Source organism: Arthrobacter sp. D5-1 (assembly GCF_017357425.1).
Lineage (GTDB): Bacteria > Actinomycetota > Actinomycetes > Actinomycetales > Micrococcaceae > Arthrobacter.
Map to the genome: position 1 here is coordinate 1,307,599 of NZ_CP014571.1, position 55,940 is coordinate 1,363,538.

The 55,940-nt window shown below is 63.8% G+C and carries 53 protein-coding genes (2 of these 53 only partly in view); 31 read left to right on the forward strand and 22 right to left on the reverse strand.

The window, feature by feature from the left end; all coding sequences use genetic code 11:
* The 6 genes from dhaL to AYX22_RS06110 form a co-directional block, all read left to right on the forward strand.
* Nucleotides 1-1,369, forward strand: the 3' portion of a protein-coding gene (dhaL, locus tag AYX22_RS06085; RefSeq protein ID WP_207596639.1) for a dihydroxyacetone kinase subunit DhaL. Its footprint begins 392 nt before the window's first position; 1,369 of the gene's 1,761 nt are visible here — the last part of the coding sequence; the start codon falls outside the window, past its left edge; it ends in the stop codon at nucleotides 1,367-1,369.
* Entirely contained in the window at nucleotides 1,366-1,848 is a 483-nt protein-coding gene (locus tag AYX22_RS06090) for a ribose-5-phosphate isomerase (RefSeq protein ID WP_207596640.1), read from the forward strand. The genes dhaL and AYX22_RS06090 overlap by 4 nt, the downstream gene beginning before the upstream one ends.
* A 2-nt stretch (nucleotides 1,849-1,850) precedes the next feature.
* Nucleotides 1,851-2,840 (forward strand): 3-hydroxyacyl-CoA dehydrogenase family protein, encoded by a 990-nt coding sequence (locus AYX22_RS06095; protein WP_207596641.1) that lies wholly within the window; start codon nucleotides 1,851-1,853, stop codon nucleotides 2,838-2,840.
* 20 nt (nucleotides 2,841-2,860) lie between these two features.
* Entirely contained in the window at nucleotides 2,861-3,625 is a 765-nt protein-coding gene (locus AYX22_RS06100; RefSeq protein WP_207596642.1) for an SDR family oxidoreductase, read from the forward strand.
* Between the two features lie 163 nt (nucleotides 3,626-3,788).
* Entirely contained in the window at nucleotides 3,789-5,138 is a 1,350-nt protein-coding gene (locus tag AYX22_RS06105; protein WP_207596643.1) for an MFS transporter, read from the forward strand.
* An 87-nt stretch (nucleotides 5,139-5,225) separates the two neighbouring features.
* Nucleotides 5,226-5,951, forward strand: a complete 726-nt coding sequence (locus AYX22_RS06110; RefSeq protein WP_207597494.1) for a triose-phosphate isomerase family protein — start codon at nucleotides 5,226-5,228, stop codon at nucleotides 5,949-5,951.
* Here the strand turns inward: AYX22_RS06110 and AYX22_RS06115 are convergent.
* Nucleotides 5,948-9,508, reverse strand: coding sequence for a TM0106 family RecB-like putative nuclease (locus tag AYX22_RS06115; protein WP_207597495.1), 3,561 nt, complete (start codon nucleotides 9,506-9,508; stop codon nucleotides 5,948-5,950). The two genes, AYX22_RS06110 and AYX22_RS06115, sit on opposite strands and share 4 nt — an antisense overlap.
* A gap of 111 nt (nucleotides 9,509-9,619) precedes the next feature.
* Here AYX22_RS06115 and AYX22_RS06120 point away from each other — a divergent pair, with 111 nt between their 5' ends.
* Entirely contained in the window at nucleotides 9,620-10,072 is a 453-nt protein-coding gene (locus AYX22_RS06120; RefSeq protein WP_207596644.1) for a nucleoside deaminase, read from the forward strand.
* A gap of 31 nt (nucleotides 10,073-10,103) precedes the next feature.
* Here AYX22_RS06120 and AYX22_RS06125 read toward each other — a convergent pair whose 3' ends face one another.
* Nucleotides 10,104-12,293: a hypothetical protein gene (locus AYX22_RS06125; RefSeq protein WP_207596645.1), complete on the reverse strand. Its 2,190-nt coding sequence runs from the start codon at nucleotides 12,291-12,293 to the stop codon at nucleotides 10,104-10,106.
* 336 nt (nucleotides 12,294-12,629) lie between these two features.
* Between AYX22_RS06125 and AYX22_RS06130 the strand changes: the two genes are divergently transcribed.
* Entirely contained in the window at nucleotides 12,630-13,064 is a 435-nt protein-coding gene (locus AYX22_RS06130) for a CBS domain-containing protein (protein ID WP_207596646.1), read from the forward strand.
* 51 nt (nucleotides 13,065-13,115) lie between these two features.
* On the opposite strand, the gene AYX22_RS06135 is transcribed toward AYX22_RS06130, so the two are convergent.
* Nucleotides 13,116-13,412: a hypothetical protein gene (locus AYX22_RS06135; protein WP_207596647.1), complete on the reverse strand. Its 297-nt coding sequence runs from the start codon at nucleotides 13,410-13,412 to the stop codon at nucleotides 13,116-13,118.
* A gap of 88 nt (nucleotides 13,413-13,500) precedes the next feature.
* On the opposite strand from AYX22_RS06135, the gene AYX22_RS06140 reads away from it, so the two are divergent.
* Nucleotides 13,501-15,855: a Tex family protein gene (locus AYX22_RS06140; protein ID WP_207596648.1), complete on the forward strand. Its 2,355-nt coding sequence runs from the start codon at nucleotides 13,501-13,503 to the stop codon at nucleotides 15,853-15,855.
* A 51-nt stretch (nucleotides 15,856-15,906) separates the two neighbouring features.
* Here AYX22_RS06140 and AYX22_RS06145 read toward each other — a convergent pair whose 3' ends face one another.
* The 3 genes from AYX22_RS06145 to AYX22_RS06155 form a co-directional block, all read right to left on the reverse strand.
* Nucleotides 15,907-16,938: an alpha/beta hydrolase gene (locus AYX22_RS06145; protein WP_207596649.1), complete on the reverse strand. Its 1,032-nt coding sequence runs from the start codon at nucleotides 16,936-16,938 to the stop codon at nucleotides 15,907-15,909.
* Nucleotides 16,935-17,297 carry a DUF1622 domain-containing protein gene (locus tag AYX22_RS06150; protein WP_207596650.1) on the reverse strand — a complete coding sequence of 121 codons (363 nt, stop codon included), beginning with the start codon at nucleotides 17,295-17,297 and terminating at the stop codon, nucleotides 16,935-16,937. The genes AYX22_RS06145 and AYX22_RS06150 overlap by 4 nt, the downstream gene beginning before the upstream one ends.
* A 167-nt stretch (nucleotides 17,298-17,464) precedes the next feature.
* Entirely contained in the window at nucleotides 17,465-18,379 is a 915-nt protein-coding gene (locus tag AYX22_RS06155) for an MSMEG_6728 family protein (protein ID WP_207596651.1), read from the reverse strand.
* Nucleotides 18,380-18,462: 83 nt separating this feature from the next.
* Here AYX22_RS06155 and AYX22_RS06160 point away from each other — a divergent pair, with 83 nt between their 5' ends.
* The 3 genes from AYX22_RS06160 (at nucleotide 18,463) to AYX22_RS06170 (ending at nucleotide 20,923) form a co-directional block, all read left to right on the forward strand.
* On the forward strand, nucleotides 18,463-19,494 hold the full coding sequence (locus tag AYX22_RS06160; RefSeq protein WP_207596652.1) for an adenosine deaminase: 1,032 nt from the start codon (nucleotides 18,463-18,465) through the stop codon (nucleotides 19,492-19,494).
* Nucleotides 19,495-19,651: 157 nt separating this feature from the next.
* Complete coding sequence (locus AYX22_RS06165; RefSeq protein ID WP_207596653.1) at nucleotides 19,652-20,548, forward strand: glycosidase; 897 nt, start codon at nucleotides 19,652-19,654, stop codon at nucleotides 20,546-20,548.
* Nucleotides 20,549-20,638: 90 nt separating this feature from the next.
* Entirely contained in the window at nucleotides 20,639-20,923 is a 285-nt protein-coding gene (locus AYX22_RS06170) for an acylphosphatase (protein WP_207596654.1), read from the forward strand.
* A 6-nt stretch (nucleotides 20,924-20,929) separates the two neighbouring features.
* Here AYX22_RS06170 and AYX22_RS06175 read toward each other — a convergent pair whose 3' ends face one another.
* Both AYX22_RS06175 and AYX22_RS06180 read right to left on the reverse strand, forming a co-directional pair.
* Nucleotides 20,930-21,826, reverse strand: a complete 897-nt coding sequence (locus AYX22_RS06175; RefSeq protein WP_207596655.1) for a ribokinase — start codon at nucleotides 21,824-21,826, stop codon at nucleotides 20,930-20,932.
* 22 nt (nucleotides 21,827-21,848) lie between these two features.
* On the reverse strand, nucleotides 21,849-22,622 hold the full coding sequence (locus tag AYX22_RS06180; protein ID WP_207596656.1) for a GntR family transcriptional regulator: 774 nt from the start codon (nucleotides 22,620-22,622) through the stop codon (nucleotides 21,849-21,851).
* A gap of 135 nt (nucleotides 22,623-22,757) precedes the next feature.
* On the opposite strand from AYX22_RS06180, the gene AYX22_RS06185 reads away from it, so the two are divergent.
* Nucleotides 22,758-24,209 carry an MFS transporter gene (locus tag AYX22_RS06185; RefSeq protein WP_207596657.1) on the forward strand — a complete coding sequence of 484 codons (1,452 nt, stop codon included), beginning with the start codon at nucleotides 22,758-22,760 and terminating at the stop codon, nucleotides 24,207-24,209.
* Between the two features lie 93 nt (nucleotides 24,210-24,302).
* Nucleotides 24,303-25,295, forward strand: a complete 993-nt coding sequence (locus tag AYX22_RS06190; RefSeq protein ID WP_207596658.1) for a nucleoside hydrolase — start codon at nucleotides 24,303-24,305, stop codon at nucleotides 25,293-25,295.
* A 67-nt stretch (nucleotides 25,296-25,362) separates the two neighbouring features.
* On the opposite strand, the gene AYX22_RS06195 is transcribed toward AYX22_RS06190, so the two are convergent.
* A complete protein-coding gene (locus tag AYX22_RS06195; protein WP_207597496.1) occupies nucleotides 25,363-26,115 on the reverse strand; it encodes a metalloregulator ArsR/SmtB family transcription factor in 753 nt (250 codons plus the stop codon).
* 442 nt (nucleotides 26,116-26,557) lie between these two features.
* Between AYX22_RS06195 and AYX22_RS06200 the strand changes: the two genes are divergently transcribed.
* The 5 genes from AYX22_RS06200 to AYX22_RS06220 are packed head-to-tail and all read left to right on the forward strand — an operon-like array spanning nucleotide 26,558 to nucleotide 32,952.
* Complete coding sequence (locus AYX22_RS06200; protein WP_207596659.1) at nucleotides 26,558-28,645, forward strand: beta-galactosidase; 2,088 nt, start codon at nucleotides 26,558-26,560, stop codon at nucleotides 28,643-28,645.
* Nucleotides 28,645-29,625, forward strand: a complete 981-nt coding sequence (locus tag AYX22_RS06205) for an ABC transporter permease subunit (RefSeq protein WP_207596660.1) — start codon at nucleotides 28,645-28,647, stop codon at nucleotides 29,623-29,625. The genes AYX22_RS06200 and AYX22_RS06205 overlap by 1 nt, the downstream gene beginning before the upstream one ends.
* A 56-nt stretch (nucleotides 29,626-29,681) precedes the next feature.
* Nucleotides 29,682-30,551: a carbohydrate ABC transporter permease gene (locus tag AYX22_RS06210; RefSeq protein ID WP_089597228.1), complete on the forward strand. Its 870-nt coding sequence runs from the start codon at nucleotides 29,682-29,684 to the stop codon at nucleotides 30,549-30,551.
* A gap of 20 nt (nucleotides 30,552-30,571) precedes the next feature.
* Nucleotides 30,572-32,221 carry an extracellular solute-binding protein gene (locus AYX22_RS06215; protein WP_242703544.1) on the forward strand — a complete coding sequence of 550 codons (1,650 nt, stop codon included), beginning with the start codon at nucleotides 30,572-30,574 and terminating at the stop codon, nucleotides 32,219-32,221.
* 8 nt (nucleotides 32,222-32,229) lie between these two features.
* Nucleotides 32,230-32,952, forward strand: coding sequence for a YesL family protein (locus tag AYX22_RS06220; protein ID WP_207596662.1), 723 nt, complete (start codon nucleotides 32,230-32,232; stop codon nucleotides 32,950-32,952).
* Here AYX22_RS06220 and AYX22_RS06225 read toward each other — a convergent pair.
* Nucleotides 32,949-34,286 carry an amidohydrolase family protein gene (locus AYX22_RS06225; protein ID WP_207596663.1) on the reverse strand — a complete coding sequence of 446 codons (1,338 nt, stop codon included), beginning with the start codon at nucleotides 34,284-34,286 and terminating at the stop codon, nucleotides 32,949-32,951. The two genes, AYX22_RS06220 and AYX22_RS06225, sit on opposite strands and share 4 nt — an antisense overlap.
* Nucleotides 34,287-34,407: 121 nt before the next feature.
* Here AYX22_RS06225 and AYX22_RS06230 point away from each other — a divergent pair, with 121 nt between their 5' ends.
* Nucleotides 34,408-34,614 (forward strand): hypothetical protein, encoded by a 207-nt coding sequence (locus AYX22_RS06230; RefSeq protein WP_207596664.1) that lies wholly within the window; start codon nucleotides 34,408-34,410, stop codon nucleotides 34,612-34,614.
* A 272-nt stretch (nucleotides 34,615-34,886) separates the two neighbouring features.
* Here AYX22_RS06230 and AYX22_RS06235 read toward each other — a convergent pair whose 3' ends face one another.
* The 3 genes from AYX22_RS06235 to AYX22_RS06245 are packed head-to-tail and all read right to left on the reverse strand — an operon-like array spanning nucleotide 34,887 to nucleotide 37,848.
* Nucleotides 34,887-36,881, reverse strand: a complete 1,995-nt coding sequence (locus AYX22_RS06235) for an HNH endonuclease signature motif containing protein (RefSeq protein ID WP_207596665.1) — start codon at nucleotides 36,879-36,881, stop codon at nucleotides 34,887-34,889.
* Nucleotides 36,882-36,925: 44 nt separating this feature from the next.
* Complete coding sequence (locus AYX22_RS06240) at nucleotides 36,926-37,420, reverse strand: DinB family protein (RefSeq protein ID WP_207596666.1); 495 nt, start codon at nucleotides 37,418-37,420, stop codon at nucleotides 36,926-36,928.
* The gene (locus AYX22_RS06245) at nucleotides 37,417-37,848 is read right to left on the reverse strand and encodes a VOC family protein (protein WP_207596667.1); all 432 of its coding nucleotides are present in this window, start codon (nucleotides 37,846-37,848) and stop codon (nucleotides 37,417-37,419) included. The genes AYX22_RS06240 and AYX22_RS06245 overlap by 4 nt, the downstream gene beginning before the upstream one ends.
* Nucleotides 37,849-38,108: 260 nt before the next feature.
* Between AYX22_RS06245 and AYX22_RS06250 the strand changes: the two genes are divergently transcribed.
* Genes AYX22_RS06250 through AYX22_RS06260 form a run of 3 tightly spaced genes read left to right on the forward strand, consistent with a single transcriptional unit; the run spans nucleotide 38,109 to nucleotide 39,904 of the window.
* Entirely contained in the window at nucleotides 38,109-38,474 is a 366-nt protein-coding gene (locus AYX22_RS06250) for a hypothetical protein (protein ID WP_242703545.1), read from the forward strand.
* A gap of 54 nt (nucleotides 38,475-38,528) precedes the next feature.
* Nucleotides 38,529-39,218: a hypothetical protein gene (locus tag AYX22_RS06255; protein ID WP_207596668.1), complete on the forward strand. Its 690-nt coding sequence runs from the start codon at nucleotides 38,529-38,531 to the stop codon at nucleotides 39,216-39,218.
* Nucleotides 39,215-39,904 (forward strand): SDR family NAD(P)-dependent oxidoreductase, encoded by a 690-nt coding sequence (locus AYX22_RS06260; protein ID WP_207596669.1) that lies wholly within the window; start codon nucleotides 39,215-39,217, stop codon nucleotides 39,902-39,904. Before AYX22_RS06255 ends, AYX22_RS06260 begins: the two co-directional genes overlap by 4 nt.
* A gap of 123 nt (nucleotides 39,905-40,027) precedes the next feature.
* On the opposite strand, the gene AYX22_RS06265 is transcribed toward AYX22_RS06260, so the two are convergent.
* Entirely contained in the window at nucleotides 40,028-40,528 is a 501-nt protein-coding gene (locus tag AYX22_RS06265; RefSeq protein ID WP_207596670.1) for a GNAT family N-acetyltransferase, read from the reverse strand.
* 50 nt (nucleotides 40,529-40,578) lie between these two features.
* Nucleotides 40,579-42,930 (reverse strand): glycoside hydrolase family 3 N-terminal domain-containing protein, encoded by a 2,352-nt coding sequence (locus AYX22_RS06270; RefSeq protein WP_207596671.1) that lies wholly within the window; start codon nucleotides 42,928-42,930, stop codon nucleotides 40,579-40,581.
* Between the two features lie 200 nt (nucleotides 42,931-43,130).
* Here AYX22_RS06270 and AYX22_RS06275 point away from each other — a divergent pair, with 200 nt between their 5' ends.
* From AYX22_RS06275 to AYX22_RS06290, 4 genes are read left to right on the forward strand one after another with little or no spacing between them, the layout of a single operon-like run.
* Nucleotides 43,131-44,237, forward strand: coding sequence for a Gfo/Idh/MocA family oxidoreductase (locus AYX22_RS06275; RefSeq protein WP_207596672.1), 1,107 nt, complete (start codon nucleotides 43,131-43,133; stop codon nucleotides 44,235-44,237).
* Between the two features lie 27 nt (nucleotides 44,238-44,264).
* Nucleotides 44,265-45,287, forward strand: coding sequence for a PmoA family protein (locus AYX22_RS06280; protein ID WP_207596673.1), 1,023 nt, complete (start codon nucleotides 44,265-44,267; stop codon nucleotides 45,285-45,287).
* Nucleotide 45,288: 1 nt separating this feature from the next.
* Nucleotides 45,289-46,035 (forward strand): cupin domain-containing protein, encoded by a 747-nt coding sequence (locus AYX22_RS06285; protein WP_207597498.1) that lies wholly within the window; start codon nucleotides 45,289-45,291, stop codon nucleotides 46,033-46,035.
* Nucleotides 46,036-46,059: 24 nt separating this feature from the next.
* Complete coding sequence (locus tag AYX22_RS06290; protein ID WP_207596674.1) at nucleotides 46,060-47,079, forward strand: LacI family DNA-binding transcriptional regulator; 1,020 nt, start codon at nucleotides 46,060-46,062, stop codon at nucleotides 47,077-47,079.
* Here the strand turns inward: AYX22_RS06290 and AYX22_RS23995 are convergent.
* Nucleotides 47,076-47,489, reverse strand: coding sequence for a hypothetical protein (locus AYX22_RS23995; protein ID WP_242703546.1), 414 nt, complete (start codon nucleotides 47,487-47,489; stop codon nucleotides 47,076-47,078). The genes AYX22_RS06290 and AYX22_RS23995 overlap by 4 nt on opposite strands.
* A 265-nt stretch (nucleotides 47,490-47,754) precedes the next feature.
* Between AYX22_RS23995 and AYX22_RS06300 the strand changes: the two genes are divergently transcribed.
* Nucleotides 47,755-48,492, forward strand: coding sequence for a GAF and ANTAR domain-containing protein (locus AYX22_RS06300; protein ID WP_207596675.1), 738 nt, complete (start codon nucleotides 47,755-47,757; stop codon nucleotides 48,490-48,492).
* Nucleotides 48,493-48,497: 5 nt separating this feature from the next.
* On the opposite strand, the gene AYX22_RS06305 is transcribed toward AYX22_RS06300, so the two are convergent.
* From AYX22_RS06305 to phnD, 5 genes are read right to left on the reverse strand one after another with little or no spacing between them, the layout of a single operon-like run.
* Nucleotides 48,498-49,115, reverse strand: coding sequence for a TetR/AcrR family transcriptional regulator (locus AYX22_RS06305; protein ID WP_207596676.1), 618 nt, complete (start codon nucleotides 49,113-49,115; stop codon nucleotides 48,498-48,500).
* Nucleotides 49,108-49,875 (reverse strand): tyrosine-protein phosphatase, encoded by a 768-nt coding sequence (locus tag AYX22_RS06310; RefSeq protein WP_207596677.1) that lies wholly within the window; start codon nucleotides 49,873-49,875, stop codon nucleotides 49,108-49,110. Before AYX22_RS06310 ends, AYX22_RS06305 begins: the two co-directional genes overlap by 8 nt.
* Nucleotides 49,876-49,884: 9 nt before the next feature.
* Entirely contained in the window at nucleotides 49,885-50,742 is an 858-nt protein-coding gene (gene phnE / locus AYX22_RS06315; RefSeq protein ID WP_207596678.1) for a phosphonate ABC transporter, permease protein PhnE, read from the reverse strand.
* Nucleotides 50,711-51,511 carry a phosphonate ABC transporter ATP-binding protein gene (gene phnC / locus AYX22_RS06320; RefSeq protein WP_242703547.1) on the reverse strand — a complete coding sequence of 267 codons (801 nt, stop codon included), beginning with the start codon at nucleotides 51,509-51,511 and terminating at the stop codon, nucleotides 50,711-50,713. The genes phnE and phnC overlap by 32 nt, the downstream gene beginning before the upstream one ends.
* A gap of 5 nt (nucleotides 51,512-51,516) precedes the next feature.
* On the reverse strand, nucleotides 51,517-52,419 hold the full coding sequence (phnD, locus tag AYX22_RS06325) for a phosphate/phosphite/phosphonate ABC transporter substrate-binding protein (protein WP_207596680.1): 903 nt from the start codon (nucleotides 52,417-52,419) through the stop codon (nucleotides 51,517-51,519).
* Between the two features lie 180 nt (nucleotides 52,420-52,599).
* Here phnD and AYX22_RS06330 point away from each other — a divergent pair, with 180 nt between their 5' ends.
* Entirely contained in the window at nucleotides 52,600-53,964 is a 1,365-nt protein-coding gene (locus AYX22_RS06330; protein ID WP_207596681.1) for an MFS transporter, read from the forward strand.
* Here AYX22_RS06330 and AYX22_RS06335 read toward each other — a convergent pair.
* Nucleotides 53,961-54,416 (reverse strand): anthrone oxygenase family protein, encoded by a 456-nt coding sequence (locus tag AYX22_RS06335; protein WP_207596682.1) that lies wholly within the window; start codon nucleotides 54,414-54,416, stop codon nucleotides 53,961-53,963. The genes AYX22_RS06330 and AYX22_RS06335 overlap by 4 nt on opposite strands.
* Before the next feature lie 80 nt (nucleotides 54,417-54,496).
* Between AYX22_RS06335 and AYX22_RS06340 the strand changes: the two genes are divergently transcribed.
* Both AYX22_RS06340 and AYX22_RS06345 read left to right on the forward strand, forming a co-directional pair.
* A complete protein-coding gene (locus AYX22_RS06340; RefSeq protein ID WP_207596683.1) occupies nucleotides 54,497-55,504 on the forward strand; it encodes an AraC family transcriptional regulator in 1,008 nt (335 codons plus the stop codon).
* 51 nt (nucleotides 55,505-55,555) lie between these two features.
* A protein-coding gene (locus tag AYX22_RS06345) for an SRPBCC domain-containing protein (protein ID WP_207596684.1) crosses the window boundary here: on the forward strand, nucleotides 55,556-55,940 show its 5' portion. Its footprint extends 71 nt past the window's final position; 385 of the gene's 456 nt are visible here — the first part of the coding sequence; the start codon lies at nucleotides 55,556-55,558; its stop codon lies off the right edge, out of view.

Here is a 55,940-nt window from a genome sequence, read left to right on the forward strand (position 1 = left end):
CACTGACGACATCGCCAGCGCGCCGATCGAACAACTCGAGAAGCGCAGGGGCATTGCCGGCGACCTCACCGTCTTCAAGATTGCCGGCGCCGCCGCCGAGGCGGGACTGGACCTTGACGGCGTCGAACGCTTGGCCATCAAGACGAACCATCGGACCCGTTCCCTGGGAGTGGCCTTTGACGGCTGCACGCTTCCCGGCGCCAAGGATCCGCTGTTCCATGTGCCTGCCGGGCAGATGTCGCTCGGCCTGGGCATTCATGGCGAGCCCGGCATTTCCGAGCACACCATGCCCACAGCATCCGAGCTGGCCGAACTCCTTGTGTCGAAGCTTCTCAACGACAAGCCCGAGGACGCCGGGGACCGTGTGGTGGCTATCGTCAACGGCCTGGGAACGGTGAAGTACGACGAACTCTTCCTGCTGTTCGGCAAGGTGGAAAAGCTGCTCACGGCCGCGGGACTCACCGTTGTTGAACCCGAGTGTGGCGAGCTGGTAACCAGCCTGGACATGTCCGGACTGTCGCTGACGCTGCTGTGGCTGGACGAAGAGCTTGAGCAGTTCTGGGCCGCACCCGCGGACACTCCGGCGTTCCGCAAGGGCAGCATGGCGCCCCGCGCGCCCCGTGCTGGGATCACAGCCGACGACGCCGAAACCGCCGACGTCGAACAGCCCACCGCCGCTGCGGCTGACCTTGGGCAGTTGGCCGTGGCCGTCCTCGCCCAGGTGAGGGACGTCGTCGTCGAGCATGAAGAGGAACTCGGCAAGCTGGACGCGATCGCCGGCGATGGCGACCATGGCATTGGCATGCGCCGCGGCGTCGACGCTGCAGCTGCGGCTGGGGAAGCTGTGAGCGGTGGATCCGCGGCGCGGGTCCTGACCGCAGCCGGCGAGGCCTGGAGTGAGCGCGCCGGCGGAACCTCGGGAGCCCTGTGGGGCTCAGCGGTCATCGCCGCCGGGTTGTCGCTCGGGAACCGCGAAACGTACACATCGGAGGACGCAGGGGCCGCTGTACAGGCGTTCGTCCGCGCCATCACCGAGCTCGGCAAGGCAGAGCCTGGGGACAAGACCATGGTGGACGCGCTCCTGCCCTTCCGGGACGCCTTCCTGACAGAGCTCGACGGCGGGGCTCCCGTTGACCGGGCGCTGGCAGTTGCCGCTGCGGCTGCTGAGTCCGCTGCCGCCACAACCGCGGATCTGCGCCCGCTCAAGGGCAGGGCACGCCCGCTCGCGGAAAAGAGCCTTGGCCATCCCGATCCAGGGGCGGTCTCCTTCGGGCTGATCGCCGCCAGGATCTCGCAATTCATCGATTCACAACTGGCCTCGGCTGCCCCCACGGGGCAGCGGTCGGCCGGGAACGGAGCCCAAGCATGAACAACACCGAAGGCTGGCGCATCGTCGTCGGCAATGACGAAGCCGGAGTCGAATACAAGCAGGCACTCCTGGCGTTGCTGGAAGCGGATCCCCGCGTGGCAACAGTGACGGACGTCGGCGTTGGTTTCAACGACTCCACCGCGTACCCGCACGTCGCCGTTGACGCCGCCCGCAAAGTGGCCGAAGGCGAAGCCGACCGTGCACTGTTGATCTGCGGAACGGGCCTCGGTGTGGCCATCGCGGCCAACAAGGTCCCCGGAATCCGCGCCGTCACTGCCCACGACAGCTACTCCGTGGAAAGGTCCGTCCTGAGCAACAACGCACAGGTCCTCACGCTCGGCCAGCGGGTGATTGGTCTGGAACTGGCCAAAAAGCTCGTAGGGGAGTGGCTGGGCCACCGCTTCGACCACACCTCCTCCTCCGCCGCCAAGGTGGACGCCATCTGCTCGTACGAGCCCGACTACACGAAGGCAGTCTGATCATGACCACTCCCGAGACAACCGAAGCTACAGCCGACAACGCAGCCCGGAAGATCGCCGTCGTCGGCTCCGGCTACATGGGTGGCGGCATCGCCCAGGTGCTGGCTCTTGGCGGGGCACGTGTTGCCCTGGCCGATGTCTCTGCCGAGGTCGCGCAGAAGAACTACGACCGCCTGCTGGAGGAGTCGGAGCAGTTCATCGCCGACGGGCTCTTTCCGGCAGGGTCCACGGAGATCCTCAAGCAGAATCTGTGGGCAGCCAAGGACATCGAAGAGGCCGTTGCGGACGCAGATTTCATTGAGGAGTGCGTTCCTGAGGTCCTGGACATCAAGCACCAAACCCTCGCCCGCATCAGTGCCGCTGCCCGCCCGGACGCCCTGATCGGTTCCAACACCTCCACGATTTCCATTGGCGCACTGGCAGAAGCCGTCACCAACCCGGAGCGGTTCCTGGGTGTGCACTTCTCCAACCCGTCACCGTTCATTCCCGGCGTCGAGATCATCCCGCACGCCGGCACGGATGCCGCAACGGTTGCCGCGTCCCGCGAGCTGGTCCACGCGGCCGGTAAGCAGACCGCCGTCGTCAAGGACGTCACCGGCTTCGTGCTGAACCGTCTGCAGTACGCGCTGTTCCACGAAGCCGCGCAGTTGGTGGAGCAGGGAATCGCTACAGCGGACGACGTCGACACGCTGGTGCGTACGACGTTCGGCTTCCGCTTGCCCTTCTTCGGCCCGTTCGCCATCGCGGATATGGCCGGTTTGGATGTGTACAACTTCTGCTACAAGTCGCTGCAGACCGGCTTCCCGGAACGCTTCGCGACGCCGAAGATCCTTTCGGACCTGGTGGACGCAGGCAAATTGGGCACCAAGACCGGTGCAGGCTTCCTCAATGTTCCCGCCGAACGCACTCCGGAACTCATCGCCTACCGCAACAAGGCCTACGTGGCCATGCAGAAGCTCATTGAAGAGCTCGGCCCCGCCCCCATTAACTAAGACCTTTCAGGAGAAGACCTATGACTTTCCCCGCAGAACGCACAGCAATTGTCACCGGCGCCGTTTCCGAGCGCGGCATCGGCCGTGCCACCGTGAATTACCTGGCTGCCCAAGGGTGGAACATCGGCATCATCGACCTTGATGACGCCGCATGCAAGATCGCAGCCAAAGAGATCGCCGCCGAATATGGCGTCCAGGCCCATGGCGTTGGTGCCAACGTGGCCAGCGAAGCCGAGGTCCGCGCCGCCATTGACGAGCTTGAAAAGGAACTGCCGCAGATTGTTGCGCTGGCCAACGTTGCCGGAGTCAGCTCGCCTGTTGGCTATCTGGAACTCGAACCTGCCGAGTGGGACCGGGTCCTGAACATCAACCTCAACGGCGTCCACTACGCCACCCGCCGTGTGGCCGAGTCCATGGTCAAGAACCGCATCGGCCGCATCGTGAACATTTCCTCCGTGTCCGCTCAACGCGGCGGCGGCACGTTTTCCAAGACCCCGTACTCCGTGGCCAAGGCCGGCGTCATTGGCCTGACCCGCGCAACGGCCAGGGAGCTCGGCGAATACGACATCACCGTCAACGCCATTTCTCCGGGCCCCATCGACACCGACATCATGGGTGGCACGCTGAGCCAGGAACGCAAGGATGAACTCACCAAGGACCTTGTGGTGAACCGCGTGGGCTCCACCCGTGACATCGCAGCCGCTATCGCCTTCCTCATCAGCGAGGACTCCGGATACATCTCCGGCCAGACGCTGAATGTGGATGGCGGACTGTACATGCACTAGGCCCTCATGCGGACCTGGACTCGAGAACGCAAGATCTACCTTGCCGTGGGCGTCCTTGCCTGCGCCGTGGGCCTGGTGCTCATTTTCTTCCCGCGCTGACCGCGCCTGTGCGCGGTTGACCGCGCTGCACTGGTTATTTCCTGTCACTCAAAGAGGAGTTTCAATGTCTGTTGCCACCAATTCCACCAAGGAGTTGCTGGACACGCCGGTCCTCAAATCGGCGATCTCCAAAGCTTCGCGGCGACTCATGCCGATGCTCGTCATCCTCTACGTGGTGGCCTTCCTGGACCGCACCAATGTTGGCTTCGCCGAAGCAGCGCTGGAAGTGGACAGGGGCATCACCGCCGGGGCTTACGCCCTGGGTGCCGGCATTTTCTTCATCGGCTACGCCCTGTTCGAGATTCCCAGCAACCTGCTGCTCACCAAATTTGGTGCCAAGGTGTGGCTGGCCCGCATCGCCATCACGTGGGGCATCGTCTCTGCGTGCTTCGCGTTCGTCCAGGGTGAAACGTCCTTCATCATCCTCCGGTTCCTGCTGGGCGTCACCGAAGCCGGTCTGTTCCCCGGCGTCATCATGTTCCTGGCGGCTTGGTTCCCCAACAAGGTTCGTGTGAAGATGTTCGCCATCTTCTACCTGGCCCAGCCTTTCTCCCAGATGATGGGTGCACCCCTGTCCGGCTGGCTCATCAACATCGGCGACCAGGTTCCGGGCGTCGCAGGCTGGCAGGTGATGTTCTTCGTTGAGGGCATGCTCGCCGTCCTGGCCGGTATTGCCGCCTACTTCTTCCTCATCAACAGTCCCCAGGATGCCAAGTTCCTGACCAAGGAAGAGAAACGGGCTTTGTCCGATGTCATGGCGCTCGAAGATACCGTGAAGGAGGAATCCGGCCCTCGTGGCGTCCTTGCCTCCATGCGTAACGGCCGGGTCTGGTACTTCACGGTCATCTACTTCTGCCTGCAGGTGGCCGTGTATGGCGTGACGTTCTACCTGCCACAGCAGGTGGCGCAGCTGACCGGGCAAAAGGTGGGCATCGCCGTCGGACTCCTCGCAGCCATCCCGTGGTTCTTCGGCATCTTCGCCTGCTACTTCATCGGCAAGGCAGCCAACACCGTGGCGCGCCGCCGTCGCTGGGGTACAGCATTGTTCATCTCCACGGGCCTGTGCATCTTTGGTTCCGCGTGGGCCGGTGCCAACCAAATGCCGGCCCTGGGCATCATCTTCATCACCCTCGCGGTGTGCAGCTTCCTGTCCACCGGCCCCATTTGCTGGTCATATCCGACGGCGTTCCTCACCGGAACTGCCGCGGCCGCCGGTATCGGCCTGATCAACTCCCTCGGAAACCTGGGTGGTTTCGTGGCGCCGATCCTGCGGACTACGGTCAACCAGGTCACGGCCTCGGACACCGGAACCATGGGTGTCTACGCCTTGGGTGTCCTGCCGTTCCTGGCTGCGCTGCTGATGTTCGGTACGAAGCGTTTCAGCAACAAGGCCGACGAACTGCTGGAGAAATAGGGCGTGAACCTGCCTGCTTTCCCTTCTGCTGCGGACTCTGCGAAGGACGCCGCGCTGGACACGGTATTCATTGGCGTCAGCACCAAGATGTACATGGGCTACGGGCAGAGCTTGGCGTGGCTGGAGCAATTGGTGGCAGAAGCAGACGCCCGCCCGGCCCTCGCGGCCGGGCGGGTGGTCCCGTTCGTGATCCCGTCGCATCCGGTGTTGCCCGCAGCGGCGCATATGCTTCACGGCACGTCACTGGTCTTGGGCGCTCAGAACTGTGGCTGGGCCGATGGGCCGTGGACAGGTGAGGTGTCACCGTCCATGCTCGCTGAGCTTGGAGTGGGATTGGTGGAAATCGGTCACGCTGAGCGGCGGCGCTACTTTGCCGAAGATGAGGCGATGATCGCTCTCAAGGTCAGTGCAGCCGTCGATGCCGGGCTGACTCCGCTGCTGTGTGTGGGAGAGTCCGAGATGCTGGAACCGGAGGCAGCCGCGGACACGGTACTCGGGCAGATCAAAGCCGCAGTGTCCGGCGACTGGTCCCTTGCCTCAAAGCTTGTCATCGCCTACGAGCCCGTCTGGGCGATCGGCGCTCCTGAGCCTGCCTCAGCGGCATATGTTTCGCGGGTCGTCGGTAGCTTGCGTTCGGTGCTTGCCCGGCACGCGCTGGCCGGGCTTCCCATCATTTATGGCGGGTCGGCGAAACCCGGCTTGTTGCCGCAACTGGACGGGGTTTCCGGGCTTTTCCTTGGCCGCTTCGCGCACGACGCCAGCAACTTCGGCCGGGTCCTGGACGAAGCTCTGGATATCACCAGCCGTTCTTAGAGGGCCGCTCGCTGGCAGAGGGCCACGAAACCGCCGAGGTTTTCGAGGCCTTCCGGATGGGTCGGCAGGTAGTTGGTCAGTTCAGGCGAACGCACGACGACGGCACGCCACTGACCGCGCGACACCGCCACGTTGATCCGGTTGCGGGACAGCAGGAACTCCATGCCGCGGGGAACTTCGCCGGCGGCTGATGCGGCCATGGAGACGATGACCACCGGGGCTTCCTGGCCTTGGAATTTGTCCACGGTACCTACCCGCACTGTCCTGAGGCCGGCAGACCGGAGCTCATGTTTGATGAGCTGTACCTGGGCGTTGTACGCCGCTACCACCAGGATGTCGGTTTCCTCGAGGGAGCGGCGTTCCGGGGAGTCCGAAGGGTCCAGCCATTTCAGGCCGAGGTGGGCTTGGACTTGCCGGACAACCTCAACAGCTTCTTCCTGCGAGGCAGTGGAGTTGGCGTTGTGCGTAACGTAGACACAGGAAATTCCGGGGCTCGCCCCCTCAAGTTCACGCATGGTGGCGGCAGGTGCAGCCTCGAGCCGGTTGTCGTAGGACAGCTCTGACACTGCGCTGCACAATTCCGGATGCATACGCCATGACAACGCCAGGAAGTAGCCCAGATGGGACGGCAAAGTGTTGTAGCCATCCGACAACCAACCCAGGGCCGATTCATCAACGGGTTCCGGATGCTTGCCTTGAGTGACCTGGGGAAGCTGCTGCGGGTCACCGAGGAGCAGGAGCCGCTTAGCGGCCCGGCTGACAGCCATGGTGTTGGCCAGCGAGAACTGTCCCGCTTCATCGATGACCAGGAGATCGAGTGATCCGGCGGGGACTTCCTTGCCCACCATGGTCCACGCGGTGCCGCCGATCAGGGCGCCACCCGGCTGGGACAAGAGCTCTTCCACGTCGCCTTTGGCACAGTTGGTCCACGGCACAGGATCGTTGTGCTTGACGTCCTTGGCCACCAGACGGGGATCAATGCCCGCCTTCTCCACGGCAGCGCAGAGCATGTTTTCCACTACGGCGTGGGACTGTGCAACGACGCCGACTTTCCACCCGTCGGCCACCAGCCTGGCCAGCACGTGGGCGCCAACATATGTCTTCCCGCTGCCGGGAGGACCCTGGACGGCCAGATAGGAATGGTCCAGGTCCTTGACCGCCGCTGTGATGGCATTGATGTAGCCATCGGGGCCGGAGGGGACTGCTGGAAGGTTGGCGAGGGTGCGCAGCCTTGGCGGCTGTCGGCGCACCAGGTCCAAGGCAGGATCCTTGGGCCAGGAAGGCAACGCCGCGCGGAGCTTGGTGGCCAATGCGGCCAACGCAGCCCGTTGCCCGGTTGTCTGAATCGGGCTGTCAGGGGTCAGCGCCATAGGGGTCTGGACGAACTCCGTGGAGTCTTTTCGAAGCTTCTCGACGATGGTGACGGACTCGAAGTCGCCCTCTTCACCGACCTCGATAACCTCCGTCCCGCCCCAACCCGCACGGCCCAACACTGAGGATTCCTTGGCAGCAAGAGCATCCGGCAACGGAGACGCATACATTCTGAAGTACTTCCTGCCTGGATCCAATCCCGCGCCGTCACCGGACCGGCCCAGGAGTTTGACGATCCGGGCAGGGTTGCTGCGAGGTGTTGGTTTCGCCCAGTCCTGCAGCAACTCCGAGTGGTCAACCAAGAACTGGTCGCGGGATTCGTCCCACTGCGAGGTCGGCTTTTCCAGACGGTCGAAGTGTTCCCACCAGTGCTGTTTGTCCTCGCGGCGGTGGTACCCGACGCCGGCTGCGACGATGCCGATGGCCCGGGAATCCGGGGTTGTCTGTTGCTCCACGGGCAGGCCGGCCACATAGTCGAACAGCGCCGTCTCTTCGGGCGGTGCCTTGTACTTCTCCGGCTCGGTGTCTGGCTGTGGTTGCTCCTGCACAGGGCCGCCGGGAACGATGGATCGCTCCGCAGCACGGGCAAGCAGCCAGTTGCGCAGCTCCAGCGTCGACAAGCAGTCGTACTCGTTGTAGTCCCTGATCCCCTCGAGAATGGCGGCAGCTTGCCCGCGATCCCCATTGTCGCGGGCCGTGCAATAGTCCGCGTAGGCCACCACGGAAGCTCCGGCGTCGGTGACGTCCCCGGAGCGCAGGCGCTGGCCCATGTACAGCGGCTCAAGTTTCTTGATGCTGTAGGAGTTCTCGGAGACCCGGATGCTGTGCCGGACGGTGTCAAAGAGGTCCACCAGGACTCCTTGGCGCAGGAGGTCGTCGACGGCCGTTTCGCCCACCACATGCGTCAGGGACAGGTTCCGCAGCGCCGTTTTCTCGTATGAGGCGTAGTGGTAAATGTGCATACCGGGATACTTGGCACGGCGCTGGGCTACGTAGTCCAGGAAGTCGACGAACGCCTGGCCTTCCTCAGCGCGTGAATGCGCCCAGAAAGGGCGGAACACAGGCTCCGTCCCGGGCGCCACGGGATTTTCGATGACGCCGAAGAGGTACTCCAGTCCCCACTTGCCCGTGGCGGGGTCCTGCCAGAGGGGATCACCTTCGAAGTCGAAGAAGATGTCGCCCGGGTCCGGCGCGGGAAGCCTGCCGAGGGTGTTGTCCGGGAGGACGTTGTAACTGATGGCCTTGGTTTCTCCGGACTTGTCCGAGTACGTGACGGTGCCGTCAGGGCTGCCGGTACCAGTTTGCAGTTGGGCTTGCTCGCGGAGCCTCAGTTGCGTGGAGTCTCCGGTTGCCGGCATGGTGGCGAGTTGGTCGATGGTGGTGATGCCGGACTCGAGCAGCTTCTTACGGCGGCTGATGCGCATGCCCGCGACCATGAGGAGATCGCGGTGCAGTTGGACCTGTTCGGCGCAATAGTCGCAGCGGCCGCAGGCTGAGTAGCGGGAGTCGCCCCATTCCACCGGACCCGGCTCCGAGGCATGCGCAGATGTCATGCCAAGGAAGCGTTGACGCCGTTCCTTGAACACAGGGAGGATCTGCGAGAGGGGATGGTCGCTGTGGACCCGGTTGCCCAGCACCAGGGTGACGGTGGGATCCGGCGTGATTCCTGCTTTAAGCAGCTGGTCTCCATAGGCCGCGAGCTGCAGGAGGGCTGTGACCTTGGCATGGCGTGCCAGCTTGGTATCGAACACCGCATAAAGCCCGCCGGGCTGCTTCACCAGGAAATCGGAACGCCCGTGGAACTCACCGTCGAAGAAAGCGGCTTGAAACACCACATCCGCTCCGGAGCGCAGGGCCTCGATGGATTCCGCGTGCTTTGCCGAAAGAGTGGCGCGGTCCATCACCGTGGCGGGGACGACGTCGTAAACGCCCCTTCCGGTGGCCGCATCCCAGTGCCCGAACTTGTCTACGAACCCATCCAGTACCCGATGCTCGTGAACATCGCCAAGGGCGGCGGTACGTTCCAACATGGCGTCTGCCGCGAAGGCCGGCTTGGGCGAACGGCCGAGTTTTTCGTCGAGTTTGCGGAGAAGTTGGTACTCGCAGGTTGCTGCAATGACGAGGTCGCTGGCAGAGAAGACCAAGTCCTGCGGGGCGCCCGCCGTCTCCGGATCGAGAAAGAACACAGCGACCCACCTTCCTTCCATGCCGGTTGAAATCCTTGTAGCCAAGCTATCAGCGGGCACCGACAAAATGACTTCCGGCAAAACAGCGTCGGGCCACTTTAGACTGCACCCATGACCGATTCAGCCCCCACCGTGGACCCAGCCTTCGAAGCCGCCTTCCAGGCCGCACAAAAGAGCCTCAGCGAGGGCGGCATTCCCATCGGCGCCGCGTTGGCCCGCAACGGCGTGGTGGTCGCCAGTGGCCATAACGAACGTGTCCAGCACGGCGACCCGATTGCGCACGGCGAGATGTCCGCGCTCCGGGCGGCCGGACGCCAAAAGACCTATCGCGACACCACGCTCTACACCACCCTGGCGCCCTGCGCGATGTGCACGGGAACCATCATCCAGTTCAAGATCCCGCGGGTTGTCGTGGGCGAAGCCGAGACCTTCCCCGGCGAATTCGACCTCCTGCGTTCACGTGGAGTCGAGGTGGTGGTCCTGGACGATCCCCGTTGCGTGGACATGATGCGCTCGTTCCAGGACGAGCACCCTGAACTGTGGGCAGAGGACATCGCGGAATAACCGTCGCCGGCTACAGAGGGTCCCTAACCAGCTAGCCATCCGACGACTTTTTGGCGGGCTTCCTCGGCGCCGCCCGGCGGGACCGGGTCGTCGGAGTTGGGGAAATCAGTTCCTTGACCTGGGCCACCACGGTGGAGTTGGCGCCCCGGGCTCCCAGGTCCTTTGCGAGGGTTTCCACCTCCGACCTTGCGGCGGCGCTGTTGTCCGCCTTCGCATGGAGTTCCGTGCGCAGTTCCACCAGGCCGCGGTAGGCAAGGTTGCTCGCCGCACCGGCAGACTGTTGATAGCCGGCGAGGCCGGCGTCGGTCAGCGCCAGCGCCCGCTGGGGATCAGCGCTATGGTGCTTGACCATCTTTTCGTCCTTGCGGCGATAGAAATCATCGCCCACAGACTGCGCGACGGCGGTGGCCGCCTTGACGCCCAAAGGCTCACCGCCAAAGCGTTCGGCGGCCTCGGTCAGGGCATTCAACCCTCTCTCCAAATAGGGTGACATGGACCCTTCAAACGCCAAGGTCAGGCCAACTTCCCGGGTAAAGAACTCGGGAGCGAAGCGGTCCTCTTCCCTGGTGACGGGGAAACCAACGCGCAGCGGCAACGTGTTGGACGCCTGGACGATGCCGTCCGTGGAATAGATGGCGCGAACCAGATACTGCCCCGGCTCGTCGAAAGCGAAGCCCTCCACTCCGTATGCGAGCTGGACCAGCTGGCTGAAGCGATCGCTGCCGTCATCGTCGCCCACCGGAGCCGGTGCCAGCGTGACCAATTCCGGGAGGCCGTAGAAGCAGACCACCGATTCATGCAGGATCACGGTTCCGTTGGGCTTCTGGACGTACACGGTGGTGTTGCCATAGCGGGGGTCCAGCCGGCCGTCCACCATCACCGGCACGTCAGTGGTATTCCGCAACCGGAACTCGATGGACACAGGTTCCATGTAGTCGAAATGGTCCTTTGCCGAGAGCGTCAGTTCCACGTCGCTGCCCGGACCGGAAACCGTCATGGCGCCGGCAGGGGATTCCAAGTGCCCTCCGGAGGCCCATGGATCGCCGCCCATGATCACGGAGGCGCGGTCTCCGTGGCGCATGTGGAGAAGTTCGTCGTCGTCGAAGCGGAAGCGGAAGTTGCCCCAGAAGGAGTCAGTGCCGTTGCGCTGATCGTATTTCCAGTCGTAGTTCATCCAGGACAGCGAGTCCGGGCGGGCCTTGTCCCAGGCATGCAGGAAGTTGAACGCGTGCCCGGCTTCGTGGACCCAGGTGTAGAGGAAGTGCCGCATGGCCCACGCCTGATCCTGGGTGACCGGATTGGAGACGAGGTTGGTGAACCAGGAGTGGTTCCGGAAGACCGCAAAACCTTGGCGGTCCGGTCCGCGACCTGCGCCGCCAAAGCCCGCAGCGGCGTCGAACATAATGCCACCCACCCCCGCGCTGTCAAAGATGCCGGCCTGGATGCCCCACATGTTCCACGCGGGCCACCCCGAGTTGTACTTGCCGAACGAGGTTTCCATGGCGTCGTGGAGTTCGCCGACATTCCAGGAAGCGAAGCCTGGCGCGGTGTCGTCGATGACTGTGTGCACCGGATCGATAGTGACCGCGATCCCGGCATCCCTGTATGAGGACTCGATGGTGATGGTCCGGTGGGGCAGGTCAGGGGGACGGTTGGTGTGGGCATGGCTGTTGTAGACGGGGACCTTGGGCTCGATGTCCACGGACGAGCAGTAGTCCAACTCCAGGTTCATGTCGCGGAAGGCTTCCGAACGGTAAGAGCACGCATAGGGCTGGCCGAGGATCCCGCCGGACGTCAACGTGGCAACAGCCCCGGTCACAGCACCGGAGGACCACGAGACCACTATGTCCACCGTGGTGGCAGGGTGGGTTCCTTTCCAATAGCGGACGGTCCCGACGATATGCACGTCGGTATCTGTGAATGTCACAAGAGGCGTGTCCACAATCCAGGACTCCACATACGTCTTCACCAACTGGTTGACGCCGGCGACCTTCACGAAACGGGTGCTGTACAGATCGCCGCTGACCTTGTTCATGACCGGGGACTCGACCCCGTTGCGGGCGTCAATGTCCAGACGGAGGTCCAGGGCGCTTCCGATGGGGCCGGGGTTGCCTTGAAAGCCTTCATAGCGTCCGCTGACCGTGCTGGGTTGGCGGCAACTCCAAAGATCGGAAGCGGGGGCAGGGGTGTAGTAGGTGCTGGGGACGTTGGGGGTGTCCATGGGGGATCTTTCTCACGCTGAAGCAGTCAAATATGCGATCGCCCGCGCACTTGGCGCAGAGGCGGCATGACGGTCCAGGGCGGGGCGGGGTGCGCGTGGTGAGGCTCAGATGAGACGAAATGGCCGATGCCCGGAAGCCGTGTGTAACCCACACTGAGGATACTCCAGCGAATGGACTATATCCAGAGAAACACGGCCATTTTTTGGCCTCCAGAGGGTCCCCATGATCTGGTCAGCGGTACCCGCCGGGCGTAGGCTGGCATCATCGGCGCTCGGAGCCGAAGGAACCATGCCGAAGGCCCCGCGTCGATCACCCCAATCGATGAAGGAGGACCCATGAGTGCCGTACGTGAATTCATGACCACGAATGCGCAGTGCATCGCCGAGGATAAAACTCTCCAGGAAGCCGCCATGCTGATGAGGGATCTGGACTGCGGTTCACTTCCCATCTGCGGCAGCGACGGCAAGCTCACCGGCTTCATCACCGACCGCGACATCGTGGTCAAGTGTTTGGCCGAAGGTAAGGATGCCCGCGAAGTCCTTGCCCGCGAGCTCGCCACCGGAAAGCCCTACTGGGTGGACGCCGATGCCAACGTGGACGAGGCCGTCACCATGATGGAGGAACGCCAAGTCCGCCGCCTGCCCGTTATCAGCGACCACAAGTTGGTGGGCATCATCAGCCAGGGCGATATCGCCCGCAACCACTACGCGGAACAGCGCCTCGGCGAGATGGTGGAGCACATCTCGGCCAAGGAGCACATGTCCCGCTGAGCCAGTCCCAGCGGTTCCCAGTATCCACTCCAGCCGCCGCGAGGCCTTCCCTCAGAGGAAGGCCTCGCGGCCCGTTCCTTCACGCATCACGAGTTCGCCCTCTTCGATGGAGACGATCAGGCTCTTGGGTTTCCCCACGAGCTTCCTGGTTGCGCTGAGTTGTCTGCTGCTGACTTCCACCCCCACGGTGGCACCCTTGGCGGGAAGTTCCACCGTGACTTCGTCGGCCATCCCCAACAGCATCTTGGTGGAAATGCCGTGCTCGGACACGGCTTCCTTGCCGTTGACGGTGACGGTCACGTCATCGGCATCAAATCCGTCCTGAAGGATGATCAGCAGTTCCTGCATGGTCCAACTACAGCACTATCAGCGTCCCCGGGATAGGCCTTCCTGCTACCCGTCTTCGGAAACTGTCGGCCACGTGAGGCAAACTGTCATGGTGACTTTAAATCTCCAACACCAGTCAGCTGATACCGCCATCCACGCCCAGATCGCCGCTGAACTCGGCGTCAAGGCCTGGCAGGTCAAGGCCGCGGTGGAACTGCTCGACGCCGGATCCACCGTCCCCTTCATCGCCCGATACCGCAAGGAAGTCACCGGGACGCTCGATGACACCCAGCTCCGCGACCTCGAAGAACGGCTCAGATACCTGCGCGAGCTGGAAGAACGGCGCAAGTCAGTCCTCGAGGCGATTGCAGCCCAAGGCAAGCTGACCCCGGAGCTGGAAGCCGCCGTCGTCGGTGCCGATACCAAGGCGCGCCTGGAGGACATCTACCTCCCCTTCAAATCCAAGCGCCGCACCAAGGCCCAGATAGCCCGCGAAGCCGGGTTGGAGCCGCTGGCCGATGTCCTGCTCGCCAATCCCCAGCTTGACCCCGCTACCGAGGCCGCCAAGTACCTGAATGCCGAGCACTCCATCGACGACGCCATTGTGGCGCTCGCAGGAGCCCGCGCCATCCTGGTGGAGCGCGTCGGGCAGGATGCCGATCTCGCCGAAGATCTGCGAGAACGCCTCTGGAAGCAGGGACGCATGGTGTCCCGGGTGAAAAAGGGCATGGAGGCCGAGGGCCAGAAGTTCAAGGACTACTTCGAGTTCACGCAGGTGCCCTCCGGCATGCCCTCGCACCGCGTGCTGGCCCTGCTGCGCGGTGAAAAGGACGGCGTTCTGGAGTTGGATCTCGTTGAGGCAGACCCAGCCGACGACGACGCCCTGGCCGCCGCTCGCGGAAAGTACGAGAACGCTGTGGCCAAGTGCCTCGGAGTCGCCAACCAGGGGCGGCCCGCCGATACCTGGCTGATGCAAACCGCTCAGCTCGCCTGGCGGGGACGCATCCTGGACCGGCTGACCACTGATCTTCGCGGACGCATGTTTGCCGACGCCGAAGATGAAGCTGTTCGCGTTTTCGCCGCCAACCTGCGCGACGTCCTGCTGGCCGCTCCTGCCGGGAACAGGGCCACGCTTGGCTTGGACCCGGGGCTCCGGACCGGTGTGAAAGTGGCCGTGGTGGACGGTACGGGCAAGGTGGTCACCACAGACACCATCTACCCGCACGCCCCAGCGAACAAGTGGAACGAAGCGTTGGCCACTCTCGGTCGGCTCGCCAGGCAGCACAACGTGGAACTCGTCGCGATCGGCAACGGAACCGCCTCCCGCGAGACGGACAAACTGGCCACGGAGCTCATCAAGTCCCTCGAAGCTGCCGGCTCCAAGGGGATCCAGAAGCTGGTGGTGTCCGAAGCCGGAGCCTCCGTGTATTCGGCGTCTGCCTTGGCCGCTTCCGAACTTCCGGGCATGGACGTATCGCTTCGCGGTGCCGTGTCCATTGCCCGCCGCCTTCAGGATCCCCTGGCGGAACTGGTCAAGATCGAGCCGAAGTCCATCGGCGTTGGGCAGTACCAGCACGACGTCACCGCCGCGAAGCTCGACCGGTCCCTGGATGCCGTGGTGGAAGACTGCGTTAACGCCGTGGGGGTGGATGTGAACACAGCATCGCCAGCGCTGCTGAGCCGGGTTGCCGGCGTTGGTCCGTTGCTGAGCGAGAACATCGTGGCTTACCGGAACGAGAATGGCCCGTTCGCCAAGCGCAGCGACTTGAAGAAGGTGCCGCGTCTGGGCGCCAAGGCCTTTGAACAGTGCGCGGGCTTCCTCCGGATCACCGGGGGAGCGGAGCCGCTGGATGCCTCCAGTGTCCATCCCGAGGCCTACTCAGTTGCCCGCAAGATTCTGGTCGCAGCAGGCGGTGGGCCCGCCACGGCGCTGGATCCGCAGGCCTTCGTGGACGGCACCTTCGGTCTGCCTACGGTCAAGGACATCATGTCCGAACTGGAGAAGCCGGGCCGCGATCCGCGTCCTGCGTTCCAGGCGGCGTCGTTCTCCGAAGGGATCGAGAAGATCTCCGACCTCAAGCCCGGCATGATCCTGGAAGGAACAGTCACCAACGTGGCTGCCTTCGGCGCTTTCGTCGACGTCGGAGTGCACCAGGACGGCTTGGTCCACGTTTCGGCGCTGTCCAACAAGTTCGTCTCGGATCCCCGCGAAATAGTGAAGTCCGGCCAGGTGGTCCGGGTGAAGGTCCTTGAAGCCGACCCCGAGCGGAAGCGCATCTCCCTGACGTTGAAGCTCGACGACGAACCCGGCGCCGCTGCCGGACGCGGCTCCGGCGGGCGTGCTTCGGGCGGGCAGGGTGATCGTCGTCAGGGCGGCGCACGGCAAAGCAAGCCCCGGCAGGCTCCGGAGGCCGCGAACACGGCCATGGCTGAAGCACTGCGCCGGGCCGGACTCGGGAAGTAGCCGGAACCGGGAAGTAGCAGGAAGTATCAGGAGCCGGGAGGTACTGCGGGCCTAAAGGCCTGCGGTCCTGGCGTCCCACACTTCTGCGTCCGAAGGCTGGAGGGCCATTGGCAGCCAGCGTCCGATGCGTTCGAATGCCTGTCGCCTGACAGGTTCGGGCGACAGGAAAATGTCGTGGAAGGCATTCGGCAGCCGGCTCACCGTGACGGTGTCCGCCAAGGACAGCGAGCGGTGGGCCACGGCGTCAACGTTCAAGGCGACGTCGGCGGTGAGTGCATCAGCGGACCACTTTGGCTGCAGATAGCTCTTGTCCGAGAGCAGCACGAGCACGGGAACGTCGATACCCAGTCCTGCTGCGACGGTGGCTTGGCCGCGGAATACGGCGTCAAGGAATGCGGGCGTGACAGGGAAGCCCCGGTCAGGCCGCCACTCGAGGTTGTAGTCCCACTCGCCGTCGAGGGTGGCTGACACGGCCCGGGTATAGATGCCCGGATCCACTGGCGGCAGTGGTGCCAAGGGGTGGAGCCGGGCGTGGAGGCCTACCAGGGGCGCGATCGCCCGCCGGCCGAGCTCAGTCGCCTGGAATTCCAGCCAGGGACTGTTGAGGATCAACGCCGACGCCATTCCAGGATGACGGGCAGCCCACAGGCTGAGGGTGAGCCCACCAGTGGAGTGCCCCAAAAGAATGAGCGGCCGATCCCGCCCAGGATCACCTGAGCGTCCCATCGCTGACAGTGCTGCTGCGATGTCAGCGTCGTAGTCGGCCAGGTCGGTGACGAATCCCGGCACCATGCCCGGGCTCAGGCTGCGGCCGTAGTTGTGCAGGTCCAGGGCATGGAAGCGTGCTCCGGCCCGGTGCCAGAACTCAGCGACGTGGCGTTGGAAGAAGTAGTCGGACCAGCCGTGTACGTAGAGGACGTCTGCGTCGATTGCACTGTTGACGGGAGCTCCGCCCGCAGTCCAAGGCCACTCTGGTTCGGCTCCTAGGTACCGCACCACGGTGGCGACAGCGCCGTCGTCGAGGTTGAGCGTTTGCTGCTCAAAGCCTTCGCCAAGAATGTCCGGGACCCATTCCTGCCTCATGCGTCCTTTTCCTTCTGCCAGGGCCAGCGGCCAGTGATTTCCAGCTCAAGCGAGAAGCTGAGGAATGTCCGGATCAGCACGATGATCGCGAGGACGCCCACGCTCTCAAAAGTGGGAGTGACGGCGACGGTCCGGATGATGTCCGCGGCCACCAGGAGCTCGAGCCCCAAAAGGATGGACCGACCCAGGAGCTGCCGGTAGGAACGGTAGGGGGAGAACGGTGTGAGGCCGGCGGCGCGCTTTGGCTGGTAGCCGCGCAAGGCCATCGGAATGGAAACCAGTGCACCGATCACCATGACCGCCACCCCGGCGGCGTCCATGTACCGGCCGACTTCTTCGATGACGTGCTGGAAATCCATGGCCCTCCTCCATAGCTGCGTGTCTCCACCGTCTCACACAGCAACCAACGACGGCGGCAGCCGGGTTCTGTAAAAACAGAACCTGGCTGCCGTCGTCGTGCGCTGTTGAGTCGTGCGATGTTGCAGGCTGCCGCTACAGCGCGGGTGCCGCTACAGCGCGGCTGCCGCTACAGCGCGGGTGCCGGGACCGGGAAGAAGACCCGGGGATCCTGCAGGAGCGCGGGATAGTCGAAGTCGGAGCGCTTGATCACGTTGGTGACCTCGAAGTTGCGGGCGAAACGGCCATCCACCGTGATGGGCCGGCCCTGGATCAAGCCAACAGCGAACGTCTGGCCATCATCGAACGGAACGGCCAGTTCGGTCTTGCCGGGCAAGGTGTTGAAGGCCCGCTCCTGTGCCTGGCGCTTCCGCGTAGGCTTCTTCTCGCGCGGTGCCACCGGGCGCTTCTTGGGGCCGCCTACCTGCCGGCGGGACTTCTCCTCCGCGTACACAAACTGGTACTCGTCAGGGTCCGCAACAGGCGTGGACTTGGCCTTGCCGTGCGGCGGCATGCTGACGATGGTGAGCTGCTCCGGGCGGAGGTCCTCCACGTTGGAGCGCAGGATCAGGAGGCGGTCCTCTTCCGGGTCCTCCGGGTGGAACTCGTGCTTGGGCTCGGGCCACACGTATTCCAGCTTTTCCTCGATGCCGGGGAAAATCTGCGCATAGTGCTTGGGATCTTTGCCCAACAGTTTGGAGCGGTGGCTTAGGTGCAGGTCCTCGTGTCCGAGCCACGGCGGCATGACAATCCGGGAAGCGTAGTCCGGGTGGGCTGCCTGCGGGGCGAATTCGGCGATGTTCGCGCGCGTGTTGTCCGGGTGCCCGCGGTCCATCCATTCGTCTGCCATGGCCAGGCCGTACATGGTGAGGGCAGGGACGTGGCCCATCCACATGCGCACGGCGGGGTGCTGCTGCCAACCGTACTCCGGGATCACCAAAGCGCGGAGGACCTGGAGTGCTTCGACGCGCTGCTTGCCGAGCCTTGAGGTGTCGAGCGCCTTGGCACTCTCACGGAAATCGGCGAAGGGGAGGAAAGTCTGCATCCTTTCAGTTTGAGGGTGCCGGGCGTGAGAACCAAGTTGAGTGCTCCGGGACACGTGCCTTTGTTGGGGCCTAGAGTTGCAGGGTGGAAACTTTTGACGAGAAAACTGTCACCACGGCGCCCCCGGTTGCCGAACTGCACCTGCACATCGAAGGGACACTCCAGCCAGAGTTGATCTTTGCCCTGGCCGAACGAAACGGCATCGAGCTGCCGTACCAAGACATCGAGGAACTCCGAGAGAAGTACGAGTTCACGGATCTTCAGTCCTTCCTGGACCTCTACTACGCCAACATGGCCGTCCTGCAAACCGAGCAGGACTTTACTGACATGACGCGTGCCTACCTGAAGCGGGCAGCCGCCGGGGGAGTGCGCCACGCGGAAATCATGATGGACCCCCAAGCCCACGTCTCCCGGGGTGTGGCATTGGAAACCTGCGTCAATGGTGTGGCCAATGCCCTGGCCACCTCCGAAGAAGACTTTGGTGTCTCCACACTCCTCATCGCCGCTTTCCTGCGGGACATGTCCGAGGACTCCGCCCTCGAAGTGTTGGACCAGCTCCTGGCCATGAAGGCTCCGATTGCCGGCATCGGCCTGGACTCCGCAGAGGTGGGCAATCCGCCGTCGAAATTTGAGCGCCTGTACCAGCGCGCCGGCGAGGCCGGGCTGCGCAGGATCGCCCACGCGGGCGAGGAAGGCCCGGCCAGCTATATCACTGAGGCTTTGGATGTGCTCCACGTCGAGCGGATCGATCACGGCATCCGCTGCATGGAAGACACGGACGTTGTGCAGCGGTTGGTGGCTGAGCAGGTGCCCCTGACAGTGTGCCCCCTCTCCAACGTCCGGCTGCGGGCAGTGGACAAGCTGGAGGACCACCCTTTGCCCGAAATGCTCGCCATCGGCCTGAACGTTTGCGTGAACTCCGACGACCCCGCCTATTTCGGTGGTTATGTGGACGACAACTTTGAGCAGCTGGCCAAGGTCCTGGAGTTCTCCGTACCGGAGCAGGCCACGTTGGCGGCCAACTCCATCCGTTCTTCGTTCGCCAGTGACGCCCGGAAATCGGTGCTGCTGGACGAGGTCACCGAATGGGTCAAGGCATCGGTACCCCACGCTTAAACGGCCCATAAACCCAGTCAGCCGATACCCGTGGATCACTTGCGGCGTCCGCAATGTCACACTCGGTCACGACACACGGTGTTTACCTTCTGCAGTCGCGGGAATTAACAATTCATTGGCAAACTGCAAGAAAGTATTCACCCGTTGAAGGAGAAGCATGGGCGCGAACACCGCCGAGAACACCAACCTTCGTCTGAAGGCCGTACTGGACATCCTCGCTGAAAGCGTGTGGTCCGAGACAACCCTCAACGCCGGCGAGGTCCTGGCCGAAGCGATCGTCCGCGTACCTTTCAATGACCACGAGGCTGAACTCCTCAGTGGCGGCATCCCCCGCGGCCACAAGACCCTTACCTCGGCATCGGCCAAGCTGGTCAAGGCCGGCTGGCTGGTCAAGGGCCGTTCCGGCTGGACCATCCCGGAGGACGGCCTGCGTGCGACGGTGGCGTTCCCTGATGTCGCCGCTTTTGCGGCAGCGCTCGACGCCGGAACTCCGGTACCAGCCGATGTTCCGGTTCCGACGGCCCCGCCGGTAAAGGCTCCGGCCAGGAAGGCAGCTGCCAGCAAGCGGGCCGCTGCAAAAAAGACCACCGAGCCCAAGGCGGCGGCTGCTGAGGTCGCCGAGCCGAAGGTTGCCGCTGCCAAGGTTTCTGCGCCGAAAGCCAAGGCTGCGACAGCCAAGGCAGCGCCTGCCGCGAAGAGGTCCACGCGGAAGGCGCCGGCCAAGGCAGCGGCGGCCACCGCCGTCGAAACCGTGCCGCAGCCCGAGGCCGTCGCGATTGCCGGTGACTTCAACAAGATCCTCGGTGCGCCCGAGGATTGGGCGCCGCAGTACGACGAAGCCCAGATGGAGTTCAACCCGCTGGTCCAGGTGTGGACCATCACGGCTGAACTGCCTGCCGGCTTCTACACGTACAAGATCGCGCTCAACCGCTCGTGGGACGAGAACTATGGTGCGTTCGGCGCCCGCGATGGCGCCAACCACGAGTTGAACCACGACGGCGGCCCCGTCACCATCACGTACAGCCACGCGACGCGGGACATTGTGATCGGCTGAGTATTTCCTGGCTGGATCCCGCCCTTGTTCGTCCCATGACCCGTTGAACGGTAGGGGCCGAACAAGGGCGGGATTCGTTAAGGTGGGTCCATGACTGACGAAACCGTTCGCCTCACAGCCCGCATCACCGGCGTTGTCCAGGGTGTGGGTTTTCGCTATTGGACTGCCAGGAAAGCTGAAGAACTCATGCTGACGGGAACGGTCCGAAACAACCATGACGGATCCGTGCAGTTGGTTGCAGAGGGGTCAGCGGCAGACGTTGACAGCATGGTGACGTGGCTGCATTCAACACGGGCGCCGGGCCGGGTGGAGAACGTGGACTTCGAAGTCTCGGAGGCCACCAGGGATTTCGAGGACTTCAGGATCACCGACTAAGACTGATTATTTGGTGGCCGAACCTGCGTGGAGGGCTGCCCGGGTCGCTTCGATGTAATGCTCCAAAGGCTTCAGCGCCGGCTGGGATGAAGCATCCCGGACTGCATCCGCGCCGACGGCGTTCGCCACGGCCAGTGCGTGACCGTACTCAAGGCCGGACTGGAGTGCCAGGACCAAAGCGGCGCAGAAAGCATCCCCGGCTCCAATGGTGTTGGCAATGTCCGTGACACGTACGGCCGGGGCCTCGGCCACTCGTTCTCCATCGACAAAGATGGCTGAGCCGTCGCCCCCGTAAGTGACGGCAACCAGCGGGGCATTTCGAAGGGCCGGAATCAGTTCATACTCTGTCTCGTTCACGATCACCAGGTCGCAGCGTTCCAGGAGTTCGGGAAGGATCGGTGCGGCCGGGGCCGCGTTCAGGGCGAAGAATCCGTTTGCTCGGCGGGCGGCCTCCAACACCAGGTCCTGGTCCACTTCGAGCTGGCAGAGCAGGGCCTCGTCGTCACCGAAGGAGACACCGTTCAAGGCCACGGAGCCGTTGGCGCCGGGGCAGACCACAATCTGGTTCTCGCCCTCGCTGTCCACCAGCACCAGCGCTGTTCCCGTGGCGGCATCCACGCGGGCAATGTCCCGGACATCGACGCCGGCACCCGCCATCGCGCTGATGAGGCTGAGTCCCGCGTCGTCCTGGCCCACTGCCCCCACCATGCGGGAAGTACCCGCGAGCCGGGCCGCCGCAACGGCCTGGTTGGCGCCCTTGCCTCCGGGCTGCTGGCGGAGGATGCCGCCGCCGACGGTTTCACCCGGTGAGGGGAGCCTGTCGGCGGTGGCCGTGATGTCGAGGTTGATGCTGCCCACCACGGTCAGGGATGAGGGCGCGGCAAACTGAGGGGACGTGCTCATGGAAGGTCCTTTACGGGTAATTTCAGGAGGACTGGATGACGGAGAGGTGGCCGGCCTTGGCAGCCACCAGGCATTTGGCGAGGTAGAAGGCGTTGCCGTTCCGGCGCACGTACTGGGTCAGGACCAGTACGGGGTCGGACGGGCGGAGGCCCAGCAGCTTTGCACGGCTGGGACCTGCGGTGCTGAGGCTGATTTCACATTCGCCGGGTCCGAGGGAAACCCCAGGAAGTCCGCTGAGGACTTCGAGCAGCGTGGACGCGGAAAGGGTGGGAGCTTCTGCCGCTTCGGCCAGGGCCTGGGCTTCGGGGATCCCTTGGGCCACGTTTTCCTGGAGGTGGGCAACAGGCTCACCGTTGCGGATGAGCACGCTTTCCCAGAACCACACGTCTTCATCAGGCTGCACGCCGATGCCGGGAGCCACGAATTCCGACGCCGGCTGCTTGATCGCCGCGACCCGTTTGACCTGGATGTCCTGGTCGGGTCCGCCAAGGAGTTGGTCAAACGGGCGTATGTGTTCGATGCCGATACGGGGAAGCGAATCCGCTACGAAGCGGCCGACGCCGCGCCGAGCCCGGGTGAGGCCGTCTTCTTCGAGCAACATCAGCGCTTCCCGGATCACGGTGCGGCTGACGTCCATCATGGTGCCCAGCTCGGTCTCCGTGGGGAGCAGCGAACCAGGCGGCAGGATCTTGGTGCGGATGGCCTCAGCGATGCGGGAGTAGGCCGCGACGCGCAATGGCTGACCTGGCTGGGCAGCGATGGGGCGTGACAGGAATTGGACGGCGTTGTCGGTCAAGGGTGCCTCACTTGAGATGGGTTACCGACACTGTACCGGATGACTGTGACAGGTTGCACAAGCTCGTAATACATGCTTGTATAACAACTCACATCTCGTGGCGCCGCCCCGCGCCCTCGGACAAAGGAGTTTGATGTGAACATCCCCACCGCCACTGGCCAGCAGCCTGCAGACCCGCAGGCCCCGGCATCAACGCAGACACCAGCAGCCGCGGACGAAGGCCGCTTCCACGGAAAAGCCGCCGCGCTGCTGATCACCACGCTGGTCCTGGCAGTGCTGGCCTTCCAGCTCAACGCCAGCATGATCACCCCGGCGCTCCCGCACATCGGCTCCTTCTTCGGCGAAACACCCGAAGCCGTTGCGCAGGTCCAGTCGATGTTCTTCCTGGCGGGCGCCATTGCCGGTCCGGTCATCGGGCGATGGAGCGACTTCATCGGCCGCCGCAATGCCCTCCTGCTGGTGCTGGCGATCATGGGCGCCGGAACGGTCCTGTGTATTTTCGCGCCCACCCTGCCCCTGCTGGTCACGGGCCGCTTCATGCAGGGTGTCTCCAGTGCCATCTTTGCGCTGTCCTACATCGTCCTCAATGAGTACCTGCCGGCGCGGCTCTTCGGCACTTCCATCGGCATCATCGCGGCCATCAATGGCGGCGTTGGTGGCGTGGATGGCTACTTCGGCGGACTCATGGCCGAGACCCTTGGCTTCCAGTCGATTTTTGTCGCCGTCCTGGTTTTGGCCGCGATCGCCGTCGTCTGCGTCATCAAAGTGGTCCCCGGCGGCAAGTCCGCGGCGGCTCCGGGCCGGATGGACTGGTGGGGTGCAGGCTCGTTGTCCGTGTTCCTGGTCTTTATCACCTACTTTGTCTCCACCGGTTCTTCAGCCGGCTGGACCTCGCCTGCCGCCCTCGGCCTGTTGGCCGGCAGCATCGCTTCCTTTGCGGCGTTCTGGCTCATCGAAAAGAAGCGCGAAACTCCGCTGGTTGCAGTACACCACCTCCGTTCACGCCAGGTCTGGCCCGTCATTGCCACCACCGTGCTGACGCTCGCGGGCATCTTCGCCATCATCAACTTCACTGTGGTGCTGCTCAGCCAGGACAAGGAGAACGGCTTCGGTCTGTCCGCCTCGGTCGCCGCCCTGCTGTTCCTCACCCCTGCGGCACTCATCGGCGTGTTCGCCGCACCCCTGGCCGGATGGATCGCCGACCGCCGCGGTTGGATCAAGACCGTCCGCGTCGGCACGGCAACCAGCCTCGCCTGCGCGATCGTCGCAGCACTGTTCGCCCACCACCAGATCGCGGTCCTCATCGCCATCGCAGCCCTGGGCATCTTCTACAACGGCTTCTTCCTCACGGCCATCAACGGCTTGTCCGTGCTGCTCTCTCCCAAGGAAGCACCGGCCGCCTTGCCGGGCATCAACGGTGCCTCCTTCGGCATCGGCGCGAGCCTCGGCGTCGTGATTGTTGCCCCCTTCGCAGGTCAGGGAACTGCCGCCGGATACTCCACAGCCCTCTGGATTTCGGTGTCCATCACAGCACTTGCCTTCATCGTCAGCCTCTTCATCGCGGCACCCAAGGGCGAAAAAATCTAACGCACGAGGCCGGCACCTGGCTGGGCGTGCCACAGACCAGAACTTCACCCCGCCCGCCCCACGACCCGCTCCATCCTGAAACGAGAGACCATCATGACCCAGTCCGCACCCTTCTTCCTTGACTGCGATACCGGCATCGACGACGCCCTCGCCCTCGCCTACCTCCTGGCCGCCCCGCGGGCGGAACTGGTAGGAATCGGCACGGTCAGTGGCAACGTCAGTGCAGCAGGCGGCGCCCGGAACACCCTGGACCTGCTGAACCTGGCCGGCCACCCGGACATTCCGGTGGCTGTCGGTGCGCACGATCCACAGGTGGGTACGTTCCACGGCGGTGCCCCACATGTCCACGGCGACAACGGCATCGGCGGAGTGGACCTGGTCCAGTCTGACCGCGAACCGGTGGACGCAACGGCCGCCGAACTGTTGGTGCAGTTGGCACACCAGTACGCCGGGGAGCTGCGCTTGGTGGCCATCGGCCCGCTGACCAACATTGCCGAGGCGCTGCGCCTGGAACCCAAGCTTCCGGAGCTCATTGCCGAGGTCACCATCATGGGCGGCGCAGCACTGGCCCCCGGGAATATTACGCCGGTGGCCGAGGCCAACATCGCCAACGACCCCGAAGCCGCTGCCGAGGTGCTGGCCGCCGACTGGAACGTCACCCTGGTACCCCTGGATGTCACCATGACCAACGTCCTGGAGGAAAAGCACCGCCAGGAGTTGCTGGCCACCGAGCACCCGGTCTCGCAGGCGCTGGGAGAAATGCTGGGCTACTACTTTGGCTTCTACGTCGACATCTTCGGCCGGGCATGCTCGGCGATGCACGATCCCCTTGCCGCGGCCATCGCCGTCAGGGGAGTGGAGCTGACGCTGGCTCCCACCGTTCGTGTCCAGGTGGACACCACTGACGGGCCCGGTCGCGGCCAGACGGTGTGCGATCTCCGGGGACAGTACGCGGGCTTCCCGGAGCAGCGCGGGGCACGCTGCCGGGTAGTGATGGAAATTGGCGAGGACTTCGCACCGCACCTGCTTGGAACTCTGCAGGGGGCCTGGCTCCCTGAAGAGCAGGAGGCAGTGCCCGTCGCCTGACAGGCGGGAGACTGGGGTATCGACGACGGCGGCAGCGGCCCGCCGTCGTCGTCCTCGTTTAAGCCGCCTACGTGTACATGAGCGAGCCGGGTGTGGTGAGCTTTTCGCCGGTTTCCAACCACGTCTTGAGGCCGGAGAGGATCATGGGCCAGCCTCCGTAAAGTTGGTCGTTGGCGCCTTCGCGGAGTTGATCGTGCGTGACGGTCAGGTGGCAGGAGTCGCCGACGGGTTCAATTTCCCAGGTGATCCGCGAGGTTCCCTCGGCCTTCACGTCCTCGCCCCAGAGTGCACGCATGGTTTGGACGAGCCGGCGCGGAGGATCGACTTCGATGTTCTCGCCCTCGCCGAGTGGTGCGTCAGCGTTGACGTTGTGCATCTCGAAGCGGCTTCCGGGCGTCCAGTCCGATGTGAAGGTGTTTCCGAACTGGTACTTGCTGCGGATGTCGCTGTCGGTGATGGCTTCCCAGAGCCGTTCGGGAGTGGTCTTGATGTAAATCTCGAAGATCTTTTCCATGGGACTTTCCAATCTGGATTTGAGGTCGCTGAGGGCAGCGGCCCATGGTTCTGCGTATTTACTCACCCAACGATCGTGGATGAGGCGGATGGGTACCGGGTTCAGGAAGTGCAGCTTTTCGCGTCCCCGACGGCGGGTGACCACCAATCCCGCATCTTCCAGCAGCTTGAGGTGCTTTGCGATGCCGAAACGAGTCATCTCGAACCGGGCTCCCAAGGCGGAGGCGGACTGGCCATCCTCGCGGAAGAGTTCGTCCAGCAATTCCCTGCGGGTGGGGTCTGCCAAGGCCTTGAACACGATGTCCATGGCGTCAGAATAGGTGACCATATGGTCACCTGTCAACGGTTTCCAGGGCCGCTGGGGGTGGGGCGCCGAGATCGTGGACCGGGGCGGGGCGCCGAGATCGTGGGTGCGCTGCGAAACCGCCGTTCCTTTCCGGCGATCCCGCGGCTTTCCCGCGCTCCCGTTGAGAACGAGCCACCTCTCAGGTCTCCGCAAAGATGGTCCGATAGTTTCCATTCAGCCTCGGAAACTTGCTCGCTTCATTACTCGATTTCGCCCGCTGCGCCTGGCAACAGCTGTTCCGAAACTCTGGAAATCAGGCGTCGTTGGGCTATTTTCAGAGGGCGTTGTTACTCGCGAGTTTCCGATACTGACCTGTTGTTATTGCGTAAACTTTACGATAGTTTCTCTCTGTGATGTGCGTCGCACAGTGATGTGGGGCGACGAAGCCGAGTGAAGGACAACGATGACCATCCACCCTGAGGAATTGCGGACTGCCGAGGCGCGGCTCCAGCAACTGCACCAACGAATAGGCGGCATAGCCTACGGCGGGGATTACAACCCCGAGCAATGGCCACAGGAAGTGTGGCTCGAGGACGCCAAACTCATGCAGCAGGCCGGGGTAAACCTGGTGACCTTGGCGGTCTTCTCCTGGAGCCGGCTGGAAACCAGCGACGGCATCTTCGACTTTGGCTGGCTGGATGACGTCATGGACCTGATGCACTCGCACGGCATCGGCGTGGACCTGGCAACCCCGGACGCTGTGCCGCCGGCCTGGCTGGTGGAGCAGCACCCGGACATCATGCCGGAGCGCCCCGACGGCAGCATTTTTGGCTTCGGTTCCAGGCAGCACTTCGATGTTTCCCACCCCGTGTACCGCGCCAAGTCACTGGCCCTCGCAGAAAAGATGGGGGAGCGCTACGCCGGCCATCCTGCGCTGCGGATGTGGCACGTCGGCAATGAATACGGACCTGTGTCCTATGGTCCGTGGGCTGAGAAGGCGTTCCGGGAATGGCTGCAGCGAAAGTACTCGTCCCTGGATGAGCTCAACCAGGCCTGGAGCACCACGGTGTGGGGCCAGCTCTACTCTGACTGGAACCAAGTCGGCGTCCCTGCCCAACCCCGCACCTGGTCCAACCCGTCACGCCGCTTGGACTTCCATCGCTTCACCTCGGACAGCATGCTGGAACACTTCAAGGCCGAGCGTGATGTCCTTCGCCGTCACAGCCCGGACCTGCCGATCCTCACCAACTTCATGCGCTTCTACAAGACCAACGACTACTGGGCCTGGGCCGCTGAGGAAGACGCTGCGGCCCTGGACATCTACCCGGATCCCCGCGAAGACGACGCCCACATTGCGGCAGCGCTGAACTTCGACCTCATGCGCTCACTCCGTCACGGCCAGCCGTGGATGGTGATGGAGCAAGCCACCGGCGCGGTCAGCCAATGGTCCGTCAACGTCTCCAAGCTTCCGGGCAAGATGCGCCTCGGCTCGTACCAGGCCATAGCGCAGGGCGCTGATTCCATCTTGTTCTTCCAGTGGCGGCAGGCCAAGGGCGGAACCGAGCGCTATCACTCGGCCATGGTGAACCATGCCGGCCCCAACACCCGGATCTTCCGGGAAGTGTGCGAGCTCGGCCAGGAGCTCAAGGCGTTGGGCGACCTGACGGGAACGCGATCCACAGCCAAAGTGGCCATCGTTTTCGATTGGGACTGCTGGTGGGCATTGGAACTCGGCAACTCTCCGAGGTCGGACCTGAACTACGCGCAGGAGGTCCAACGGTTCTACCTCCCCCTGTTCGAGGCCAACGTCACCGTGGATTTCGTCAACGCCAACAGCGACCTCTCCGGGTACAGCCTGGTGATCATGCCGGCTTCGTACCTTCTGACGGACGACGCGGCAGCCCGCTTCGAAAACTACGTGGCCGACGGTGGAAGGCTGGTGGTCTCCTACCTTTCGGGCATCGTAGACCAGGACAACACCATACGGCTGGGCGGCTACCCGGGCGCGTTGAGGAAGGTCCTGGGGGCATGGAGCGAGGAAATGCACCCGCTCGCCGGCGCGGACGAGCACGTAAAGCTCTCAACGCCCGACGGCGGCACCTCCTCCGCGAGCTACTGGACTGAGCATCTGCACGCCGAAGCTGCGGAGGTCCTGGCCAGCTACTCCTCGGGCCGCCTTGCCGGTGCTCCGGCCGTCACCAGCAACTCGTTCGGCCTTGGCACTGCACTGTACGTGTCGGCACGCGTTGACGAGGACTTACTGAACCAGCTCCTGGAGGACCAACTTCGCGCGGCCGGTGTGGAGCCGGAACTGAAGGCGCCTGCAGGAGTCCAGGTCCGCCGTCGTGCTTCCACTGTCGCGGACGGCACCAACAAAAGCTTCCTCATGGTGCTCAACCACAACGATGCGCCGTCCAGCGTAGACGTGCTCGACGGCGGCACGGACCGCCTCAGCGGACGCGCGGTGAGCGGGCTGGTTGAGCTCCCAGCCAACGGAGTCCTGATTCTGGACGAAATTCCGGACGAAGCTGCCGGACGGGAGGCGGACTGATGGCTTTGCGACTGGATGTTCCACCCAAGGCCGTCGCGGGCCCCGAACCCGGCTCAGCGAAGAAGCGGCGCAACAAGCCCGGAAGCTGGAAGCTGGCGCTCAAACGCGACTGGCGTTTGTACACACTGCTGGCGCTGCCCCTGCTGTATCTCCTGATTTTCAGATACCTGCCCATGGCCGGCAATGTGATCGCTTTCCGTCAGTTCCAGCCCGGAGGCAGCATCTTCGGCGAGAAGTGGGTGGGGTTCAAATACATCACCCTGTTCATCAACGATCCCAGCTTCTGGCAGGCCTTCCAGAACACCATCATCCTTGGCGTCCTGACCCTGGTGTTTTGCTTCCCGATGCCCATCATCTTCGCGCTCATGCTCAACGAGTTGAGGTCGCAGAAGTTCAAGAAGTTCGTCCAAACCGTGGCCTACCTGCCGCACTTCATGTCCGTGGTGATCATCGCCGGCATGATCCTGCAGAACTTCTCCATGACCGGCACCGTGAACCAAATAGCGGAGTCGTTGTTCGGAACCACCGTGAATTTCACGCAGGACCCGGGCTGGTTCAGGCCCATGTACATCAGCTCCGAGGTCTGGCAGACCATGGGCTGGGGCGCCATCCTCTATCTTGCAGCGCTGACGCGCGTGGACGAATCGCTCTATGAGGCGGCCCGGATCGACGGCGCCAACCGTTGGCAGCAGACCTGGCACGTGACTCTCCCAGCCATCAGGCCAACCATCATCACCCTGTTGATCCTGAACATCGGCACCTTCATGGCGGTGGGTTTCGAGAAGATCCTGCTCATCTACAACCCGCTCAACTACGCAACCTCAGACGTCATCTCCACCTACCTGTACCGGGTGGGCCTGGAATCCAGCAACTTCAGCTACGCGGCCGCCATCGGAATGTTCGAATCCGTCATCGGCCTCACGCTGATCCTCTCAGCGAACGCGATCTCAAAGCGCCTCGCAGGAACGAGCCTGTGGTGAACAAGACAGCTACTGCCATCAAGGGCGGCGCCGCCCAAGGCGTCCTGGTGAAGGACATGAAAGTCTCACGCGCCATGCGGATCTTCCGGGCGTTCAACCTGGTGTTCCTGCTGCTGGTGGTGTTCCTGACGGTGTACCCGTTCCTGAACATCATTGCCCAGTCGTTCTCCAGCGAAGGGTTCATCAACGCCGGACAGGTCAACCTGTTCCCGATGGGCTTCAACACCGAGACGTACAAGCTGATACTGGCCGATTCCACCTTCTGGAACAACTACGGCAACACCGTGCTGTACACGGTGGTGGCAACGGCAATCTCCATGGTGCTCACCACGTCGTTCGCCTACGCCATCGCCAAGAAGGACCTTAAAGGACGCAGCGTCTTCATAGGCCTTGCCGTGTTCACCATGTTCTTCAACGGCGGTCTGATTCCCAACTACGTGCTCATCAGTTCCCTGGGCATGCGGGACTCCATCTGGGCCGTGGTGCTGCCCAACGCCATCAGCGTGTTCAACCTGCTCATCATGAAGTCCTTCTTCGAGAACATGCCCCGCGAACTGGAGGAAGCGGCATCGATTGACGGGCTCACCCAGTACGGGGTGCTGTTCCGGGTGGTCCTGCCGCTCAGCAAGGCAATCGTGGCCACCATGATCCTGTTCTACGCCGTAGCCAACTGGAACTCCTGGTTCCAGGCCTTCCTCTACCTCGACAACCCGGACCTCTTCCCGGTCACCATCTACCTGCGCAACATGATCGCCGGAGTCACCACAGCGGGCTCAGCCGGCGGAACAGCGGAGAACGTCGGCCAGATCGCCGCCAACATCCAATCGGTCACCATCGTCCTGACCGTCATCCCGATCCTTTGCGTCTACCCCTTCGTGCAGAAGTACTTCTTCTCGGGCGTCATGCTCGGTTCCGTCAAGGAATAACCCTTATGAAAGGACATCCAATGATCCACAAACCTGAGCTCCGCCGACCAGAATTCCGCAGGCGCGATTTTCTTGGACTCGCCTCTGTTGCCACCATCGGACTCATGCTGACCAGTTGCGACGCCGAAACCACCGAAAAGGTGGATACGTCCAAGTCCCGCAACGGCGCGATGGACAGCTTCAATGTCGGTGATACCTTCAAGGCGACGGTGCCGTTGACGTTCACCTTCCTGTTCTCCGATCAGCCCACCTACCCGTACAAGAAGGACTGGCTGCTGTTTACCAAAATGGCCAGCGACAACAATGTCACCTTGGAACCGACCATCGTGCCCAACAGCGATTATGAACAGAAACGCAGCCTCCTCATCAGCTCTGGCAGCGCGCCGGAGATCATCGCCAAGACCTATCCAGGACAGGAAGCAGCGTTCGTTTCCGCCGGTGCCGTCCTGCCCGTCAGCGACTACGTGGACCTGATGCCGCATTTCCAGGAGAAGGTGAAGAAGTGGAAGCTCGAGCCCGAGATTGAAGGACTGACCCAGGAAGACGGCAAGTATTACGTCCTGCCCGGTTTGCATGAGGAACTCTGGCCCGACTACTCCCTGTGCTTCCGCAAGGATGTACTGAAGAAGGAAGGCCTCTCCGAGCCCACTACCTGGGACGAATTCCGTGACGTGCTGCGTTCGCTGAAGAAGGCCTACCCGGACGTGGTGCCCTACTCTGACCGGTTCAAGGGTGACAGTGTCCTGAACATCGCAAGTGCAGCCTTCGGGACCGTGGCCGGCTGGGGACTGGTGGACGGCCTGCAGTTCGACGAAGACAAAAAGGAGTTCGGCTTCGCTGCTGGTTCGGATAAGTTCAAAGACCTGGTGACGTACTTCAACTCCCTGGTGTCCGAAGGCCTGATGGACCCTGAAAGCTTCACCCAGACCGACGACTCTGCCATCCAGAAGTTTGTCTCCGGCAAGTCGTTCGTCATCAGTGCCAACTCGCAGAACGTCATCACCTACCGCACCTCCATGGAGCAGTCCTTGGGCAAGGGCAACTTCGAGATCGGCAAGATCACGGTTCCGGGTGGCCCGGCCGGAGACGTCATCGGCGGAACCCGGTTGGAGAACGGCATCATGCTGAACTCGTCCGTGAAGGACAAAGACAGCTTCGTGGCGCTCATCCAGTACATCGACTGGTTGTTTTACAGCGACGCCGGTCAGGAGTTCAGCAAATGGGGCGTGGAAGGAACCACCTTCACCAAGTCCGGCGGCAAGCGCCAACTCGCATCCGACATTAACTTCCAAGGCCTCAATCCCGCCGGCACCAAGGACCTCCGGGTGGAGTACGGATTCTCCGGCGGCAACTTCGCCTACGGTGGGGCCACGGAACTGCTGCAGTCCACGTTCAACGACGAGGAACTGGCGTTCCAGAAAGCCATGAAGTCCAAGAAGCCGCGCCCCGTGCCCCCTCCTGTACCGTTCAACGACGTGGACCGGGAGCAGGCGACCCTTGCACTCACCCCGCTCAAGGACCACGTCAAGCAGAACACCCTCAAGTTCATCACCGGTCAGCGTGCTCTGGCCGAGTTCGACGCCTACGTGAAGGAACTCGACAGCAAGGGCCAGACGAAATACGTGGAGTTGGCGAACAAGGCGTACAAAGCATACGCGGATAAGAAGTAGCTCTTCTGATGGCTGCGAAGGAGGAACAGTACGGATCCGGCCCTCTGTTCAGGGCGGCGGGCGTGGTGTACGGCGTCATGGTGGGTGGAGCTTTGCTGGTGCTGGCCAACGCGCTGGTAGTGCTCATGCCGTTGCTGGCTGGACTGGTGGGTCCTGGGGCGCTGGTGGGGTTCGTGCTGGTGGGCCCCTCCGTGGTGGCTTCCTGCTATGCCTTCAACCGGCTTCTCGCTGGTGAGGACACGGGGGTGTTCCACGACTTCGTAAAGGCCTATCGACGCAATTTTGGACAGGCATTGGCGGTCTGGCTGCCCTACGCCGCCCTCCTTGCAGTCATCGCCTCGAACCTCGCCAGCCTGCCGGGCAGCAACCTTGAAGCGGTTGCTGCCCGGATCGGGCTGGTGGGGCTTGGCCTTCTGGTGAGCACGGCTGCCCTGCACGCGATGTTGTTGCTTGCCCGCTTCGATTTCCGCACCGTGGACATCTACCGGCTATCCATCTACAGCATTGGTGTCCGGAAACGGGTAGCGCTCGGGAACGTGGGGATCCTCTTCATTACGGGCTTCGTGCTGATCTCCACCAGCGTGTGGCTGATGCTGTTTGCCGCCGGGCTGCTGGTCTACCTGCTGTGCATGAACTCCCGACCGCTGCTGGCGTTGGTGGAAGAGAAGTTCACCGTTTCGGTGGCTGTCAGCGCGGCAGGTTCCCTGGCGGGATCCGCCCCGGTGGACTAGAGGTTTGTCCGGACCACGGCACCTTGCGCGATCACCGTGCTGACCTTTTCCAAGGCAGAGCCATCGGTCAGTGGATCCGAATCCACCACCACGACATCCGCCGCTGAACCGCGAACCAAGCGGCCAACGTTTTCGCCGCGTCCCAGCAAACGCGCCGCATTGGTGGTGGCTGCCTGCAATGCTTCCAAGGGGGTTAGTCCGGCTTCCGCGAGCAATCGGGCCTCCGTGCCGATCGGCGTCACGTCCGTTCCGAAGGAATCGGTGCCGGCCACGATCGTGACTCCGGCGTCCTTGGCTGCGCGCACGGCAGCTTGAAGGATGGGTGTGTATTCCGTTCCGCGTGCGGCCAGGATCGGGTTGGCGGAGCGGGCCATACTCGTGATGGCATCCATGGTGGGTGTGAAGAACGTGCCGCGCCGGGCCATCTCCTGGATGGTCTTTTCCGTCATGAAGACGCCGTGCTCGATGCTGCGCACGCCTGCTCGGACAGCGCCATCGATTCCTTCGGCGCTGTAGGCGTGGCAGAGGACTCCGGCTCCCTTGGCTGCCTTAACGATCGCACCGATCTGGTCCACGTTGTAGACCAACTCGCGGGGATCCTGTTCGGGAAGGCCAGCCCGCGGGTTGGCCCGGGTTTTGATGACCTCGGCGCCGCGCTTGAGGTTGACGCGGGTCAGGTACGCGAGGTCCTGCGGCTCCGTCACGCCACCGCTGAGCGTCGCCAGAGGCGCCAAGTCCGGATCAGCCAGGAGGGAATCTCCCTGATCCGGTGAGATAAACAGCCCCGCCGGAGTCATCCTCGGCGAGAGGCCAGGAGCCCACGACGGCAGCGCGGCGAGAGCAATGTCCTGGTAGAAAGTGCTCGATCCGCTCCGTACGCTGGTGGCTCCGCCTTGCAGGAGAGCCCGGGCGTCTGCCAGTGCGTTCGCGTGGACGTGGGCATCGACGAGTCCCGGAAGGACCCATTTACCCGAGGCGTTGAGCCTACGGGCACGGTTCTCGACGGCGGCAACAGCCTTTCGTGTTTCGTCCCGGGTGCCGACGGCGGTGACCTTGCCGCCGTCGAGCACCACCACGCCATCGGCCACAGCATCGCCGGTCTTTGGGTCCACCACGGTGCCGCCCTCGATGATGAGCGCTTGGGTGGTCAACGGACGACCGGGGTAGTTTGGGCCCGACTGCGTGTTGTCCGCAAGGGCAGCTGGTGCTGATGCCAGTTGCGCGGCGATGCCGGCCACGGAGATCCCGGCCAGTGCTGCAGCTCCGGCGAGGATGCCTCGGCGGGGCAACTCACCCTGGGGCTTGGGTGCTGAGGTGTGATCGTGAAGGCACATTGTTGGACTCCTGAGGAACGGGCTGCTGCGCCGCTACTTGGCTGCGGTTGAGCATTTGGTATTCCAGAATGCCTCAGGCTTGTGGTGTGATGCAAGAGACTGCTGAAATTAATGAGATAGCTTGAATGCTTGGTATGCCAAGGCTGTACAGGTGATGGATGGACTTGGTTGTCGGGGATGCGGGGATCCTCTGCATGGCCGGATTCGTGCTGATCTCCTCAACGTGCGGCCGATGCTGTTCGTCGGCGGCCTGCCGGTCGCCCTGCTGTGCCTGAACGCCAGGCCGCTGCTGGTGTCGGTAGAGGTAAGGCTCACCGTGGCCGAATAGACGGCTGGCGATTCACTCCCGGGGAGTCGGCACTGTGTACGCGCCGGTGTTTGCAGTTGCAGGCCCGCGGGGGTTGGGCACGGGAGGGCCCCGGGAACGAACAAAGTGTCGCCCTGGCCCTCACGATATTCCGACACCAAAGTTCGCCCGTCACCCAAGCCCGCGGCGCATCCCGCGCACCGTTTTACTGGACGGGTCGCCCTGTTATTCGGACGGTGCTGGGCGTGACCCGGCTTCACGGTTGGGCGTGTTGTTGTTCTGCGGACGCTTTCCTATGTTCTGTGGGGTGTGTGGTGGTGGTTGCGTCGGGGTGTTTGGTGTGGGTCGATGTGGGGTGGGGGGATGAACCAGGGGATGCCGGTTTTGATGTCGATGCGCCATTGTTCTTTGTGGATGAGGTGGTGGTGGTGGCTGCAGAGCAGGGTGCCGTTGTCTGTTGAGGTGGTGCCGCCGTGGGACCAGTAGGTGGTGTGGTGGGCTTCGCACCAGGGTGCGGGCATGGTGCAGTCGGGGAAGGCGCATCCTTGGTCGCGGGCGGTGATGGCTTTGCGGATGTGGGGTGGGAAGATCCGGGTGGTGCGGCCGATGTCCAGGATGCGGGAGTCGCTGCCGAGCACGACGGGGAGGATGTCGGCGTCGCAGGCGATTTTGCGGATGGTGTTCGGGTGCATCGGGCCGGTGAAGGTCGCGGTGCCAGTCCCTACCCCGGCCCCTGTCCCTATCCCAGCCACTGGCGCTGCCCCAGCCCCGGTCCCTAGCCCAGCCCCAGTCCCTATCCGAGTCCCTGTTCGGGTGCCGTGCTGGTTCGGGGCGGTGCCGGTGCCGGGGTTGTGGTGGTGGTTGTGGACTTGTTCGAGGAGTTCTTGGTATCCGATGGTGACGGTGAGTTGGGGTGGGAGGCCGCCGTTGGCGGGTAGTTTTTCGGTGCGCATGGCGAGGCTGCAGGCGCTGGTGAGGCCGTTGAGGAGTTTCTGTGGGCGGCTGCGCCGGTCGAGGTCCGGGCTGGTGCCTGTGCCTGGGCCGTTGTGTGGGTTGTTGTGTGGGTTGTTGTGTGGGGTGTCCCCGGTTTCGGTGTTCTCCGTGGTGCCGGTGCCGGGGGTGGTGAGGCGGGGGTTGGTGGCGACGTTCATGGCGGTGGCGAGGATTTCGTATTGTTCGTCGGTGGCGAAGATTTCGAGGTGGTGGAGGCCGTGGCGGCGTCGGCGGCGGAGGAACACGCCTTGGAGTTGACGGAGGATTTCTTCGGTGGGTTCGGGGCCGTCGTGGTCGATGGCGTCGATCCAGCGTTTGGCCATTGTGGTGACGAAGTCCGGGTCGGTCTCGACCGCGGTGGTGGTGAGGGCGTGTTCCATCCGGGTGAGGGTGTCCTCGTCGGTGAGGTGCCGGACTTTGTCCAGGGCGGTGCTGATGATCGAGGCCGAACGGGAAGGCACCAGTGCGGAACCAACCGCTTGCGCGAGTATTGCGTGGCGGGCCGGGATGTCCTGCCCGGTGATCCCGGTTTGGGGGAGGACGTCCGGGGCGAGGGCGAGCCGGCGCTTGGCTTCTCCGATGCCGATCCGCAACCGTGCGCGCAGGAACTGGGCCGCGTTCCGGTACCCGTCATCCAGAACACTGGCCGCTCCCGGAACCGTTACGCCCGGATCCGTCGCCTCTGGAACCGTTACGCCCGGAGCCGTTGCGTCCGTGGCTGGTTCGGTCCAGCCGGTCCGCCATTGCGGTGCTGCCGCCGAGGGTCCGGGCTTGGTTTGCTGGGCTTCGGTCCGGGTCCGTTCCACAGCCTGCGCCGCGACCACCTGCAAGTACTCCACCGACCGGGCGATCTCCTCGACCTTGCCGGCAAAATCCGCTGCCTCCTCGAACCCAAACAACCGGGTTTTAGGAATGACGGATTGGCGAAGGGATGTCAGGATCGCACCGGCCTGCGCAAGAGGTACGTCTACGACGTCGGGAGAGGGTTGGCCCGCATCGACAAAGCCAGCCGCGCGCTTAATGTCCGCAACCGGAACTACACGCAAGCCCGGAGCAACCTCTGCGGAGCTCAGGCCGCCAGCGTAGCCCGACTCCGAGGACCGCGCCATCGGACTCAGACCGAGAAGCAGCCCAGTGCCGCTGGACGTATCCGCATCCTGGCCTACCGCCGTCGTGAGCTTGAATGCCGGGACCCGGGCAGGCCCGTTAAGAGATGTGAGGGCTCTTTGACGAAGCAGCGCATGGCCGCGGGGCGAGCCTGCCCGCCTTGCCAATACCTGCCCGATTGCTCCCATGAATCAAGCATGTCAGGGGGGTCCGACATTATTAGGGCGCCCGGCTACCGGGTGATCTGCTCCCGCAAAATATCCGCGTGCCCGCAGTGCTGGGCGAGTTCGCGGAGCATGTGCAGGTATACCCAGCGGAGGGGGAGCGGGCCGCGGCGGTTCCCTAGCACAAGGTCGTCGAGGCCCAATTGGGCCGCCGCCTGCCTGGATGCCGAGCAAGCCGCGGCATAGGCGCTTCGGATGCTGGCAATGGTGTCGTTATCGTCCAGGATGAACGAATCGTCCGGCGTCGCTGGGATGCCGATCTCGGCCCGGGTCCTGCACGTGATGGCTTCGTCGAACCACACTTTTTCGACGAAGGTGGCGTGCTTCACCAGGCCCAGGAGCGTGGTGCGCGAGGCGACCAGCCGGCGTCGTGCTTGTTCCTCAGTAAGTCCATCGAGGCACTCGGTGAGGGCCCTGCGATGCTCATCCAGGAATGTGTCGAACTGGGTCCGGGCGTCCTGGTTGATGACATCCTCAGTGGAGGTGTGCGGGAGCGCGCTCATCCGAAAACCACCGTGCCGTCGTCGTTGATTCCCCAGCCGGGGTTGTGCGCGATCTCCCAGACGATGCCGTTGGGGTCCTTGACGTGGCCGTGGAAGATGCCGCCAAACGCGCCTGCCTGCGCCGGCTTCAAAACCGACGCGCCGGCCGCCACCAAGGAATCGATGGTGCTGGCGACTTCCTCGGGGCTGCGGACGTTGTGGGACAGCGTTACTCCGCTGACTCCCGCCGTCGGAGCAGTGGCGCCGAGGTCCTGGTCGAACTTATCGGCGTCGAACAGGCCGATCATCAGCCCTGGCCCGATCTGGAAGAAGAGGATCTCGCCGGGAACGTCCATGGCCGGATCCCAGCCGAGCCCCTCCTTATAGAAGGCGCGGGCGGCGTCGAGATCCTTGGTGGCGAACGTGAGGAAATGCAGTCGCTGGTCCATAGGGGAAGCCTAGCGGGAGGGTACGACGGCGGCACTCGCCTGGGGCGGTTGGTGCAACAACGTTGGCGGAGCCATGCAAAGATTCGGGTGCCATTCGATGCCGACCGTGTCCGCGCGGTGCCGGAACCGCCAACAATGAAGGTATGGCCAAACCAGCGCAGTCCAAGTCACGCGGCACAGAGTCATGGATGCTGGCGTCGGCGCTTTTCCTTACGATGGGGGCTGCCGGGTGTAGCCCTTCGTTAAGTTCGCTGCCGTGCATGCCTCCCGATTACCAAGTGTCCCCTTCGTCGGCGAGGCCGGGTGACATGGTGACGGTCTCGGCGCCGGAGACGAAATGCAATCCCCGTTATGGACCCAACGCGCAGGTTCGTGTCGTCTTGACGGACGCTTCAGGAGAAGACGTCCTCAACACCATGGCTCCCATGACTGACGCGGGCGGTTTCGTGGTCACCATCGAAGTCCCATTGCTGGCAGATCCGGGTGTCATGGCCGTGAAGGCCGAGCCCTATGGTGTCGACTGGTGCGATGACACAGGCACGAACAACCGGGCGAACCAGGGTGAGGCGGAGCTTGAGAGAGCCTCTTGTGCGGAGCCGATGAAGCCACTGACCATCACAAGGTAGCCAACTTGGCCAGTCCTGTTGAGCCCCGGTCCGGGCCGGTGGGAGGATGGAGCAGTGGAACCCCTCTTCGACTTCCTTGGCAGTTACTGGTGGCTCATTTTCCCTATCGGCGGGATGGCTGGTGGCTGGGCGAGGTCGTGGTCGAAAGCCAGCGAGGAACGGCACCGCCGCAAGGTGGAATTGCTGAAGTTGAAGAACCAGTTGGCAGTGCACGAGGAGGCCAACCAGGCCGAGGTAGTCTCGCTGATTGACGCGCATGATTCGGTGAACCACAGATGGCTTGATTACGAACTCGACGTCGGCAACCTTATTGACTTCCCCCTCATGACTGACGTGCGCGAGCCGCTCACCGTCGCGTTCCTGCGCGCCAAGAAAGAGGCCGACGGCTTGCGACCCGCCACTCCTGAAGAGATTTCGACGCCGGCCCGGCTGGCTGAGTACCGCGCAGCTGTCCACAGTTACGAACTCGCTTTCGATGTCGCCGAGCGGGAGGCCCGGCGCATCAAGGACGGCAACTTCAGTGGCCCCGAACGGCAACGACTTGCGACCGCAAGGAAGCTGCTGCGCATCGCCGAAGACACTGCCGCCACCCCTGCTGAACGGCAAACCGCCTACAAGCGGGCACGCAAGGAACTCGATGGCCTGATCGTGCTGCCGGAGGCGACCGTTGCCGCGCTCGAGAGCAAGATCGTCAGCATGTTGGATTCCCGCAAGGACCCGGACACGGACGTGCGGTTCGCTTGACGCCACGCAGAAGGCTCGCCGTCATTACAGGTGCCAGCCGCGGTCTGGGGAAGTCGTTGGTGGAGGAATTCTCTGACGCCGGTTGGGCGGTTGTCGCAGTCACGCGGACCCCCACCACGTGGGCCGGCCGACAGCATGTCACCGCGGTTACACAGGATGTCCGGCACCAGCCGTCCGACGAGCTGCTGTCAACCATCGGGGGCAGATCCGTTGACGTACTCATCAACAATGCTGCCCAGGGGGCTCAGTACGCCGAACTCGGTGACATAGCAACGGAAGGCGTTCTCAACGCCGTCGACGTCAACGTTGCTGGACCCCTGCGTCTGGTGCAGGCCATCCTGCCGAACCTGCTGGCCACACCGGATCCGGTGATCATTAACGTCACGTCCCGCCTGGGTTCGATGGCGGCCCAAGCACGGGGTGACTACGCGGAGCTCTCCACGAGCTACGCGTACAAAATCTCCAAGGCTGCGCAGAACATGCTGACCATTTCCCTCGCCCACGACCTCGCTGGCAGGGTGCGCTGCTGGGCGGTTCACCCTGGCAAGCTGGCCACTGACATGGGGCAGTCTGACGCCTCCAAGGATCCGCGGGTCGCGGCCCGAGAGCTGCGGGAACTGGTTTATTCCGGCGACAGCACATCACCGCGCTTCGTCTCACTCGGGGCGGCCGACCTCGCCTGGTAGCGCCGCCCCACATCAGGCTGTGCCTTCATGACCTTCTTTGACCACGGCTAGGCCGATTTGCAACCCATATCGACTGATTTTGGGCCTGCCTGCAGCCAAAGTGGGTGGGGACGGTACGCGAATTTAGCCCAGCTCCACGCCCATCACTGTTCGCACCACAGATCCGCCCAGATCGTCCTCGAGGTGTCGCATCCCCAGCCGCTCAGCGACTCGGCGTGATGCCGCATTGTCCGGGTGGACGATGGCCACGAGCAGACCAACCCCCACCACGTCGCGCGCGAATTCCAGGCACGCCAGCGCCGCTTCCGAGGCATACCCGCGTCCCTGAAGTTCTCGGCGGACGTGGTACCCGACCTCGAGTTCGGGCCGTCCGTTGACCTGTTGCCACGTCACCCCGCAGTCGCCAACAAAATCGCCGTCGTGTGTCTCCACGATCCACAACCCGTACCCGTGGCGCACGTAGTTCGCCTGGGTCCATTCGATCCAGGCAGTTGCTTCGTCACGGGTTTTGGGGGAGGGGTAGTAGGTCATCACGTCTGGATCACCGAGCATCAAGCTCATCGCATCGAGATCAGCCATCGTCATCTGGCGGAAGCGGAGCCGGGCTGTCGGGTGGGGGAGCATGTCCGCAGCCTACCTTCAGCAGAGCGGGCAAGAAGGATAAGAGCGTCCGCTCAGGCCGTAGTCCGCACTTCCACCGGCGTCAGCATCTCCCGCTCGAACCCCACCACGCGGCGCGGCCCGTGCAGGATCACCTCATGCGTGTGGGCGTCAGCAGTACTGGACGTCGAAACGTGCAGCTTCACCAAACCCGGCGTCACCACTCGCTGAAGGTCCAGGCCGGTAAAGGAGGTCCGGTCGGCGTGAACCAGGAACTCCACCTCGGCAGAACCCCCTGCTGGAAGCTCGACGCGCGCGTAGCCGATCAGCTCGCGGAGGGGACGAACCACTTCACCCACCGGATCCTCCAAGTACAGTTGCACGACCTCTGCGCCACTACGGGAACCAGTATTCGTGACCGTGCAGCTGACGGTGACCGAGTCCGACGTCGACATGGTCGGTGCGCTGCTTTGGTGCTCCGACAACTCCATCGTTGTGTAGGACAGGCCATGCCCAAAACCGAACAACGGCGAGGGGTCCAGGGCGCTTACCCCTGAGGGTCCAGCGAGCTTCGAATGCAGGTACGTGCCGGGCTGGCCGCCGGGGGAGCGCGGCACTGAGACGGGCAGTTTTCCGGACGGATTGACGACGCCGGTGAGCACGTCCCAGAGCGCCGCGGCTCCTTCTTCGCCTGGAAAAAAGCCTTGGACGATCGCGTCGGCACGCTCCACGAAGTCGCCCAGCGCGTAGGGTCGCCCGCTGAGGACCACCACCACCGTGCGCGTTCCTGAATCTGCGCAATCAGCGAGAATGCGGTCCAGCATGAGGTGTTGGTCGCCGGGAAGGCGAAGGTCGGCGGCATCGTTACCTTCGCCGGACGTACCCCTGCCGAACAGCCCAGCGTTGTCGCCAACCACCACCACGCACGTGTCCACGGAGGATGCCACCTGGCAGGCTTCGGCGATCTGCTCCTCAGTGGCGGCCTCGCAGTTTCCGGTGACCGAGGTAGCCACTGACCCGAACCGTCCGGAAGCAACGCCGGCCACGGACGGAACCGAGATTCCCATCGGCACGTCCGGATGTGAAGCTCCAACATGCGCGTCAAAGGAATAGCACCCAAGCATCGCGAAGGGATCGTCAGCCAGCGGACCGACAACACCCAGCGAACCGGTCGACGCGACGGGCAGTGGCAACGCCGGAGCGCCATCGAACTCGCGGTTGCTCAACAGCACCAGGGACTGGGAGGCCAGTTCGCGCGCCAATGCCCGGTTCTCCGCCGGATCAAGGTCGATTGGACCGGACAGCGCTTCGGGGACGGGGGAGAAGTCCGGCGACAACAACCCAATCTCCGCCTTCTGCCTCAGAACGCGGCGCAGGGCGTCATCCACCACGGACTCGTCCAACGCACCCTCGCGGATGCGACGCAGCAGCGGCTCACCGAAGCAGTTCACCGTAGGAAGTTCAACGTCGACGCCCGCGCTCAGGGCCAGCACTGCAGCGTCACCGGAGTCTGCGGCCACGCCGTGCGTGACGTCCAGGAACGCGACGCCGAAGTAGTCAGCCACCACGGTCCCGGTGAAGCCCCATTCCTCACGAAGCAGCCCCGTCAACAGGGCGCGGTTCGCGGCGGCTGGTACGCCGTCGACGTCGGTATAGGCGTGCATCACCGAGCGGGGACCGCCGTGGCGGATCGCCATTTCAAACGGCGGCAGCATGACGTCGGCGAGTTCGCGGGGGCCCATGGAGACGGGCGCGTGGTTACGGCCGGCTTGGGAGGCTGAGTAGCCCACGAAGTGTTTGAGGGTGGCGACGATGCCGGTGGATTCCAGGCCCTGCACGTACGCTGTGGCCACCGTGCCTACCAGATACGGGTCTTCGCCGATGGTTTCTTCCACGCGGCCCCAACGGAGGTCCCGCACCACGTCCAGGACGGGGGCCAGGCCCTGATGGACGCCCAAAGACCTCATACCCGCACCGATCCGGGTTGCCATCTCCCGTACCAAGCCAGGGTTGAAGGTGGCCCCCCACGCGAGCGGAACGGGGAAAGCCGTTGCCTTCCACGCGGCCAGCCCGGCCAAGCATTCCTCGTGGACCTGCGCGGGGATGCCGAAGCGGGAAGCGGCCATGATCTGCTCCTGCGCGGCCGCCAGCCGGTGCGCGCCCTCAGCGGGGTCAACCGGAACGGTGCCGTACATACGCGTGATCTGCCCGAGTCCGTCGGCGATGATGTCATCCCAGGAGCGGGCGTCTCCCGCCATCTGGCTTTGCAGCGGAGCCACGGAATCGCCGTCGGTGGAGGCATTGACCCACACGCCCACCAGCTGGGCGAGCTTCTCCTCCAGTGTCATTTCGCTGATGAGGTGCTCTACGACGTCCGACGCCGGAACGCGGGCAAGTGATTGCTGATCGGCGGCGCCGGTGCTCACAGGCTTCTCCTTGGATTCTGCAGATGATTTTTAGAAACTATCAGAAACATCCAATTACTTTCCATAGTAGAAAAACCTTGACTTCATCAGCGGCATCTTCATAGCGTTGAGGACTGAGGCGGAAGCAGTGCGTCCAAAGGTGCGGCCGGCCTTGCGAGAAAATAAGAAACTTTCGGAAATGAAACCACCATCGGAGAACCATGCACACCTACAGAGTGGCCATCGTCGGCGCTGGCGGGATCGCGGCAGTCCACGCGTCCAACCTGGCCCGGACCGATCACAGGGCGGAGTTGGTGGCCGCGTGCGATGTTGACGAAATCCGCCTGCAGGCCTTCGCTGACGACCATGGCATTGCCGGCCGCTACCAGAGCCTCACCGAGCTGCTGGCAGAGTCGAAACCGGACATCGTGCACCTCTGCACGCCGCCTATGATGCACATCGACCAAGCTATTGAGTGCCTCGAAGCCGGCGTCCATGTCCTGTCCGAGAAGCCGCCGGCGCTCAGCCTGGCCGACTTCGATCGCCTCGACGACGCGCAAACACAGGGCGGGGCCCAGTTTTCGTGCGTCTTCCAACACCGTTTCGGTGACGCTTCGGCTGCCGCCAGGGCCCTGATCGGGGGCAGCGATTTTGGCCGTCCGCTCGTGGCCCGTTGCGACACGCTCTGGTACCGGCCCGATGAGTACTTCGACCTCCCTTGGCGTGGCACCTGGAAGGCCGAGGGTGGCGGACCCACCATGGGCCACGGCATCCACCAGTTCGATCTTCTCCTCCACCTGCTCGGCCCGTGGGAGGAGGTCACCGCCATCGCATCCCGGCAAGCCCGCGCCACGTCCACCGAAGACTTCTCCGCTGCTTTGGTCCGCTTCGAAAACGGCGCCGCCGCCACGGTCATCAACTCGCTGCTCTCGCCAAGGGAAACCTCGGACATCCGCGTCGACTGCGAATTCGCCACCATCGAACTCAGCCACCTCTACGGCTACGGCACCAAGGACTGGACCATCACGGCCGCGCCCGGACACGAAGACGCCGTGTCTGCCGCCTGGAGCGTAAAGCCATTGGAGCGGGGCAGTGGACACTCCGCCCAGTTCCTGGCGATGTATGACGCGCTCGACGCCGGACTGCCGCTACCAGCCGACGCGGACTCTGCCCGGCAAACACTGGAGTTCGCTGCCGCGATTTACGCTTCGGCCTTTACCGGCCACCCCGTGCGGCGCGGGGACATCGTCCCCGGCCACGCTTTCTACGAGGGCATGGACGGTGAAGGTCGCGGCACCCACGTCCTGGCCTCCACAGCCCGCGCCTGAAGCCCACACCCGAACCGGAGACCCCACATGACCACCACAGCCCAGACCACCACAGCCCAGGCCACCCTGACCGAAACCGTCAGCTACACCGACAACGGCCACTCCTTGACGTTCACCGTCGGAGACCAGCAGATCGCCACGTACACGTACCGTCCCACAGACGACCAGTACGAAAGCCCCCGCCCCTTTTTCCATCCCCTCACCACACTGGAGGGAGACGAGGTCACTATTTCCAGGCCGTGGGATCACGTGTGGCACAAGGGCCTGTCGTGGGCCCTGCCGAACGTGGGCGAGCACAATTTCTGGGGCGGAGCCACGTACACCCGCGAGACCGGCTACTCGAACCTGGACAACAACGGGGCCATGAACCACGAGGCCTTCATCAGCATCGAAGAACTCGGGACGGGGATCACCGCAGCGGAATCGCTGCTGTGGACTGCCCAGCCTTCCGAATCCCAACCTGCCGAAACCCAACCTGCCGAATCCCAGCCGGCCACACAAGGGCAGGCCGGCACACCCCTCATCAGGGAACAGCGCCGTTTCGCCATCCAACTGCTCCCCACCGGACACGCGTGGGCTCTGCTCTTCGAAACCACCATGGACAACGTCTCCGGTGCGGAGATCGGAATCGGCAGCCCCACTACCGAGGGCCGCGACAACGCAGGGTATGGCGGCTTGTTCTGGCGCGGACCCAGGTCCTTCACCGGCGGCCAGTTCCGATCCGACAAGGGGACCGGTGCCGACGAATTCATGGGCACCCGTTCACCGTGGATCGCCTTTACCGGCCAGCACGATGTCACCTGCCGGAAGTCCAGCATCCTGTTCGTCGAGGACCAGGCCAACCCTGGCGCGTCCAACCAGTGGTTCGCCCGCTCGTCCATGTTTGCCTGCCTCGGCTCGGCACCGTTCTTCAGCGAAGTAGTCCCGCTCAAGGAGGGCCAGCCGCTGACGTATCGCTACGCCGTCGTGATTGCTGACGGGGCGCTGGAAGACCAAAAGGCAGCTGCGCTCGCCGACGCTGCCAAAGCTGCACTGGATGCCTGGGCCTGAGATGTGCACATCGTTCCCGGGGGCCACTGCGGTTTCCGAGGTCAGCATTTACGATTGGCCCGGGCTGGATGGCGCGGCCGGAGGCTCCCCGCACCTGCACACTGCGTCCACTGAAGCGTACGTGGTGCAGCAGGGTTTCGGCCGCCTGGAGACCCTGGATTCCCGCGGGTTCACCTCCACGCCGCTGGCGCCCGGGACGGTGGTCTGGTTTACGCCGGGTACGGTGCATCGCGCCATCAATGACTCCGGCGACCTCAGGGTGCTGGTGGTGATGCAGAACGCCGGGCTGCCCGAGAACGGTGACGCCGTGATGACCTTCCCGCCAAGGCACCTGGTGGATTACGAGACGTACGCACGCGCCGCCGCGCTGCTGTCGAAGAACGCCGACGGCGGTGACGCGGCTGCGGAGGCGGCCGCGCGTCGCCGTCGTGACCTGGCGTTGGAGGGTTATCTGGAGCTGAAAACGGCAGTCCAAAAATCCGGGGCCGCTGCGCTCGCCGACTTTCACGCTGCCGCCGCGCGATTGGTACAGGGGAAAGCCGGGACGTGGCGCAGGTACCTCACGGACGGCGCAGAGCGGCAGGCCACCCTGACAGGGCAGCAGTTGCTGTCTCTCGAGTCCATGGAAAGTTTCTACATGCAGGACGCGAGGACTACGATGGGCGAACGGAAAACCCGCAGGATCTACGGCATGTGCGGTCGGATCCAGGCGTGGGAACTTTCCGAAACTGTCATCGCCGGGACGTGATTCCCGGCCGGGAAGGTGGGGACCATGGTAACCAAGCAGGACTCGGGACGGGCGACGATCAGCGAGATCGCCCGGGAGGCCGGCGTCTCCGTTCCCACTGTCTCCAAAGTCCTTAACGGCCATGCCCACGTCGCGGCAGCCACCCGCGCAAGGGTCGAAGAAATCATCGCCAAGCGTGACTACGCCCGCCGCCCCGCCAAGCGCAGCAAGAAAGCCGGGCTCATCGACCTCGTGTTCCCGGGTATGGGCTCTGAATGGGCGTGCGAGATCATCGAAGGCGTGGAACGGGTCGCCCAGGAAGCCGGGTACGGCACTGTGGTCAGCAGCCTGTCGCTGGACGGGTCCAGGATCCGCCCGTGGCTGGCGAACCTTGCGGAGCGGAAGTCCGACGGCGTGCTGCTCGCCGTGTACGAACTGGACTCGAAGCAGATTCAGCGCATCAAGTCGCTCGGCATTCCGGTGATCCTGATCGACCCCGTGGGGCAGCCGGGACCGGATCTCATGACCGTGGGTGCCGCCAACTGGGACGGTGCGTTCTCGGCCACAGAACACTTGTTGAAGCTTGGCCACACAAGGATCGGCATGATCGGTGGCCGTGAGGATCTGCAGTGCAGCAGTGCGCGCGAGGACGGGTATCTGGCTGCGCTGCGGCGAGGCGGCGTGGACGTTGATCCGTCGTTGATGGTGCCCGGCGACTTCTCCACCGAATCCGGGGCACGGGGGACCGAAGCTCTGCTTTCCCTGGCAGACAAGCCCACCGCGATCTTCACCGGCAACGACGCCCAGGCTCTCGGCGCCTACCGTGCCGCGCGCTCGGCCGGCCTGCGTATTCCCGAGGACCTCTCCATCATCGGCTTCGATGACATCCCCGCTGCGGAATGGATCGAACCCGGCCTCACCACCGTCCGCCAGCCTGTGGTGCAGATGGCTGAAACCGCCATGCGCGCGCTCCTCCGGCACCTCGAGGGTGACGAGGAGTTGCCGCAGCGGATCGAGCTGGGAACGGAGCTGGTGGTGAGGGGCTCGACGGCTCCTGTTTCTTAGCCCCGGCCCATGCTCGTGGACGGATCCCCGCCGCCCTCTGAGGGGTCTGCGCGGAGGTCGTCGGGATCGCCGTCGGGCAACCCCGCCGGTCCCGGTACGTCTCCCGGGGCCGCCGGAACGTCGTCGTCGGTTTCGCTGGCTTGGCGGGTGTCGCCGTCGGACCCTGTCCGGCGTGAGGTGGTGCCGGCGTCTGGTTCTCCGGGCCCGCGGTGGCGGCCCTTGGAGTTGGTGTCCGGGGAAAGGTCCTCGTCCATGGCGTTGGAACCCTCGCTGATGGACGAATGGACCTGGATGTCGTCGTCCTTCTTGCCCGGCTCGGGGACGTGGCCGTCGTCCACGGGATCGGACGTGCCGGCCAGGTCTTCCATCGCGTTTTCGGTTGCCTTGCGGATGCTGTCTTCTACGCCCATCAGATAACTCCTTTGCACGAAAGGTCCGTGTGCCGGACCCGATTGCATAGTAAGCCTACTTACTTTTTCGGTGATGTGAAACCCGTACCGGGGTTGACAAAGTGGCTCCTTTTGGGTTGCGTCGCCGCAGGTCAGGACCTTACGCGCCGCACTTTGTACCGTTGATCGTTGGGCGATAAGGTATTGCCAGACCGTTTTGCAGAGGGCGGCCCTTTTCGCTCCTTTGCTGTCTGCTGGGGACGCATTTCAGTCAGTAGGAACGTGCATGGTCAACCCCCGCCCTGAGCAGGAAGCTCTCCAGAATGGATACTTTTTAGATCTCGTCCTGGGCAGCGAAGATGTAGAGGCTTTTCTCAGCGATTTAGCGGCTTTCTCAGCCGAAAGCCTCTCGCATCCTGACTCCACCGTCTTCTGCGGTATCACCGTCCTGCGCCGTAAGAAGTCCGCTACGGCGGCCAGCAGTGACGACCGTGCCCGCGTGATGGACGAGCTTCAAAACGACTTTGAGGGCCCCTGCCTCACGGCCATGGACAAGCTGACTTCCGTCCTGGTGCCGGACCTCCTGCGTGAGCACCGCTGGCCGGACTACGTCGAAGCTGCATCGCACCAGGGTCTGAGGTCAATCCTCAGTGTCCCGCTTCTGGTGGAGGGCGATACACGTGCTGCCCTCAACCTTTACTCGGAGCGGGCAAATGCGTTCAGTGACTCCGACGTGGAGCATGCAGAGGTCTTCGCCTCGCATGCCTCGAAGTCGCTGCGCCTCGCCCTGAAGATCGCGCAACTCAGCGATGCCCGGAACGACCTCGCGGCAGCCATGCAGTCCCGCACCGTGATCGACCTCGCTGTCGGAGCGATCATGGCGCAGAACAAGTGCAGCCAGGAAGAGGCCTTCACCATCCTTCGCACCGCGTCCAGCAACCGCAACATCAAGCTGCGGCACTTGGCGAAGTCCATCATCGCGGCCGTCTCGTCAGGAAAGATCACCACGCACTTCGAGGAGTAGGGGCCCTACCGCCGCAACGCCCCGTCCCACACCAGCTTCACGGCGTTGCGCACACGCTCCCGGGTTTCAGCGATGGACGCGGCATCGGAACCTGCAGGCCGCACCACGAACTGGTAGTAGTACAGCCCGTTGATGAGGTCGATCATCGCCTCCACATCCACGTCCGGCGCCAGCTCACCGGCGGAAATTCCGCGGCGGATTTCCGCCGCAATCGGTTCGCGGCGCCGGGAGACGTGGCGGTTCCAGGACAACGCACGGAGTTCATCGTTCTCCAGGCCCATGGCCACGCGCTTCTTCACCAGCGCGCCCACTCGGCCGTCGACGTCGATCGCTGCTTCTTCATACGAGGCGAGGATCGTCTCCAGTGTGGTGTCCTTTCGCCGGAAGCCGAGGCTGGACCGGACGCTGTCCAAGGCCGCGGCGATCAGCTCTTCGCGGCTGCTCCACCGCCGGTACAGGGCGGCCCGGCTCACGCCTGAACGCTCTGTAATCGCTGAGATGGTCACGTCCCGCGTGTCGCGTTCAAGCAACAGCTCCACTGTGGAGGAAAGGACGGTGGACTCCAGTGCGGTGTCGCGCGGCCTGCCCGGCCGACGATCCGCAACGGCGGCGGTGTCAGGCATCGGCAATCACCAAGCGCTCACGCAACTGCGCTATGGTCGCGTCCGACAGCCCGGCACGCCGCACAGGCTCCAGCACACTCCCGTGCCGCTCGATCAGCACCTTCTGCATCGCCTCCATGGATTCCACATGGGCGCCCATCATGGCGCCCATGCCCTTGATGGCTTCCTCGTCAAGGACCCGGTCCGGCATGAGACCACCCATGATCGCCCGGAGCCGGGGGAACAGCTGCGGCAGGCGGGTGGCCGTCACGGCGTAGTCGGCGGAGATGGTTTCAGGCGTAGCGCCCAAGGCTGACAGCACGACGGCGGCGAACACTCCCGTACGATCCTTGCCGGCCGCGCAATGGAAGACGGTGGCGCCGTCGGCCATGGCTACCAGCGTCACGCCGAGGGCGAGCTGCCGGGCCTGGGTCTCGAGCAGGTTGGCGTACCAAGCGCCCACATGTGCAGGAGTAGTGGCGGAGGTCATCATCTCGTGGCTGATGTCCTCCGGCGATGAAACCGACGCCGTCAAGGCAAGGTGATGGTAGCTGACGCCCGGTACAGTCAACGGGCCCCGCCCGGTGAAGAGTGCTTCCTCCGGTGAGCGGAGATCGATCACCGAGGTGACGCCGTCGTCGATCATTTGCTGGGCGAAAGCCGCCGGCATCACCGAGACATCATCACTGCGGAGCAGTACGCCGGGACGGGTGGTACCGCCGGAAACGGGCAGGCCGCCAAGGTCGCGCAGGTTGACGGGAGAGAGATCCAAAGTTTCCACAAGAGAGTCCTAGCTGAGCTTGGCGCGGATGAAGGCGCTGACCCGGTCGATGATGGTGACCAGCACGACGATGCTGATGATGATGGCGCAGAGGTGTCCGTAATCGTACATGCGCATTGCGGTAGTAAGCTCCAAGCCGATGCCGCCGGCACCCACCAAACCGAGGATCGTGGCACCGCGGACGTTGCCTTCGAAGAGGAGCAACGTATAGCTGACCAGCAGCGGCGCAGCCTGGGGGAGGACGGCATAGCTGATGATCTGGCGTTTGTTGGCGCCCACGGCGGTCAGTGCTTCCACCGGCCCGGGTTGCACGGATTCCATGGCTTCGGCGTACACCTTGCCGATGGATCCTACTGAGCCAAGCACGATTGCGAGGATGCCGGCGAACGGACCCAACCCAACAGCCGAGACGAACATCAGCGCGAAGATGAGCTCCGGGACGGATCGCAACACGTTCAGCACCGCCCGGCAGGAGGTGTAAACCCAGCGTGGGGAGATGTTGCTGGCCGCGCCGAAGCTCAGCAGCAGCGATGCGAGGGCGCCGAGGACTGTGCCCACCAAAGCCATCTGCAGGGTTTCGACGAGCAGCTTGATGATGATGCCGAACTTGTCGAACGTCGGCGGGAAAAGGCGGCCCAGGAAGTTGCCCATGTTGGGGATGCCGCTGAGCAGTTTGTCGGGGTTGAACCCGGCGCCCATTCCAGCCCAGACCAGCACGACGGCGACGATCACCCAGAGGGCAGCGCCGCGTGGCGTGGGGAGGCCGAAGGGGCGGGAAAGCCGGAGACGGTCGGCTTCGGGGAGGCTGGTACTAATGGCCTTCTCTGCGGGGGCTTCAGTTTTCGAGGAGCTCAGTGTCTGTTCCATAAATCTGGTGCACCTCCTTTTCGGTGATGGTGGTGGCGGGGCCGGCGAAGACGAGTTCACCGGAGTGCAGCCCCAGGACGCGGTCGGCGTAGCGGCGGGCGAGGCCCACGACGTGCAGGCTGACGATCACGGGGATCTGTTCCTCGCGGGCGATGTCGCGGAGCAGTCCAAGGATGGTGCCGGCGAGCCGCGGGTCCAGGGAAGCGACGGGTTCGTCGGCGAGGATCAGGCGCGGCTGCTGCATCAAGGCGCGGGCAATTGCGACGCGCTGCTGCTCACCGCCGCTCAGGCTCCGGCACGGCTGCTTGGCCTTGTGCGCCAGGCCCACGCGGTCCAGCAGTTCCAACGCCATGGTCCGCTGCGCCCTGCTGAACGTGCCCAGCATGTTCAACGGCCCTGCCGAGTGCAGTCCGCCGGTCAGCACGTTGGTGAGGGCAGTCAGCCGCGGCACCAGATTGAAGTGCTGGAAGACATATCCGACGTCGGATCGCAGCTCGCGCAGGCCGGTCGGGTTCTGTTGGGCTACTGAGCGGCCGGCGACTTCCAGTGCGTCAGCAGTGAAGGGGGCGATCCCGGTGAGGGTCTTCATGAGCGTCGATTTACCCGAGCCGGAGTGGCCCAGCAGCGCCACGACTCCGCCGGGGTAGACGTCCAGGTCGATGCCCGCCAGCGCTACCTGCTCGCCGTACTGGACCCGCAAGCGACGTGCGCGGACGGTGGGCGACCCGGCCGGGGCGAGTGCCGCCGTCGTGCTTTCTGTTGGTGACATGAGGCTCATCGGAGGTCCTGGAGGTCCACGCCGATGGACTCGGCCACGTCTACGAGGGGTGCGTACGTGCTGAATTCCGGGTCGGCCGTGGGTTCGCCGGTGATGCCGAAGGTCTTGGACACCTTCTCGTTGCCGGACATCAGGGCAGGGAGCTTGGCCTTGAGGGCTTCGCGGGCTTCGTTATCCAGGCCTTTGCGCACCACGATGGAGATGCCGACGGGAATGGGGTCCGACTTGGCGATGACTCCGATCTCGTCCTCCTTGATGACGCCCTTCTGCACAAACGTGGGGTACAGCTGGCGGGCGGTGCAGGCAACATCCACGTTGCCGTTCGCGAGGGCCAGGACTGCGGAGTCGTGCGAACCGGCGAACGTGCTCTTGTAGTCGGTGCCGTCCGTGAGGCCGGCCTTGGCCAGCAGTGACTTGGGCATGAAGTAGCCGGTAGTGGAGCCGGGGTCGATGAAGGCAACCTGCTTGCCCTTCACATCGGCCGCGGACTGGATGCCGCTGTCCTTCCGGGCCAGGCAGAAGCTGGCAGGTTCGGTGCTGGCAGGCCATACCAGGAGCGGGTCCACGCTGTCGGTCTTGTAGGCGAGCGCTGCGGAGAACTGGCTGAGGACGGCAATGTCCACGGATCCGTTGCGGACAGCTTCGACGACGCCCAGGTAGTCGGCGGGCTGGAGGTTGGTTACGGTGCGGCCTGACGCGTCGCCCACCATGGTGGCGAGGTCGGCCATGATGGCTTGTTCGTCGGGATCGTCGGTGCCTGGGGGAGTGGCGAAGACGAGCTCGGTGCTGCTTTTGTTGTCGGCGCCTGCGGCGTTGGCGTCTCCGGAACAGCCAGCGAGTGCGCCGATGGCCAGGAGGCCGATGAACGAAGTTGCGATGATGCCTGCACGAGCGTGCATGGTGATGCCTTCCGTCATGTGTTGGGGTGACGTAATTACGAAACCAGCAGTATCTGAATCGGAATTACGAGACTGCCGTACTTGAAATGGCGGGAAGGTTAACTGTTTGCGCTCGCCTGGAAAGTCCGCCCTGTGGCCCCGTTTCGTGACCCGAGGCAACCATGGAGCAGACTTAGGCGGGTGACCGTCAACAAACCCCGCCCCGGCCTCGCGATCGCTGCGCTGAGTCTCGGGACGGCGCTGAATCCGCTGAATTCGTCCATGATCGCCGTCGCACTGGTGGTTTTGCGGGAGCATTTCGAGCTCGACGTCGCCACGGTCACCTGGGTGATCACCTCGTTCTACCTCGCGTCCGCCGCAGGTCAGCCGCTCATGGGCCGGCTCGCCGACCGCTTCGGTCCGCGGCGTCTGTTCATGTTCGGCATGGCCCTGGTCGCGGTCACCTGCGCCATCGCACCGTTCCTGCCCAACTTCGCGCTGGTCTGCGTGGCCCGCGCGCTCATGGCTGTGGGAACCGCGACGGCGTACCCGTCCGCCGTCGTGATGGTCACCGAACTGAGCCGGCTGGCTAACCTGCCGTCGACGCGGCCTTTGGGCCGGATCCAGATGGCCAACACCTCGGCCGCTGCCGTCGGACCAGTAGTGGGAGGGCTGTTGGTGAGCCTGGTGGGATGGCAGGCGTTGTTCGCCATCAACGTGCCCATCGCCTTGCTGGCCATGATCGTGGTCTACAAAGTGGCGCCGGTCGATTCCGGCCGCGAGACCGGCAAGCTCGGCCAACTGATCCGCGATTCCGACATCCCCGGCATCGTCGCGTTCGTCACCTCGCTGATGCTCGCCATGATGGCCCTGCTCAATGTCATGCCGGGATACCGCTGGTACCTGCTGGGCGCCGCCACCGTGATCGGAGCGCTCTTCGCCTGGCGTGAGCTGCGCTTTCAGCCGCCGTTCCTGGACTTGCGCCTGCTCGGCCGGAACCGACCGCTGCTGCTGGTCTACCTGCTTTTCGTCGTGTTCAGCGGCGTCTATTACTTCGCGTTCTTCGGCCTGCCGCAACTGCTGCAGGAAGCTGGACAGTACGACGCCGGTGTGGTCGGCCTGCTGATGCTGCCCCTTGCGGCGTTGTCGGTGGTGGTGACGCCACTGACGGTGAGGTTCATCGAGCGGTTCGGCGTACGTTCCGTCCTGATCACCGGAGTCCTGATTCTGACGGTTGCTGCGGGAACGCTCGGCTTCCTGACCATGACGCTGTGGGCTCCGCTGGTGTTCGCGCTGACTGCGTTGATGGGCGTTCCCTATGGCGTGGTGAGCACTGCCTCCAACCAGGGCCTGTACGTGTCAGCCCGTCCCGAAGAAAGGGGAGTGGCCGCCGGAATCTTCCAGACCTGCCGCTACCTCGGAGCCATCACGGCCACCGTGTTGATCGGTGTCCTCTACGGCCCGGGCGTGAACCAGGCGAACTGGGGAATCATGGTCCTGGTGATGCTGGGTCTGAGCGCCGTGGTGCTGGTGCTGGCTGTCATGTGGCGAAAACCCGCTGTTTAGGGATTCAGCGGAATCAGCAGCGCCGCCGCGCCCGCGATGGACAGGGCGGCGCGCAGGTGGTTGGCCGGAACCCAGCCCCGCAGGAACTGGCTCCAATCCTGGCTGGAGCCTTGGGCCAAGCGGTTATTGAGCGGCACATTGATCGCCATGGTGGAGAGGAATCCAGCCAGGCAGGCCGCGGCGCCTGCCACCCGGAGCGGAGGCTGGCTTCCGGGATCGACGACGGCGGCGACCACCACGCCGGCGGAGGCGGCCGCCGAGCCGAAGAACAAGACCATGAATGGCGGGGTTACAGCCTTCTGGTTGATGGAGTTCATGGTGGTGGCCGCTTCACCCGCTGGCCGGTGGCGAAGGGCCGGCATCACGAGGGTGGAGAAAGCGAAGTAGAAGCCGCCCACCAGAGCCGAACCCGTTCCGGCTGCTACGGGAAGCCAGGTGCTCAAAGTTGTCATGCCTCAAGCCTGCCTTGCCCGGTGTGGACGATGAATGGTCAAGGATCCACTTTTCATACGTTTGCGTCTAAGCTGGCCGCATGGACCCACTGTCGCAGTTCCTCACCGGTCCTCGGGCGCAGGCGGCATTTGCCCTCCGCGTGGTGATGGATCCGCCCTTCGCCATTGACGTTCAGGACCAAGCCGCCCTGACAGTGATCGTGGTGGTGCGCGGAGAAGCGTGGATCACTGCTGACAGCGCTGAACCTCAACTCCTCCGGCAGGGTCAGGCGGCGACAGTCCGAGGGCCGGAACCCTATATCGTGGCTGATGCTCCCGGCAGGGAACCCACGGTAGTCATCGATCCAGACCAGTCCTGCCGCACCCCCAGCGGCGAAAAGTTGGAGCTCACGTTTTCCCGGGGAGTGCTGACGTGGGGCAACAGTGCCGTTGGCGAAACAGTCCTGCTGATCGGCACGTACCAATCGCCGGCGGCCGTGGGCCAGTTGGTCACGTCAGTGCTGCCCAGGCTGGCGGTCTTCGGGGAAGAAGACCTCGACGGCGGTCTGCTGGGAATGTTGGAACGCGAACTCACCCATCAACGGCCTGGACAGGAAAGCGCGCTGGACAGGCTGCTGGATCTCCTCCTGCTGAACCTCGTGCGTGCCTGCGTGGACCGGGGAGACGCGCCCCATGGAACGTGGGCAAAGGCGTCCCGCGAACCAGTGGTTGCGCAGGCTCTCGAACTGCTTCACCAAGAGCCGGCGGCGCCGTGGACCGTGGCCGGATTGGCGCTTAGGTGCCACGTCTCCAGGGCCACCATGGCCGCCCGCTTCCGTGCCGCCGTCGGGCAGTCCCCCATGGCCTATCTCAGCGCCTGGCGGCTGGCGCTGGCTGCCGACAGGTTGGCCTCCGGCAATGCCACTACTGCAGTCATCGCGGAAGAGGTTGGCTACAGTAATGCGTTCACGTTCAGTGCCGCGTTTTCGCGTGAATATGGCGTCAGCCCAAGTGGCTACCGGCGGTCCGCGCAGGCGGCAAACGGCAGAACGGAAGGCGCAGCTAAATCATCCGCGGGAACCGGCACCGGTGAGCGTCGCGAAATGTAGCACCTGAAGGAGACGGCCAACAACCGTGCACTTCGGAGAAAGCGGAACACCATGTCACCCAGTCCCGATGGAATTGCCACCACCGTCAGCAAAACGTTCAGCCGCACCACCCAGGTGTCCACCACCGTCAACGCCAGCCCGGCCACCGTGTGGACGTTGCTGACCACGGCGTCGGATTATCCGCGGTGGAACTCCACCATCGTTTCGGTGGACGGCGACATTAAGCCCGGATCCACCATCCAGCTGGTCTCCACGCTGGATCCCAACCGCACGTTCAAGCTCAAGGTCAAGGAGTTCGAGCCCACCAGCCGGCTGGCCTGGGGTGACGCGATGGGAACCCGCGTGTACACGCTCACGGAAACCAACGGCGGCGGGACCCTGTTCGAGATGAACGAGCGCATCGGCGGGCCGGTATTTCCGCTGTTCGCCAGCAAGA

Excerpts from the sequence above, each read along its gene's own strand:
- AYX22_RS06090 (WP_207596640.1), top strand. The coding sequence starts at position 1,366 with ATGAACAACACCGAAGGCTGGCGCATCGTCGTCGGCAATGACGAAGCC.
- AYX22_RS06095 (WP_207596641.1), top strand. The coding sequence starts at position 1,851 with ATGACCACTCCCGAGACAACCGAAGCTACAGCCGACAACGCAGCCCGG.
- AYX22_RS06100 (WP_207596642.1), top strand. The coding sequence starts at position 2,861 with ATGACTTTCCCCGCAGAACGCACAGCAATTGTCACCGGCGCCGTTTCC.
- AYX22_RS06105 (WP_207596643.1), top strand. The coding sequence starts at position 3,789 with ATGTCTGTTGCCACCAATTCCACCAAGGAGTTGCTGGACACGCCGGTC.
- AYX22_RS06110 (WP_207597494.1), top strand. The coding sequence starts at position 5,226 with ATGTACATGGGCTACGGGCAGAGCTTGGCGTGGCTGGAGCAATTGGTG.
- AYX22_RS06120 (WP_207596644.1), top strand. The coding sequence starts at position 9,620 with ATGACCGATTCAGCCCCCACCGTGGACCCAGCCTTCGAAGCCGCCTTC.
- AYX22_RS06125 (WP_207596645.1), bottom strand. The coding sequence starts at position 12,293 with ATGGACACCCCCAACGTCCCCAGCACCTACTACACCCCTGCCCCCGCT.
- AYX22_RS06130 (WP_207596646.1), top strand. The coding sequence starts at position 12,630 with ATGAGTGCCGTACGTGAATTCATGACCACGAATGCGCAGTGCATCGCC.
- AYX22_RS06135 (WP_207596647.1), bottom strand. The coding sequence starts at position 13,412 with ATGCAGGAACTGCTGATCATCCTTCAGGACGGATTTGATGCCGATGAC.
- AYX22_RS06140 (WP_207596648.1), top strand. The coding sequence starts at position 13,501 with ATGGTGACTTTAAATCTCCAACACCAGTCAGCTGATACCGCCATCCAC.
- AYX22_RS06145 (WP_207596649.1), bottom strand. The coding sequence starts at position 16,938 with ATGAGGCAGGAATGGGTCCCGGACATTCTTGGCGAAGGCTTTGAGCAG.
- AYX22_RS06150 (WP_207596650.1), bottom strand. The coding sequence starts at position 17,297 with ATGGATTTCCAGCACGTCATCGAAGAAGTCGGCCGGTACATGGACGCC.
- AYX22_RS06155 (WP_207596651.1), bottom strand. The coding sequence starts at position 18,379 with ATGCAGACTTTCCTCCCCTTCGCCGATTTCCGTGAGAGTGCCAAGGCG.
- AYX22_RS06165 (WP_207596653.1), top strand. The coding sequence starts at position 19,652 with ATGGGCGCGAACACCGCCGAGAACACCAACCTTCGTCTGAAGGCCGTA.
- AYX22_RS06170 (WP_207596654.1), top strand. The coding sequence starts at position 20,639 with ATGACTGACGAAACCGTTCGCCTCACAGCCCGCATCACCGGCGTTGTC.
- AYX22_RS06175 (WP_207596655.1), bottom strand. The coding sequence starts at position 21,826 with ATGAGCACGTCCCCTCAGTTTGCCGCGCCCTCATCCCTGACCGTGGTG.
- AYX22_RS06190 (WP_207596658.1), top strand. The coding sequence starts at position 24,303 with ATGACCCAGTCCGCACCCTTCTTCCTTGACTGCGATACCGGCATCGAC.
- AYX22_RS06195 (WP_207597496.1), bottom strand. The coding sequence starts at position 26,115 with ATGGACATCGTGTTCAAGGCCTTGGCAGACCCCACCCGCAGGGAATTG.
- AYX22_RS06200 (WP_207596659.1), top strand. The coding sequence starts at position 26,558 with ATGACCATCCACCCTGAGGAATTGCGGACTGCCGAGGCGCGGCTCCAG.
- AYX22_RS06205 (WP_207596660.1), top strand. The coding sequence starts at position 28,645 with ATGGCTTTGCGACTGGATGTTCCACCCAAGGCCGTCGCGGGCCCCGAA.
- AYX22_RS06210 (WP_089597228.1), top strand. The coding sequence starts at position 29,682 with ATGAAAGTCTCACGCGCCATGCGGATCTTCCGGGCGTTCAACCTGGTG.
- AYX22_RS06215 (WP_242703544.1), top strand. The coding sequence starts at position 30,572 with ATGATCCACAAACCTGAGCTCCGCCGACCAGAATTCCGCAGGCGCGAT.
- AYX22_RS06220 (WP_207596662.1), top strand. The coding sequence starts at position 32,230 with ATGGCTGCGAAGGAGGAACAGTACGGATCCGGCCCTCTGTTCAGGGCG.
- AYX22_RS06225 (WP_207596663.1), bottom strand. The coding sequence starts at position 34,286 with ATGTGCCTTCACGATCACACCTCAGCACCCAAGCCCCAGGGTGAGTTG.
- AYX22_RS06235 (WP_207596665.1), bottom strand. The coding sequence starts at position 36,881 with ATGGGAGCAATCGGGCAGGTATTGGCAAGGCGGGCAGGCTCGCCCCGC.
- AYX22_RS06240 (WP_207596666.1), bottom strand. The coding sequence starts at position 37,420 with ATGAGCGCGCTCCCGCACACCTCCACTGAGGATGTCATCAACCAGGAC.
- AYX22_RS06245 (WP_207596667.1), bottom strand. The coding sequence starts at position 37,848 with ATGGACCAGCGACTGCATTTCCTCACGTTCGCCACCAAGGATCTCGAC.
- AYX22_RS06250 (WP_242703545.1), top strand. The coding sequence starts at position 38,109 with ATGCCTCCCGATTACCAAGTGTCCCCTTCGTCGGCGAGGCCGGGTGAC.
- AYX22_RS06265 (WP_207596670.1), bottom strand. The coding sequence starts at position 40,528 with ATGCTCCCCCACCCGACAGCCCGGCTCCGCTTCCGCCAGATGACGATG.
- AYX22_RS06275 (WP_207596672.1), top strand. The coding sequence starts at position 43,131 with ATGCACACCTACAGAGTGGCCATCGTCGGCGCTGGCGGGATCGCGGCA.
- AYX22_RS06280 (WP_207596673.1), top strand. The coding sequence starts at position 44,265 with ATGACCACCACAGCCCAGACCACCACAGCCCAGGCCACCCTGACCGAA.
- AYX22_RS06285 (WP_207597498.1), top strand. The coding sequence starts at position 45,289 with ATGTGCACATCGTTCCCGGGGGCCACTGCGGTTTCCGAGGTCAGCATT.
- AYX22_RS06290 (WP_207596674.1), top strand. The coding sequence starts at position 46,060 with ATGGTAACCAAGCAGGACTCGGGACGGGCGACGATCAGCGAGATCGCC.
- AYX22_RS23995 (WP_242703546.1), bottom strand. The coding sequence starts at position 47,489 with ATGGGCGTAGAAGACAGCATCCGCAAGGCAACCGAAAACGCGATGGAA.
- AYX22_RS06300 (WP_207596675.1), top strand. The coding sequence starts at position 47,755 with ATGGTCAACCCCCGCCCTGAGCAGGAAGCTCTCCAGAATGGATACTTT.
- AYX22_RS06305 (WP_207596676.1), bottom strand. The coding sequence starts at position 49,115 with ATGCCTGACACCGCCGCCGTTGCGGATCGTCGGCCGGGCAGGCCGCGC.
- phnE (WP_207596678.1), bottom strand. The coding sequence starts at position 50,742 with ATGGAACAGACACTGAGCTCCTCGAAAACTGAAGCCCCCGCAGAGAAG.
- phnC (WP_242703547.1), bottom strand. The coding sequence starts at position 51,511 with ATGTCACCAACAGAAAGCACGACGGCGGCACTCGCCCCGGCCGGGTCG.
- phnD (WP_207596680.1), bottom strand. The coding sequence starts at position 52,419 with ATGCACGCTCGTGCAGGCATCATCGCAACTTCGTTCATCGGCCTCCTG.
- AYX22_RS06335 (WP_207596682.1), bottom strand. The coding sequence starts at position 54,416 with ATGACAACTTTGAGCACCTGGCTTCCCGTAGCAGCCGGAACGGGTTCG.
- AYX22_RS06340 (WP_207596683.1), top strand. The coding sequence starts at position 54,497 with ATGGACCCACTGTCGCAGTTCCTCACCGGTCCTCGGGCGCAGGCGGCA.